The sequence below is a fragment of the Nonomuraea sp. bgisy101 genome (assembly GCF_057708945.1).
In genome coordinates this window covers 1-57184 of the sequence record NZ_JBYITD010000026.1, presented here as the reverse complement: position 1 = coordinate 57184, position 57184 = coordinate 1, and the positions used below count along the sequence as shown (strand labels likewise).

The following is a 57184-nucleotide window of genomic DNA, read 5'->3' as shown; positions in this document are numbered from 1 at the left end:
GAGCCCGTCGCCGTCCTGTTCGCCGCGCGGGAGGGCGACGGGGCCTTCCCTGCGAGGGGGCTGCCCGAGCTGCGGCTGGGCGGGCTGGACACCGAGGCCGCCAAGAAGCTTCTCGCCGAGCAGGCGGCGGACCTACCGCCGGCCGTCCGCGACCGGCTCGTCGCTGAGGCCCAGGGCAATCCGCTGGCGCTGGTCGAGCTGCCCCGCATGCTCACCGCCGAGCAGCACAAGGGCGCCCTGGTCCCGCTGTCCTTCTCCCTCGGTACGGCGCAGCCGGTGACGGACAGGGTGCTGACCGGTTTCCGCGATCGGATCGCGGCGCTGCCCGACGCCACCCGCTCCTGCTTGCTGGTGGCGGCCCTCGATCACCACGACGAGCTGGACGTGCTCGAACGCGCCGTCGGCCTGCTCGGAGCCTCGCTGGCCGACTTCGCCGCGGCCGAGCGAGCCAGCCTGGTGCGGGTGGGCCTGGGGGGCGTCCTCTTCCGCCATCCGCTGGTGCGTACCGCAGTGCTGCTGGCCTGCGACATCGCCGCCCGGATGGCCGCGCACCGGGCGCTGGCCGAGGCAGTCGACGACGACCGGCGAGCCTGGCACCTGGCTGCCGTCACCCTGCAACCCGACGAAGAGATCGCCGGGAAACTGGAGAGCCTGGCGCTGCGCGCCCGGCAGCGGGGCGGGCAGGCAGCGGTGTCGGCGGCCTATGCGCGGGCGGCCGAGCTGTCGGCCGATCCCGCCGAGGCCGCACGCCGGTGGACGGCCGCCGCCTCGGCCGCGGCCGAGGCGGGCCTGTGGGAGCGCGCGCGTGAGCTGGTGGACCGGGCGCGGCGGCTGGCGGAGGAGGCAACGCCGGCCGTGGCCGTGCTGGCCGAGCTGGCCCAGGTGAGAGCGAAGCTGGAGATCGAGGCGGGCCGGCCGCTGGAGGGTGTCCGCCTGCTCCACGAGGGCGCCGAAGCGGTCGGCGACATGACTGCCAAGTTGTCGTTGCTGAGCCTGGCGGGCTTCTACACCTGGGCCAGTGCAACGCACCCCGACCGGGTCGCGCTGGCCCGCCGTACCGAGGAACTGTGCCCGGACGGCGACGGGCTGGCCGCTGTGGTGCACACGTTCAACCACGCCTTCCGGCTGATCCTCGAGGGGGATGCCGTGACCACGCTCACCTACCCGATGCCGGATCTGTCTGATCGCATACCGTTCGAGGTGCGCTTCATTCTCACCTATCAGGCCGTCGTCCGCGCCGACCTCGACGGCATGCTGGATGGCTCGGCCCGGCTCGTCGAGGACTGCCGGGCGGAGGGACGACTAGAGCCTGTCTCAAAGGCGGGTGAGCCAGTCGTTGATGGCGGCGAGGTGGATGGTCGCTTCGTAGCGAACGGCGAGTTTGTCGAAGCGGGTGGCCACGCTGCGGTGACGTTTGAGCCGGTTGATGCCGCATTCCACCGCCGAGCGAGCACGGTAGTCGACGGGGGCGAAGGTGGGAGGCCGGCCACCACGGCTGCCGCGCCGCTGCCGGGCGGCGACACGATCTGCCGGTTCGGGAATCGTGCAGCGGATTCCGCGTGAGCGCAGGTGAGCGCGGATCGCCCGGGAAGAATACGCCTTGTCGGCGCGAACGATCTCGGGCCGAGTCCGGGGCCGGCCCGCTCCCAGCCGGGGCACCCTGATTCCCGCCATGACCGTGGTGAACTGCGGTGCGTCCCCGCGCTGCCCGGCAGTCAGCACCAGCGCCAGCAGCCGCTGTCCCTGCTCGCACGCCAGGTGCAGCTTGGTCGACAGCCCGCCGCGGGAACGTCCGAGTGCGTGATCGGCAGGCTCCGGCCGTACTCCGCCGGGCGGCTCGGCCTGCAGATCACCGTGCCGGGCCGCGCCGGCCGCGTGCTGATGGGCCCGGCAGATCGTGGAGTCCACGCCGACCTGCCAGCCGATAAGGCCCGCGGCATCGGCCAGGACCTGTAGCCGGGTGAGGATCTGCTGCCAGATACCGGCCCGCTGCCAGCGGCGAAACAGGCTGTAGACCGCCTGCCAGGAGCCGTAACACTCCGGCACGTCCCGCCACGGCGCCCCGACTCGCACCCGCCAGCGGATCCCATCGATCAGCTGACGCTTGCTCCACTGCGATGGCCGACCTGGTCCTTTGGGCACTGGCAGCAACGGCTCCAGCCGCGCCCACTGTGCATCGGTGAGGTCGAACCGCCGCGTCACCGCTAAGGTGGCCACGAGGTCTCCGGATTACAGGTTCTTCTTGGTCGATGAACCCTTTACCGGAGGCCTCTTCGCTTGCCCTTCTACGACACGCCGATGATCACAGACTTCGAGACAGGCTCTAGGACGCATGCCCCAGGCAATGACGAGCTTCTCCATCGCCCAGCTCATCAGCGGACACCACCAGTCGGCGCGAGCCACCGTGGCCGCGGGTCTGGCCCTGGCCGCCGACGTCGGCCAGCCGCAGTGGAGCAGCTACCTGGCGGGCGTGCACGCCTGGCTGTCCGCGGTCGCCGGCGCGGAAGAGGAATGCGCGGCGATGACCGAGCAGGCGATCCGCGACGCCGGCCACCGCAGGTGGATGCCGGGAGCTTACTGGGCGGAGTACGCGCGGTTGATGCTCGACCTCGGAGCGGGGCGCTACGAGGCGGTGCTCGAGCGGATCGAGCAGGCAGCGACGGGGCCCACACGCCACGCCTTCCTCTGGCGGTACGCCTGGCCCGACTACGTCGAGGCCGCCGCGCGGGCGGGACATCCCCAGCGCGCGACGGAACCGCTGGGCCGGTACGCGGAGTGGGCCCGGGCCACAGGGCAGGCCAGGCCGCTTGCCGTACTGCATCGACTCCATGCCCTGCTGGCTCCAGGAAGCGCGGCCGCAGGATTGTACGAGCGGGCGCTGGCCCTGCACGCCAAGGGCGAGCAACCCTTCGACGAGGCACGCACCCGCCTGGTCTACGGGGAGTGGCTGCGCCGCCACAAGCGCCGCGCCGAGGCACGCACTCACCTCCAGGCCGCCATGGAGGCCTTCGACCGGCTCGGCGCTGCCCCATGGTCTGCCCGCGCGGCCGCCGAGCTACGCGCCACAGGGCTCTCCCTGCCGGACCGCACCCGCGCCGGAGATCCACTGGCCATGCTGACCCCGCAGGAGCTCCAGGTGATACGGCTGGCCGTCACGGGCGCGTCCAACCGCGAGATCGGCGCGCAGCTGTTCCTGAGCTCCCGCACGGTCGCCTCTCACCTGTACAAGGCATTTCCCAAGCTGGGCGTCTCCTCGCGCGCCGAGCTGACCAGGCTCCCGGGACTGACCTGAGGGTAGGTCACACCCGGCGGTAGATGATCGGCTGCGCGGCGACGCCGTTGGCCTTGAAGTTGGCCAGCACGAAGCTGCGGAAGGTGGGCCGGAAGATCAGGCTGGGCAGGAAGGTTCGCCAGTTCGGCCAGCTCGCGTGGTTGACGAGTCCGTAGCCGGCGGGTTCGCCCTCCAGCGGTTGCATCAGCGCGGAGTTGGGCAGGGCGGTCTTGGCCTGGAACCACCCGGCGGTGTATTCCCACACCTTCAGTAGGGTCTCGCGGTCGTCGGCGTAGAAGTAGTTGAACAGGAAGCAATGGTCCAGGCTGTGGTCCACATCGCCGAGGCGCCCGGCGTTGCCGGCGACGATCTGGTGGGTGCGGCGGGACGCCGTGGCCATGGTGTCGGCAAGCTCCTCGTAGGCGGCGCTCTCGCGCACCGCCAGCGCGGCCTCCACGGACTCGGTGCGGATCAGCACGACGACGTCGTAACGCGCCGGCCGGATACCTCTGGCGGCGAGCAACTCGTCGCCTTCCCCCGGCGTGCGCAAGACGGCGCGGAACACGTTGGCCTCGCGCACCTCGATGCCCGCGGCCAGGGCCTTCAGATGGGCAGGCAGTTGCGTGGGAGGAGAGGCGAAGTAGCCGCCACGCCAGGTGCCGACCTCGCCGGCCAGCATGAGGAAACCATCGCCGGTCTTGGGCAGGACGCGAGCCTTGACGGCCAGTTGGTCGTTGATCAGCTGCATGGCGTCGACGCTAGCCAGGGTCCTCGCGGATCGCCTCCGTCACCTGACTGATGTGCTGGACGTGCCCGCCGCCTCCAGTCTCTCGGGGCTGCCGCGGAACCAGCCGGTCGTGACCGCGAACAGCACGCCCGCCGCGAGCAGGCAGACGGCCATCAGGAACCGCGAGGCAGCGGCTCTTGTGTATCGCCTCTGTCAGGTGACTGATGTGCCACGGGCGCCGATCAGTCGCCTGACAGAGGCGAGCGACAGCGCCATCCTCCTAGGGTTCCGGCCATGACCAAACGACCTGAACCCTATTCGGCGACCGTGATGGCGATCCTTGCCGCCGCCTTTTGTGCATGGGCGCTGCTGACCCTACCCATCCAGGGTGCCGTCATCCTCGTGGTGGCCAGCGTGCTGGGCTGGAGCGGCTGGATGGCCTTCAGCTACGCCCGCCCGGTGAAGTCCAGGAAGGTGATCGCTGTCTACCTGTGCGCAGTGGGCTTCCAGCTCATCCACATGGCCGAGGAGTACACCGGCGGCTTCCCCCACGAGATCGTCGAGCTGTTCGACTCGCCACGGGATTGGCCGGAGAAGGAATTCCTGCTTGTCTTCGTCTTCGGCTTCGGCGCGCTCTACTTCTTCGCCGGCGCGGGCGCGCTCTACCGGATCCGGGTGGCCAACTTCTTCCTGTGGTGGTACGCCCTGGGCGCCGGTCTGCTCAACGGTATCGCCCACTTCGTCTTCCCGATCCTCAAGGGCGGTTACTTCCCCGGCCTGTACACCGCCGGCGGCCACTTCATCATGAGCGGCCTGCTGATCTACTTCCTCATCAAGGAGAACCGCCTGCTCAAGGCCGAGGAGCGAGCGGCCGGCCCGATTCAGTCGCTGGTCAGGTAGTGCCGAAGGGTCGGCGCGAGCCAATCGATCACCTCCTCAGTCCGACTACGCCATCCAGGACACGGCTGGACCGCCAACATCCTGTCCGGCGCCCTCGTGCGCGGTGGATCAACGCCGGGTGGACCTGCTACGTGCCATGCAGAGAAGACACGAGCTGCCCGTCGCCGTGATGCAGCGGCTCCAGCTCCTGATGCAGCGGCGGCTGGTCGAGCCCACGCTGCAAGGAGAGGTCGCGAACGTGCCCAGGATGGCCACGTTGATGCGGGCGTCGGCCCGGCTCGGCGGACGCTGATGCGGCTGCTGGCCGTCGGCGTCCGGGAAGAAAGCACTCGATGACCTTGACTCGACTACGGAGGAAATATGGAACGAATCGTCGTGCAGCCGGTGGGAACGGTCGTTGGTGGACGCGCTGAGGCGCTCGACGACGACTGGAACACCGAGAAGGCGCTGATCCGCCTCGACGGGACCCGTTTCGGGCCGGAGGCGCTCGCCAGGCTGGATGCCTTCTCGCACCTGGAGGTGGTGTTCCAGTTCCATCTTGTGGACCCGTCCTCGATCAACACCTCCGCCCGTCACCCTCGGGGCAACTCGGACTGGCCCAAGGTCGGCATCTTCGCTCAGCGGGGCAGGAACCGCCCGAACCTGCTGGGCGTCTCCCGCTGCCGACTGCTTGCCGTGGACGGCCTGGACATCCATGTCCGCGGCCTGGACGCCGTCGACGGCAGCCCGGTCTTGGACATCAAGCCCTACATGGCCGAGTTCGGCCCGCAGGGCGAGACGGTGCAGCCGGAGTGGGCGACCGAGCTGATGCGCGCCTATTACTGAGCCCGAATGTCAACGATCTTAGGGAGCCCTTCATGTCGAAGACCGTCCTGGTGACCGGCGCCTCCACCGGAATCGGGCGCGCCACCGCGCTGCTGCTGGCCCGCGAGGGCGTCACCGTCTACGCCGGAGTGCGCAAGGAGGCCGATGGCGCCGCGCTCGGCCCCACGGTCACCCCGATCATTATCGACGTGACCGACGCGGGCCAGATCGCCGCGGCCGCCGAGCGCCTGGGCCACCTGGATGCCCTGGTCAACAACGCCGGCATCGGCGTCACCGGGCCCTTGGAGTTCGTCCCGCTGGACGCGTTGCGCCGGCAGTACGAGGTCAACGTGTTCGGCCAGGTGGCCGTCACCCAGGCGATGCTGCCGAAGCTGCGGGCCTCGCGCGGGCGGGTGATCACGGTCGGCTCGGTGGGCAGCTGGATCACGTTGCCCTTCGGCGGGCCGCTGTGCTCCTCCAAGCACGCCATCCGCTCGCTGAACGACGCGCTGCGCATGGAGCTCAAGCCGTACGGCGTGGCGGCGGTCCTCATCGAACCCGGCTCCATCCACACCGACGCGGTCGACAAGCTGGAAGACGAGGTCGAACCCCGCCTGGCCTCCCTCGGCCCCGAGGGCAGGCGCCTGTACGGCACCGCCTACCGCACCATGACCACCGCCGGGCTCAAGGAGGAGCGTTCCGGCTCCAGCCCCGACGTGGTCGCCCAGGCGGTCCTGCACGCCCTGACCGCCCGCAAGCCCCGCTCCCGCTACCCGGTCGGCAAGAAGTCACGCCTGATGAGCACGCTCGGCCGCATCCTCCCTCAATACACCCTCGACCGCCTGCGCCTGCGCGCGCTCGGACTGTCCTGAACGGAGCGCCCCATGACCCAGCTCGCCGGAGCCGACGCCCTGACCGCCCTCGACCCCGTCTTCGCCCAGTGCGCCGTCGGCGCCGGCCATAACCTCTGGGGCCTGGCCCACCTCACCACGCGAGAGAAGGCCTTCATCTGCCTGACCGCCGACCTGTGCCACCCTCACCTCGACCTGCCCCTGGCGATGCACGTGCAGATGGCTCTGGCCAATGGCGTCGAGCCGGAGGCCGTCAGGGAGCTCTACCGGCACCTGGCGCCCTACGTGGGCTACCCGATCGTGGTCACCGCCTTCCAACGCCTGACCGAGCTCGGCCTGCCCGCGGCGCAGGACGACAAGCCCGTCGAACCCACCCCGCTGACCGGACCGCTCGCGAGAGCCGTACGCGCCCTGGAGGACATGGACCCCGGTCTGGCCGCCTTCACCGAGGACCAGTTCGCCCAGCGCTGGGCCCGCCCGCATCTCAGCGTCCGCGAACGCGCGCTCGCCTGCCTGGTCGTGGACGTCTTCTACCAGACGCTCGGCGAATCCCTGCGCCTGCACGCCGAGCTGGCCAGGTCGGCCGGGGCCACCGACGAGACCCTGCGCGATCTGCTCCGTGGTGTGGCCGAGTTCGGCATGCCGAGGGTCTGGGCCGCCGCGCAGGCGTTGCTCCCGCAGCCTAGGGAGGGCGCATGAGTGTGGTGATAGCCGGAGGTGGTCCGGCCGGGATGATGCTCGGCCTCCTGCTGGCCCGTGCCGGGGTCGAGGTGACCGTCCTGCGGACCAGAATCGCCCCCCTCCTCGATCTCCGGCTCTTCCGCCACCGCTGGACGTCGTCCTCGCCGACGGCGGCGACGCCGTACAGCGAGGGCGTCCCGTCCAGCGTTCATCTGGTGGGCCGCGAAGGTCGAGGCAACGGTCCGGGGCGCTCGTGGACTCTATGAAGCGAGGAGGTGTTCCATGGGGAACCGCAAGCAGGCCCGGGACGAGGAGTTCCGCGGGTTTGTGATGAGCTGCTGGTCGCGGCTCATGCGTATGGCGTACCTGCTGACGGGCCAGCAGCAGGCTGCCGAGGATCTCGTGCAGTCGTCGCTGGAACGGGCGTACGCGTCGTGGCGTACGGTGAGCTCCGCCGACGACCCTCATGCCTACGTGCGCCGCATATTGATCAACCTGCACGCCCGGCGCCACCGCAGGGGCCTCAAGGAGTTCCTGTCCGCGCGAGATGACGCCTCGCTCGGGGAGCTTGGCGACGGACCTGCGCGGGGGGACACGGTGGCGCAGGCCGAGGACCGGTCGATGTTACTGCGTGCCCTGGCTCAGCTGCCCACGCGGCAGCGGGAGGCGGTGGTGCTGCGCTATTGGGAGGACCTGACGGAGACGCAGGCGGCCGCGGCGATGGGCTGCTCGGTCGGCACGGTCAAGAGCAACGCGGCCAAGGGCATCGCCAAGCTCCGGGAGGTACCCGGCCTGATGGACACGATGATGAGCGGAGGGCGGAAATGACGGGCGGCGAGCGCGAGATGACCGGCCAGGGCATTGCCCTGCTGCTGAGGGAGGCGGCCGACGAGGTCGAGTTGGGGGCGGTGCCGTACGCGGAAGTGGTGCGTGGAGGCAAGCGCCGTAAGGCGCGCCGTTGGGCGGCCACAGCGGTGTCGGCGCTGGCGCTGGCGGGATGCGCGGGGTTGCTCGCCGCGAACCTGGCGCCCACCCGGCTGCAGGGGCAGGAACAGGTGGCCACGCAGGTCACGGGTGCGCCCGAGGAGCGGCACGTCTACTCGCCGTTGGTGATGCATCTGGCCGATGTCGGCAAGAAGCGGGTCTTCATGGAGGTCTGGGGCGCGCCGCGCACCGACGCGGAGTTGCGCGTGCAGAAGGCGCGCCTGATCGAGAAGGGATTGTGGGATGAGCGAAGGTACGACCCCCACAAGATCGGGGACGTCTGGCACCTCGTCTACATGTCCGACGCCTCGGGCGGCAAGCGAGAGATGCTGAGCCACGGTGTAGGGGCTAGGGATTCCGGCTCCTTCAGCTATACGAAGAAGGTGGGTTCGCGCTACCTCGTCTGGGGAAACGTCTCCGAGGACGTGAAGCGGATCGTCTACAACTGGAGGAGCGGGGACGTCGAGGCGAGGATCGTCCAGGTGCCGATACTCAACCAGCGCTGGTTCGTGTTGCAGAGCGGCAGCGGCGACAAGCTGGAGTCGGTCACCACGTACGACGCGCAGAACCGGCCGAAGGTCGACTGGGAGTAGACGATGGAACGGGACGCCCCATGTCCGAGGCGTCCCGTTCCACGAACGGACGAAGCGAGCGTCCCGGTCGGGATGGTCGTTGAACACCTGGGCCGGGATGGCGACCACGCCGGCCGGCCGCGTTCGGCACGGCGCGATCCAGCCGGAGGAACTACTCCAGGTTCGTGGCCGAGGGTTCCTCGAAGAAGCGGCGATACCGGGCGGCCTGCTCATCAGAGAGAACTCGAATGGGATGGCCCAGGACTCATGCCCAGCAAATTGGCCGAACCGGGGCAGTCATGAGCGCGAAGCGGTATCTGTATGTCGAGTGAAGCGGGGCGAGCGGTGAGCGAGCTGGGCGAGGAGGAGACATGGGATCCCGGGGTGGAGCGCTGGCGGGGCGAGGGCGACCACGTCCTGCCGGCATCCCTCCGCTCCCTGCCTCTTCCCTGGGACGGGCCCTGGTCCGAGATCGAGCGGTCGGACCGGACGCCGGAGCGGCTCGTCGAGGCACAGCACGTACTGACCGTGCTCCTCGACGACCCCGCGCTCGCGCCGTCCGTGCCCGAGCCTCCCTCCCCTGGTCTGCTGCTCCACGCGTGGGAGGAACTGGAGCGGGAGGTCTGGGCGCGCATGCCCCGTACCGGGGCCGTGACCTGGAGTGGTGTCGATCTGCTCGTAAGGGAGAAGCGGGAACGAGGCGGGCTGTACGTCCTTCAGGAGCGGGCGCTGTCGCACATCGAGGCCGTCATGCTGAACCTGATCAGGCGTACCCGGGACGACATCGCGGATTCGGTGTTCCGCTGGCTGGCCATGGATCCGGAGCCGCGACGGTTTGCCGAGTGGGCGGTGGACATGGCTGGGCGCTGTGTGGTGGCGGGCATCGGCTCGGACATGGCGATCGAGCTGCTCGGGTCGATCGGTACGGGCGAGTCGCCGTTGTAGACGCGGTTGGCCCGGATGCGAGGCGGATGAACCACGGGTTTGTGTGTCGAGTGCGGGTGGAGCAACGTGACGGTGGAGGACATCGCTGCGGCGGCGAACGTGTCCGTCCGCACCTTCCGCAACTACTTCTCGAGCAAGGCTGAGGCGATTACCGCCAGCCACCTGGAACGCGTGCTGCGGATCGCCGACGAGTTGCGAGTCCGGCCGGTCACCGAGCATCTGTGGGACTCGATCGTGAGTGCGGTGCAGGCCCAACTCGCACCGGGCGAGGGCAACGATGGCGGGCCTCCCCACGACTAGCGTTGGCGGGATGCGCTCCGGCTCCTGCTGGCCGAGCCGACGCTGCAGGGCGAGGTCCTCAAGGCGAACGCGGCCGCACAGGATGAGTTGGCCAAGGCGATCGCCGAGCGCACCGGCACCAACGTGGCACATGACGTCTACCCGAAACTGGTCGCCGCCGTGATCGGCGCGGGCATGGCCGTGGCCGTGGAGCACTGCCTGAGCGCCGATCCGCCGATTCCGCTCGCGCCGCTGCTGCGCGAGGTGTTCGGCCAGCTCGCCGCGGGCCTTCCCGTTCCGTAAGCGTCAGGAGATCTTGCCGAGTCCGCGTGCGAGCACCGACGCGGTGGAGGCAATGACGCGGTCATCGTGCTTGGCGTCGACCACGTTCCGGTGGGTGTAGATCGCGATGATCAGGGGTGCACCGGACGGCGGCCAGGCGATCGCGATGTCGCTGGCGGCAGCGTAAGGAACGGCGCCGCCTCCGGTCTTGTCGCCGATGGTCCAGTCTCTGGGGAGCCCGGCTCGGATGCGCTCCGCTGATGGTTTTGCCCGTTCCAGTGTCGATCGCGAGCGCGCCGATGCGGCCCTGGTAGGCACTCTCCAGTCGGCGCAGCTCCTTGCTGACCTCGGATCTCCCCAGATCGCGGGAGCACTGGAATGGGCGGCGGGCTGCTCGGTGATGCCGGTGCGCGCCGCGTGCTCGACAACGCAGCGGCCGAGGCGCTCAACAGCACCATCAAGGTCGAGTACGTGCACCGCCACCGGTTCCGCACCAGGGCCGAGGCTCGTCTAAAGATTGCGACCTGGATCGCGGACTTCTACAACACCACCCGGCGGCACAGTGCCAACGACGGCCTGGCGCCCATCACATTCGAGCGTCACATGATCGAGAAGAGGAAAGCCTCATCGGCCCTGGTGCGGACCGCTGTGGCATAACACCGTCTCCACGTACGCTCGCCCCGCGGCTCCAGGCCGACCTCTATCAGGTCCGGCTCAAGCCCGGCACCGACGCCAAGGCCTACGCCCAGGCGGTCAAGGCCGCCGACCCCGGCCTGCGCGCGGAGATCGACGCGGACAAGGGCGAGTCCATCGACACCGCCACCGTGGTCGGCTTCTCCTCGGTATTCGCCGTACTGCTCACGCTTGTGGCGGCACTGGGCGTCTTCAACACCGTCCTGCTGAACACCAGGGAACGACGCCGCGACCTGGGCATGCTCAAATCGATCGGCATGACGCCGTGGCAGGTCACGGCGATGACGACGACCTCCATGGCGTTGCTGGGCGCGGCCTCCGGGCTGCTGGGCATCCCGCTCGGGATGGCTGGACACCGCATCGTCGTGGACAACGTGGGCTCAGTCGTCTTCCCTGACTCCATGAAGGCCGTCTGGCACGTGCCGCAACTGGTCCTGCTGGCGTCGGCGGGCGTCACGATCGCCGTCCTCGGCGCGCTGCTCCCAGCCAGGTCGGCGGCACGCCTGACGATCGCCAAGGTTCTGCACAGCGAGTAGATCCCCGTCATCACCACCTGCTTCTGTCCGGCCCGTGGACCGACGACACCAGCCGCCGGTCCACGAGCCGCCACAGCCCGCGCACCATGGGCAAGGTGCCCGTGAGCTTCCTCCTGCGCCGCCCCATCCCGACCTCCCCAAACCGCGGCTTAGCGTGCGATCCAGTTCCATTGCATGAGCCCGGGTCGCCTACTTCGACGCCGCCGACCACGCCGGTGCCAGGGCTGTCAGTGCCCGTGACCTCACCCACCTCGGCCACCGCCGGCACCCCGCCAGCCATCGCTTCGGAGCCGCGCTACGGCTGCGCAGACCAGGGTTCGACCGGGTACGGACAAAGGACCGAATCGGCCTGGCCGCCGCACTACTCGACGAAGGCGACCTCGAACGGGCCGCTGCCGCCGACCACCAGGCCTTGGAGAGCGCCGGCATGCAATCGACCCTCGTAGGATCCAGGCTCAACACCCTCCTTTCCTCGGCAAACCGCCACCACACCCCGAGATCGCTGAACTCCACTCCCGCGCCGCGGACGCCGCGGCCCGGGCGCCGGTCACCTCAAGGGTCGCTGCCTGATCATGCCTGACACGTGTGTCCCCTACGTTCTGCATGAACGGGGCTGGGCGCGTGAACGAAAGGCCCTTGAGCCCCGCCTCGCGTCAACCGGCGAGGTGCTCCGGCCGTACGCCCATGCCGATGAAACGGCCCATGACGTGGCGCAGCGGCGGTAGGGCCCTGAAAGCGGTGAAGATCGGCGGCACGTGTTCGGACGTGTCGTCGCGAAGGTCCTTGGGGTACAGATCGCGCAGGATGCCGAGCTGGAAGGCTTGCGTTATCTGCGCGGCGCGCTGCCTGCGCGACTGGACGCCGGCCAGGTCGTCCTCGCTGGGGACCCCCGGACGGAGGAGAGCGGGGCTAAGCAGGTTGGCGGTGGCCACCGCGTCCTGGATCGCCAAATTGATCCCCACGCCGCCCGCCGGTGACATGGCATGCGCGGCGTCACCGATGCACAGCACTCCCGGCTGATGCCACCGAGGCAGCCGGGCGACCCTCACCGTCAGCTGATGTACCTGGTCCCAGCTGTCGATCTGCTCGACGCGATCGCGCAGGGCGGGCGCCAGACCGGCGACCCGTTCCCTGAAGGCGGGCAGTCCCGCCTGCTTGATCGTGGCGAACGCGGCCGCTGGGATCGCGTAGGCGAGCTGCCAGAACTCGCCCCGGTCGATGGAGATCAGTGCGCCCCTGCCGCCCTGGAAGAAGGGCATCTCGTCGCCTTCGCGACGGGGGAGGTGGAACCACAGCACGTCCATGGGAGGCGAGCCGGCCACGGGTTCCAGGCCGGCCTTCGTGCGGATGGTGGAGTGGCGGCCGTCCGCGGCGATCACCAGGTCGGCTCGCACCTCGACTGGCCCCTCGGCGGTGGTCGCCCGCACACCGACCGCTCGCCCGTCCGCCGTGATCAGATCTGTCGCCTCGGTGCTGCGCAGCAGGCGGAAGGAGGGATACGCTTGCGCCTTGCCGGCCAGGAAGTCGAGCACGTCCCACTGCGGCATGAAGGCGATGTAGGGGCAGCGCACCTTCAACCGGCTGAAGTCCGCGAAGGTGACGGCCTGGCCGCCCAGGTTCACGGTGACGTCGGGCATCTTGGTGTGTGGCAGGCGCAGGAACTCCTCGATCCACCCCAGCTCGGAGATGAGCTCCAGCGTGGAGGGGTGGACGGTGTCACCCCTGAAGTCCCTGAGGAAATCGGCGTGCCCCGACACCCAAGACATCCTCGCCGACCCCGGGGGCACCGACCCCGGCACGAGGCCGCGAACCTGATCACGAACGTGGCCACCACCGACGCCACCGTGCCCGACACGGCGATGACCGCCACCATCCATCAGCACCTGGCCCGGCGCGGCCTGCTACCCGCCGAGCACTACCTGGATGCCGGCTACTCCTCAGCCGAGCATGGCGGCGCTTGTGATCCACCGCGAATGGATTTCAAGCGTGACGGAGCCACACTCGTGATCAAATGCCGAACGCTGGCACTGGTACAGCTTGACACCTTAGGCAGATCGGATGTCTGCGATCGTCGGATTAGAAGGCCGGCGCAGATCACCGTGCACCCGATAAGGCCCGCTCGGGCGGCGGCTGGTCGGCGTCGACGGTGAGCACGTGGGTGAAGAAGTCCTTCACCTTGCTCACCACGCCGGGGCCGTAGTGGCCGACGCCCGGCACGACGTCGTAGCGGACCGGGATGTCGTGCCGTTCGAGGCTGCGCCGCAGAGCCTGCAGCCGTATGGTGCGCGGGACCCCCTCGTCGTTGACGCCGGGGATCCAGGCGGGATGGCCCGCGGGCACGCTGTTCGACTGGGTCCCCGTGTCGTCGGCGCCGATCACCAGGTGCATGGCCGTACCGCTGAGCGCGGCCGGATCCACCTTTCTGCCCAGCGTTGCCTCGGCTCCCGCAACGCCCGCAGGCCACGGTAGGTCCTCGTCGAGCAGGGTTACCGCGCCTGGCGCGCCGATCGAGGCCGCGCGGACCCGCTCCGGATGCAGGTACACGAACCGGTGCGCGAACTGGCCGCCGCCCGAATAGCCGAACAGCAGGAACCTGCTCCCGTTGACCCGGTAGCAGGCGGAGATCTCCTCGACCATGGCGAGTAGGACCTCGTCGAAGCGGATCCCCCGGTGTTCGAGGTACTTGTAGCCGTCGAACTCGCCGGGGTCGGGGATGCCGACGGGGAACAGTGGCGCGAGCACGATGCAGTCGTTGGCCCTGCCGAAGTCCTCGAAGGAGTCCCGGTATGACTGGACGTCCCGTTCGGTGCCGTGGACGAGCACGACGAGCGAGTAGACAGTGTCCCCTTCTGGCGCGTAGTCGTCGGGGACGTACAGGCAGTAGGAGAAGCGTTGGTCGTATTGGCACGCGTACAGCGGCGTGCGACCTATGTCGTACACGGAGAGTTTGCGCGATCGGTGCATGATCCCTCGTATCAGGGAGAGGGGTGGGACAGGTGGGATGGCAGCACGTAGCGGGGTACCGCCGCGTGCACGGACGACCAGCCGCCGTGCACGCACTGGTTCACGGTGACCTCCGCGACCGCGCCGAGCAGCTCGTACGCCTCACCGGGCCGGTAGCCGCACTCCTCGACCAGCCTGCGCCGGAGCTCGGTCATGGCCGAGCGGAGGTTTTGGTCGACGCTCACGCCGTGGGCACAGCCTACGGTGCCGATCCGGTGCGGCTCGTCGAGGTACGGCCCGGCCATCGCCCGGCCCGTCCCCGGCAGCAGGTCGACCCTCACGGTGACCTCGGCGCCGGCCTCCAGCGCGGTGCCGGTGATCTCGGCGTCGCCCATGAGCGCATGCACGTCCCCGAGAGACACCAGCCCGCCAGGCACCTCCACCGGCAGGACGAGCACACTGCCGGGCCGCAGCGCCTGGCAGTCCATGTTGCCGCCGCAGCGGGCGTGTGACAGCAGCGAGGGGAAGGCAGGACCCGCGGAGGCCACTCCGAGCGTGCCGACCATGGGCCTGGCCGGCAGCGCCAGACGGCCCAGCGAGGTCGGGAACCACACCGTGTCGCCTTCCACGGCGCACACGCGGGTGTCCCCGAACGGCAGGTCGAGCTCGGGATCGGCGTGGAGCACCGTCACGGCCCGCGCGCCGAGGCTGATCTGCCCGACGGTGATCGCCAGCGCGTCGCCAGGGACGGCACCGCTGACTGCGACGGGGCCGGACACCGGGTTGAACGCGCCGACCAGCTCGATCAGCTCGGCCTCGGTGCGGAAGCGCTGCTCGGGCGAGCTCAGCAGGTTGGAGAAGCAGTCGAGTGTCTCGAAGACCAGGCTGGTCCCGCTGCCGACCTCGACCACTGCGGGCTCGCCGCTGTCGTAGGCGAACCGGCGTGGACCCGCCGGCACCCGCACGGCCGTCGCCAGGTCACCCATGGGCCGGCTCCAGCGCGACCTGCCCGCCGTACACGGCAGGGACGGTCTCGTTCGGCGCGTTGAGCGCGCCGCGGGCCTGGTCGAGCGCGCCCCGGTCGAGCTCGACCATGACCAGGCCGGTGCCGTCCTCCGCGCATGCGAGCACGCGGCCCCACGGGTCGACGGCCAGGCTGTGGCCGTGGGTGACGAACCCGTCGGGGCTGACACCCTCCTGCGCGGGGGCCAGGACGTAGCAGAGGTTCTCGATCGCCCTGGCGCGCAGCAGCGGCTCCCAGTGGACGGCGCCGGTGACGGCGGAGAAGTTGGACGGCACGCACAGCACATCCGCGCCCGAGCGGGCCAGCGCCCGGTACAGCTCAGGGAAGCGCAGGTCGTAGCAGATCGACAGGCCGAAGGTGAACCCGCGGTAGGAGACGGTGACCAGGCGCTCGCCCGGGGTGGTGTAGGCACCCTCGTCCTCGTCCACCTCGGCGGTCCGCAGCCGGAACAGGTGCACCTTTCGGTACTCGGCGGCCGGCTCGCCGCCGGGGCCGACGAAGACGGAGGCGTTGTACGGCCTGCCCGGATCGCCGGAGGCGAGCCAGAGCCCGCCGGCCAGGACAGCGATCCCGTGCCTGGCCGCCCGCTCGGACAGCAGCGACAGCGTGGGCCCCGTCCTGTCCTCGACATGCTCGGCCGAGAGCGGGCCCCGGTAGGAGCACGCCTCGGGGAACAGGACGAGCTCCGCGCCCTGACCGGCCGCCCGGTCGAGCGTGGCCGCCATCCGGCGGAGGTTGTCGGCCCTGTCCTGCCCCGAGGACATCTGGGCCATGGCGATGCGCATGGATCTCCGTTCTTGACGTGGCTTCACGTGCGGCCGAGGTCAGGCGTGGCCGCCAGCAGCGCACGGGTGTAATCCTGGGCGGGCTCCGCCGTCACCTGCCTGGCCGGACCCTCCTCCACGATCCTTCCTCGATGCATGACCACGATCCGGTCGGCGACGTGGACGGCCGTGGCCAGGTCGTGGGTGATGAGCAGGATGCCCAGCTCCCTGGTGCGGCGCAGTTCGCCGAACAGGCTGAGCACACCCGCTCTGACCGAGACGTCCAGCATCGAGACGGGCTCGTCGGCGATCAGGTAGGCGGGTTCGAGGACGAGGCTGCCGGCGATGGCGACCCGTTGGCGCTGTCCGCCGGACAGCTCGAACGGCCTGCGGTCGAGGAAGGACTCGACCGGGGTGAGCCCGACCGCCGTCAGCGCCTCGCGGACCCGCTCGTCGCGTTCGGCTCTCGGGACGCCGTGGATGGCCAGCCCCTCGGCGACGATGTCCCTGACCTGCTGGCGCGGGATCAACGACTCGTAGGGATCCTGATAGATCATCTGGACGCGGCGGCGGAAGTCCTTGAGCCGCCTGCCCCGCAGGGCGGTGAGGTCGGTGCCGTCCACGCTGACCCGGCCGGCACCCGGCTCCTGCATGCGGACCAGGCAGCGGGCCAGCGTGCTCTTGCCCGAGCCCGACTCGCCGACCAGCGCGACGATGGACCCCTTGCCGAGGGTGAGACCGACCCCGTCGAGGGCCGGGGCGGCCGGGGTCCGCCGGCGCGAAAGGATGCCGGACCCCAGCCGACGGCCGTAGGTGACGACGACGTCTTCGGCGACGAGGCTCACGCGACCACCTCCGCCAGGTGGCATGCGCAGGACCTGCCGCCGGCCAGTTGGAGCAGCGGTGGCGCGATGGTCGCGCACCGGTCCACCGCCTCGCCGCAGCGGGGTTGGAAGGCGCAGCCAGGCAGCGGCCCGTCGAGCCTGGGCGGCGCGCCGGGGATGGAGGCCAGCGGCCGCTCGCCGGCCAGGTCGGGTGTCGCGTCGACCAGGCGCCTGGTGTACGGGTGGCGAGGGCTGTGCACGATGTCGACGCACGGCGCGCTCTCCACGACCGAACCCGCGTACATCACGGCGGCCCTGTCGCACAGTCGCGGGACCAGCGCCAGGTCGTGGGTGACGAGCACAATGGCCAGGCCGAGCGAGTCGCTCAGCTGCCTCAGCAGGGTGACGATCTGGTCCTGCACGATCACGTCGAGCGCCGTGGTCGGCTCGTCGGCCAGCAGGATCCTGGGCCGGCACGACAGCGCGAGCGCGATGACCGCCCGCTGCCGCTGGCCGCCCGACAGTTCGTGCGGGTAGCGGGACACGGCGTCCTCCGGCAGGCCGACCAGGTCGAGCACCTCGCGGGCGCGTAGCCTGCCCTCCTGCCTGGAGCCGCCGTGGATGCGGACCGCCTCGACGATCTGGGCACCCACCCTGCGGACCGGGTTGAGCGCGTTCATCGCGCCCTGGAAGACCATCGCGATGTCGGTCCAGCGGTGCGGCCGCATCGTGGTCTCGCCGCCGGCCAGGATGTCGGTGCCGTCGAGCAGCACCTGCCCTGAGACGGTGGCGCTCGCGGGAAGCAGGCCCATCATGGCCAGCATGGTCGTGGTCTTGCCACAACCCGATTCGCCGACGAGGGCGATCCGCTCGCCTGGCGCGAGGTCGAGGCTGACCGCGCGCACCGCGCGCACAGGCGCGCCGCGGGTGGAGAAGGCGACCTCCAGGTCGCGGATGCTGAGCAGGCTCATCTGTTCACCACCTGGAAGTACGCGCGGGACACGTGCGCGACCTTGAGCCGGGGGTTGAGGGTGTCCTCGATCGACTGGGACACCCAGTAGCAGCACATGACGACGAGCGAGATGGCGATGCCGGGCGGCGCGAAGGCCCACCAGGCGCCCTGCGTCATCGCCGTCCGCTGGAACGCGAAGCGGATCATGGTCCCCCAGGTGATGGTGTCGGGATCGCCGAGGCCGAGGAAGGTGAGCGCGGTCTCGGTGAAGATCGCCAGCGCGATGGTGAGCGCGGCCATCGCGCTCAGCAGCGGCGCCAGCTGCGGCACCAGGAAGCGGACGATGACGCGCGCGTGGCTCGCGCCGAGCCCGAGGATGCGCCGGATGGCCGGCCGGTTCCTGAGGGAGGCGGTCTCCGCCCTGACGACACGGGCCGTGGACGTCCACAACAGCAGCGCGATCACCACGACGAGATGGCCGATGCTGCTGCCCCACACCGCCGCGATGACGATGCCGAGTGGCAGGGCCGGGATCACGATGGCGTAGTCGGTGATCCTCATGAGCAGCCCGTCGACCCAGCCGCCGAAGTAGCCGGCCACCACCCCGACGACGCCGCCGACCAGGATGGCGACCAGGGCCGCCGCCGCGCCGACGAACAGTGTCGGGCGGGTGCCGTACAGCAGGAGGCTGAGGACGTCGTGACCGCCGTCGTCGAGACCCAGCGGGTGGGCCGGCTCGGGCGGGCCGAAGACGGGGCCGACCTGCTCCGCCGGGTCGTACGGCGCGAGCCATCCGGCCAGCAGGGCGACCGCGGTGAGCAGCAGCAGGACGGCCACGCCCGCGGTGGCCCGCGGGTTGGCGCGCAGGCGTCTCATCGGGCCACCCGCGGGTCGAGCCGGACGTAGAGCAGGTCTGCCAGCAGGTTAAGGGTGACCACGGAGACGGTGAGCACGAGGAAGACTCCCTGCAGCATGGGGTAGTCGCGCTGGACCACCGCTTCGTACATGGCCCGGCCGACGCCAGGCCAGGAGAAGACGCTCTCCACCAGGATCGAGCCGCCGATGAGGCCGCCGAGCGATAGCGCGACAAGTGTGGTGATGGGCAGCATGGCGTTGGGCAGCACGTGCCTGGTCAGCGTGCGGACGGGTCCGGCGCCGAGCGCCCGTGCCGTCAGCACGTGGTCGTCGCCGAGCGTCTCCATCATCGAGGAGCGCACCACCAGCGTGTACTGGCCGAACACGATGAGCGCGATGGTCATGGCCGGCAGAGTCATGTGCTTGACCAGATCGGCCAGGACCTCGGTGCCCGACGGGTCGATCAGGAACTCGTCGCGCATCCCCTGCGCCGGCAGGTAGCCGCCGAGCAGCAGGATCAGCAGCAGCCCCAGGAAGTGCGTGGGGACCGAGTAGAAGGCGATCGCGGTGTTGGTGCTGAGCCTGTCCACCCACCCGCCCCGGTACCAGGCCGCCAGCGCGCCGCTGACCAGGCCGAGCAGCAGGGCCAGCAGCAGCCCGATGGTGACCAGGGGCAGCGTGTTGGCGAACGCCTCGGCCAGACGGTCGACGACCGGTTCCTGCGTGGCGAAGGACACACCGAGGTCGCCGTGTGCCAGACGGCCGAGATAGATCCAGTACTGGTCCCAGAGCGGCAGGTCGAGGCCGAACTGCCGGCGGAGCGCGGCGGTCAGCTCCGGCGAGCCGCCGGGGACGCGTGACAGGTTCGCCACGGCGTCTCCCGGCAGCACGCGGAAGAGCAGGAAGTTCAGCGTCACCACCGCGTAGACGGTCACCAGGGTCGCCAGCAGGCGCCTGATCAGATGGCTGGTACGCGACACAGGTAATCCTCAGGAACCGGAGCCGGCCGACAGCAGGCCGAAGCGGGACTGCGAGTCGAGGATGCCGAGCGCGGAGGTGGCGAACCCGCTCCAGCTCTTGGTGTGGGCCTCGACGACGTCGTCGTAGTGCGTGATGACGTACGGCCGGGCGTCCTTGATCATCTTCTGCATCTGCCAGACGATCTCCTTGCGGGCTCCAGCGTCGACCGTGCTCGCCTGCCGCTCGTACATCTCGTCGTACTTCTTGTCGCAGTAGGCGGTGTCATTCCAGCTGCCCCACTGGTCACATGTCATGGCGTTGAGCAGGAAGTCGGGGTCACGCTGGGCGATCCAGCCCCACTGCGCGACGGTGTACTGGTCGTACTTCTTGTCCGTGCCCGTCATCTGGTCGAAGGCGGTGGCATTGTCGGCCGGTCGCGGCTTGAGCTGGACGCCGATCTTCTTGAAGTCCTCGGTGACGATCTGCAGGGCGCGTTCTCCCTCGCCACCCTCGACGTCGGGGATGATCACCTCGTACGACATCGGCTTGCCGCCGGCGACGCGGACGCCGTCAGGACCCGGTCGATAGCCGGCCTCGTCGAGCAGCGCGGCGGCACGGGTGAGGTCGAAGGCGTCGGGCGTGACCGACGGGTCGTACCAGTCGCCGCTCACCGGCGGGATGATGGAACCGCCCGGCGTGCCGAAGCCGAGATATGCGACCTCGATGATGCGTTTCCTGTCGACCGCGGCCTCGAACGCCTCACGCACCTTCGGGTCGCGCAGCTCGGGGTGGGCCTTCTGGTGGGGGGACTGGTTGATGATGAGGTCGTGCATGCGGAAGCCGGGCTGTCGGGTCACGGTGAACCCGGCCTGCTCGACGGGCTTGGCCGCGGTGATGGGCAGCGGCGCCGCGTAGTCGATCCTGTTGGTCTTGAGCGCGTTCACCATGGCGTCGGGGCTGCTGAAGAACTGCAGGCCGAAGCCGGACAGCTTGGGCTCGTCGCCGTACCAGTGGGGGTTGGGCTCCATGAGCGCGATCTGGTCCTTGGTGTACTTGGCCAGCCGGAACGGTCCACCGGCGACCAGCGGCGCGGCGTTCGGGGTCTGCTTGAGCCGCATCCCGTCGCCGGTGGCGTGCTGCTGCCACACGTGGGCGGGGAGCACGGGGATCTTCACCAGGCGACCGAGCACGTTGGCCGTCGGCTTCTCGTAGGTGACGGCGACCTGGGTGGGGCTGGGGGCGGCGGCGCTCTTGACGTTCTTCACCGACCCGGCTTCCGAGGCGGTCGCGCCCTTCCGGTATTTCACGATCGTGTTGATGGTGAAGGCCACGTCGGCCGCGGTGAGGGGCTTGCCGTCCGACCACTTCGCGCCCGGACGCAGGTCGAACGTCCAGGTGAGGCCGTCGGGTGAGGTGGTCCACTTCGTCGCCAGGTCGCCTTCGAAGGCGCCGGAACCGGTGTACTGGACGAGGAACGGGTAGTTGTACCGGAAGATCATCGCGCAGGTCGTCCCGGTGGACGCGAACGGGTTGATCGAGTTACAGGTGAACGTGGTGCCGATCCGCAGCACGCCGCCGCCCTTCCCCACGGTAGAGGAGGCAGGGCTCTGACCACCGGAGCACCCCGCTACCAGGAGACCGACCAGGGACAACGCGGCGATCCGAGTCTGAGGTTTCACCGTCTTGCCTTCTTTCTCCGCGCCCACACGAGGCTCGGGCCGCACGCGAGGTCAAGGGCGTGGGCCGGGGCCGTACCCCAGCGGAGGCCATGTCGGCCTGGGGGATCACCGGGGCTCGTCGCGGGTTGGACAGCCAGTATATCGGTCTGCCGTTTCCCGACAAGCCCCCTGTTATCGGCCCTACACAAAGGGCTTCCCGCGGTTCATCCACTGCCGGGATCGCGACACGAGGCGTTAGCCGATATATTTGAAGGGTGCCCCTGCCGCTAGTGAAGTCAGCCAGGCGCTACACGAGCGCCCAGCAGTTCGCCTACGAGGAGCTGCGCAGCTGGATACTCAATGCAGTCCTGCAGCCCCACGAGGTCCTGCGTGACGTCGAGATAGCGAACTTCCTCGGCGTGAGCCGCACACCCGTGCGCGAGGCGCTGATCAGGCTCGGCCAGGAAGGGCTCGTCGAGGCCAGCGCCAGCCGGATGACTCGGGTCGCCGGTCTGCCCCTCGACCGGGCGCCCCACCTGTTCCAGGCCGGCGCGCCGCTCGACGCGCTGGCCGCCGAACTGGCCACGCCCCTGATGACCGAATCCGACCTGAACCTCATGGAAGGCCTGCTCGAGTCGATGGCCCGCACCACCGCTCCCGACCGGCTCAGCGCGCTCGATGAGGAGTTCCACCGGGTCTACTACCGCAGAGCCGGCAACCCGGTGCTGATCGAGATGCTCGAATCGCTCGACGAGCAGTTGCGCCGCATCGAGCGACACATCTGGGGCTACGTCCCCGTCCACGAGGAGGCCTACGAGGAGCACCGCGTCCTGCTCGCCGCGCTGCGCTCCGGCGACGCCAAGGCCGCGGCCGACGCGGCCCGCGCCAATTGGCTGCGTTCCTGGCAGCGCGGCGAGGAGCTGCTGAAGCCGGCATCCCAGGAGATGTGACGCGCGGACAGCCGCGTGCAAGGGCCTACGCGATCACTCGTCATCACTCGCTTGAGCAGGCCGACGAGGCATCGACGTTGATGCCGCCCGCAGTTCGCATCGAAGGGTCAGAGGGGCGAACCCCCTCATCTCCACCCAGGTCGAAGGCCGCTTCTGAGCGATCAGAGGCGGCCTTTTCGTATTCGGGTGACTACGTGTCCTCGAATTTCCGGTCCATGGCTTCGGCTCCTTCGAGGTGCACCGGGCGCGGTCGCTTGCGGTACACGGTCTCGGTGACCGCCGTCGGGACCCTCGCCGGTGTTCAGGCGACGACATGCGGCACTTGCCAGAGCCGCGCGTGGTTCACGGTGCGGTGTACTGGTCGTGCTTGGCGTACAGCGCGGTCCATTCCTCGTCGCTGAGCCGGCGACCGGAAGCGACGATGTCGGCGAGCTCCCGGAAGTACGCCTCCCTGGGCGCACAATCTTGTGGATCCGAAGCCTCCAACCCGCCTGAAGATCTATCCGGGGGTCTTCAGGCATGTTTGCCACGTCAGGCGCGCTCGATCGGTACTACTGGGCCGAGCACGCGGTGGTGGTCTCAAACATGATCCACGCCATGGGGCCGCTCTCTTGGAGGCGGTGGCCGGAGGTGTGAAGGGCGCACTATGGTCATTTCGTGCTTCCTCTCGCCTCCGCTGATCCGAGCCAGATCGACTCCTACCAGCTGAGCGGCGTGCTCGGCCGGGGCGGGCAAGGGTCGGTGTACTTCGGAGAGAACGCCGACGGCGCCAAGGTGGCGGTCAAGGTGCTCCATGCGCAGGTGAGCGACGAGCAGGCGTATCGGCGGTTCATGCGGGAGGCGGAGGCCGCCCGGCGGGTGGCGCCGTTCTGCACCGCCCGGGTGCTGGATGTCGGGGTGGCCGATGGCCGCCCGTACATTGTGAGCGAGTTCATCGCAGGGCCCTCGCTGGAGCGGTTGGTGAAGGGCGAGGGTAAGCGCTTCGGCAGCGGGCTGGAACGGCTGGGCGTGGCCACCTTGACCGCGCTGGCCGCCATCCACCGGGCCGGGGTCGTGCACCGGGACTTCAAGCCGGGCAACGTGATCATGGGGGCCGAGGGGCCTGTCGTGATCGACTTCGGGATCGCCCGCGCCCTCGACCAGACCGCCACCAGCAGCGTGATGGGCACGCCCGCGTTCATGGCCCCCGAGCAGTTCGAGAGCGCGATGGTCGGGCCCGCGGCGGACCTGTTCAGCTGGGCCAGCACGATGGTGTACGCGGCCACCGGGCAGCAGGCATTCAAGGGCGACACGATGCCCGCCCTGATGTACGCGATCCTCACCGCAGAGTCGGACCTGTCGGGGGTGCCTGAGTCGCTGCGACCGCTGCTCGCGCGCTGCCTCGCCAAGGATCCCGCGGTACGCCCCGGCATCGAGGAACTGCTTGGCCTGCTGACCGGGCAGGAGGCCGGGGTGAGCGTGGCGAGGGAGATGGGGGCGTTGCCGACCCTCCCCGCGCCAGGCGGTCCGGCGCCCCAGCCCTCGGGCACGCTGCTCCTGCCCGACCCGGCCTCGGGCCCACAAGGCCCGGCGATACCGGTCTCAGGCCCGCACGGCCCAGCGACGCAGGGCCCCGGTATGCCGGGATCGGGCCCACAAGGCCCCGCGGTGCCGGGGTATGGGGTGGCCTGGCCTGGTCATGGGGGTCCTGGCGGCGCGCCGGTGATGGGCTTTCCCGGTGCGCAAGGTCCCGGATTCCAGGCGCGGGGGAGTGGGGTCCGGCCCGCCGCCCCGCAGCTGGCCGCCTCCGTGGTGACCATGGTCCTGATGGGCCTGCTCGCGCTCACCCTGTTCTTCAATGGCGTGGAGGTCTTTGTCGTCGAGGCGATCATGCCCAGGTCGATCATGATCAGCATGGCCTTGCTGATTCTGGTGGTTCCCGCCTTCTGCGTGGCCGTGTGGCGGCACAGCGTGGCCTCGGCGATCAGCATGGGGCTCGTCATCCCGCTGGCGTTGCTGTTCTTGGCCTGGGGGCTGGTTCTGCCCGGCGAAGACGACATGCCAGGTGTGCTGCTCGCGATCATCCCCGCCCTGCTGCTCGGTCTGGTGATCGCGGCGGCCTCGCTCCTGCTGTGGCGGTTGGGTCCCGTGGCAGCGATAACCGGCGGGATCGGGGGCCTGCTGCTGTCGCTGGAGACCCTCACGCACCTCGCCGCCATGCTGATGGACGGCTCGATCTCCGTCCTGAGGTACACGATTGTCATCACCACCAGGTTCACGCTCGGCGCGTGGGCGCTGGTCATCGGGATTCTGCTGGTGGTGCGGGCCGTACAGGGGAGAAACAGGTCACATCGCGAGCCGGTCGCTCGCTGACGGCTGCCTTCTCGCACGTTCAGCCTGAGCCACCACGAGCCCGGCGGCGGCCAGTGCCCACATCACGATGGCCAGCCGTCCGAGCGCCTCTGCGCGAACGCTCCAGAGCGGGACCCCGCAGTCCGCCCAGTCCTACGCCAAGATCACCCCCGCTACGCTGACCAAGGCCTATGACAAATGCTGGCTACTTCGCCCGCAACGTCCGAACCATCGAAGTCCTTCTCGACCGCGACGCCGTCACCTCCGAGGCCGCGGCCGGTGGGGAGGCCTGGCAGAAAGGCAACCTGCAACGCATGTCGATGAGCATCCCGCTCACCGACGAGGAACGCGCTGCAGTAGACGATGGCCAGGCTGCGCTGGATCAGCTGCTCGACCGCCTGGCCGACGTGCCGACCCCTTCCGGTCCCACACCTCGACAACTCGCCATCCCGCCCGGCACAGCACTTCTGCCGATCATCACGATCACATGAGGATGCGGTCGAAGTCACCCAATGCCACAGTTCAATCCCATGACCCTGCTGAACCTTGTCGTCGAGTTCGGCCTCACCGGGCAGGTCGGTCCGCTCCACTGCGGCATGCCCCTGGATCAGGCCGAGGAAATCCTCGGCCCTGGACGGCCCCACCCTGCCATCGTGATGAAGGGGCACGACCTCGACGGATATCCCTACTCGTGGGGCAGTCTGGACCTGGTCGTCACCCAACAATCCGTCAGCGGCATCTGGATTCGGCTCCGGGCAGGCTCCAACGCACACCTGCCCTCGATCGTCCTGCCGGACTCCCACTCCCACTCAGCTACCGTGCGCCGCGAGGCATTCGTCTCCGCGCTGGAAGTCAGCGGCTGCGCACACGAGGTCGAGCAGAGCCTGACATTCGGGACCCAGTTCAGCATCCGAACCCAGCCCGCCGACGTCTGCGCGGTTTTCTTCCCATCACGCAAGGATGAGCACGTGACGGACCGCGAAGGCCTCTATCTCGGAGTGATCCACAAGCACATCGCTTGACATCGCTGGTTCCACATGAAGATCAAAATGATCAAGCGGCAGATGTCCGGGCGAGCTGGGACCGCGCTCCTCCGCAAGCGCATCCTGCTCATGGCCATGGTGACGTTGTCCTGTGACACCGAACCTTGCGTTCGTGCCATCGAAGGTTGGATGGGTCTGAGAGCTTGTTGAGATCGCCGGCGTACGGTCTCATGGACCGCAACGAGGGGCATCACCGAGATGAGCGGGGCAGGCATGGAGGGACGCATCGAGAAGGCCAAGCTGTCCTATGAGCATGCTGTCTTCGTCGGCGATGTCGGTGAGCTGGCAGCGGCGGAGCGGGAGCTGGACAAGCTCGAAGCCGATCTCGCTGTGGCCCGGGGACGGATCTTGCACGCGCGGTTCCTCGATGACCGGCGCGAAGACCCACGTGAGCTGGCGCTGTTCGAGCGTGCGACACACCTGTACCGGACGCTGGGTGATGCCGCGGGCGAGGCGGATTCAGTGTTCTGGGAAGGCTGTTTCCACCAGGTCGTACGGAGCGACCCCGACCGCGCCGTTCCTCTCCTTGAGCAGTCGTACGACTTGGCCACTGCGGCAGGCGACCGATACACCCAGTGGGAAGTGCTCCGGCACCTGGGGATCGCGGACCATGCCGCGGGCCGGCTGGACGCCGCCCGGGAGCATTTGGAGGCATCGGTACGGCTATGCCGGGAGCTCGGGCTGCTGGCTGCTGTCGCCGCCAACCGGGTAGGGCTGATCTACATCGCCGCCGCGCAGGGGCGACGGGACGACGCGGTGGCGCTGGCCGCAGAGGCGTACGCCACCGCCGAGGCGTGCGGGGCCCGCCGCATCATGCGGCAGGTCGCGGAGGCGCGTATCCAGACCATGGCGCCGGACACCGATCATGGCGAGACCCACGATCGGAGCGCACCTTGAGCCGCTGAAGCCTCGATGTCACAAGCTCGAGGTTCGTTGTCACCGGACAGAAGCGACGTGAGAGTCGTTGCGATCACGAAATGTGGGCCAGTACCCAGTTTTCACGCGTCGTCGACACAACCGTGAGTGCCGCGCTGGACTCCCTCTTCGTCACCTCGCTGGCCGGTGCCGCCGCCCGCGCTGGCTGTTCGGCCTGGGCGCGGCTGGCGGCCGGCCCGCTCGGACGCGCCCGCCCGCGACCCCCTCTGGTCGCGCGACCACGTCCATTCGATTGCGCAAGCTGCTGCACATCAACCGTTGGGGGTATGTAGGCGCAACATGCGTGGGTCCAAGCAGATAGCCTGCTGCTCAGGCAACCCGCCCGCAATGGCGGCCTGGATGAGCGCGGTGCTGACCCATTCCTGGTCAATGGCTTTGCTGTTGTCGCGGCGAAGTATCGGCTCCGCAGCTGGCCGGCCGTGGCATAGCGCCCTCACCAGTGAGTGGACCGCCGAAGGCACCGGGTATGCGACGAAGTCGTCATGACTGGTGTGGATCACGATGACTAGGTGCTCGCGGTCGCCGTCGGCGACGAGGCGAAAGTCCTGCGGCGCGACGGTGGCCAGTACGTCGACGCAGGCGCCTGTCGCCTCCAGCAGCGCGACCGCGGCCGCCTCGGTCGATCGGCCGTCGGCTGCCAGCCGTGCGATACCGCGACGCAGCAGCCGGCGTTCGTCCCGAGTGAATCCTCCGCTCGTGCCGCTGTTGCTGTCCTCGGCGGCTTTTGCAGCGCGTTGAGAGGTTCGAAGAGCCCCGCTTCGCCAAGCGAAGGCATACAGCGAGGTGAGAATGGCGCGCTTCCTCGTAACCGTCGCGTTCGCCAATGGCCTGGACACGCCCTGGCCTCCCGCGAGCCCACCGGCGAGCGCCGCGCAGTAATGATCCACTTCGGCCCCGGTGACGGCGAGCAGGCCGAGAGCCGGCTCGGCGGCGTGCAACCAGCGCAGGAACGCGGCTACCACTCGCAAGCGGGTCTTCCTCAGACCGTGAGAGGGGGCGCTCTGCAGCCATGCAGTTACCGTCTGCCGACTGAGTTCATCCAAGGTGTCGACCACGTCGATGTCCGCACCGTTCACCGTGCCGCCACCAGGACTGCGACGCGGCCGCAGCCCGGGAATCCGCCCGATGCGGAAGTCCTGACGATGGCATTGGGCATCTCCGGAGAGCCGGGCACACCACGCTGGCGCATGTCAGGTAGACCAGTCATGATGTTGATCATCTCACGGGCGAATGCCGCATAGAGCGCCTCCAGCCTCATCATCGCGTGGCGGCTTGACCTGCGTGGATGGAATTCTCGGCATGCGCAGGGTTCTCCACGAGTACTCCCATGCCGGCTGAACTGCGTGGATTGGCTTTTCGGCAGGCGCAATGGCGGGCGAAGGGCCGGATGCGTCGAGGTTCGCCTGCGGGCGCCTCGAGCCGGCCAGTCCAGGGACGGCGCTCGGCCAGCCGGACGCGACCGACCCGCTCCAGTGAGCTGGTCGGGAATCGACCGGGGCGTGGTGGTGTCGGCCGCGGCGTCGATCGGCGTAGCTGTGCCGCCACGGCCGCGTCGGTTGATGGCAGCAAACCTTGACCGCGCCCCGCGACCGCGTACCGCTGACCTGGCCGCTCCCCGCCCCGTTACGCCGTCCACGCAGGTGGGGAGCGGCGGGTCGGGTCAGTGGCGGGTGCGGATCATCTGCTCGTTCATGATGAGGAAGGCCCCCAGCCCGTGGAAGTCGTTGGCCGGTCTGGCCCGGTTGTAGTAGTAGCTGAGCACGTCGTCCACGTTGGTGCCTTCGCTGATGTCCACGATGTTCGTGCGCCCGTCCGAGCCCACCGACACCTTGCGCAGCACGCCCTCGTACCCGCGGTCGGCGTTGACCTGGTAGGAGGCGTCGACGTAGCCGCGCTCGACCGAGCGGGAGATCGTGTAGGTGTACATGGCCGAGCATGAGGTCTCGGTCCAGTTGGCGGAGTCGCCGGGTTCGGTGACGACCTGGAACCATCGGCCGGTGGCCGGGTCCTGCCAGTGGGCGTAGGCGGGCACCAGCTGGCGCAGCATGTCGATCAGCGCCTGCCGCCGCGGGTGGTCGGCCGGGATGATCTCCAGGATGTCGATGGCCGCCATGCCGAACCAGCCGATCGCCCGGCACCAGGAGATGCCGTTGGTGTTGCCGAGCGAGGGCTTCACCCACGAGGCGGTGGGCTCGCCCGGCTCGTCGTAGGCGTGGTAGAGCAGGCCATTGCTCCGCCGCAGGTGGCTGAAGTAGACCTCCATCTGCTTGGCCGGTTCGGTGCGGGTGAAGGTGTCGGCCGCGACCCAGGCGCCGTAGCGGGCCAGGAACGGGTTGACCATGAACACGCCGTCGGCCCACAGCTGGTCGATCCGGCTGGAGGAGGTGGAGTGCCACCAGCCGCCGTCGGAGGTCCGCGGGTAGGTGTTCAGCCGGTTCCTGATCTTCGCGGCGGCGGTGCGGTAACGCGACTGGCCGGTCTCCTTGTACAGGGCCAGCAGGACGTTGCCTGACTGCATGCTGTCGAGGTTGTTGAAGCTGTTGGAGATGTTGCCGGAGGAGTCGACGAAGCGGTCGGCCCAGTCCTTGATGTACTGCAGGTAGCGGGGGTCGCCGGTGCGCTGCCAGACGAGGTACTGCCCCCACAGGTACAGACCTCGGGTGTAACCCCAGCCGCCGAGCGTGCCGGGGGAGTAGCGGGCCATGGTCGACTCGACCACGGAGACGGACCAGTCGGGCCCGCTGGGCGTGCCCACGGTCAGCGCGTCGAGGTTGGGGCCGCCGTTGGCAGTGGTGGCCGTCGCGCGGATGGTGTTGGCGCCGGCGTTCAGCGGCGCGTCGGCGCTCACCTCGCGCCACGAGGTCCAGGCACCTGTCCCGGGGAACGAGACGGTGCGTAACGGCGCGCCGTTCACCGTGATGGCCATCGGCCGGTCGGCGGTGGTGCCGTTGGCGAAGCGGAAGGTCAGCGGGGTCGTCTCCGCGGCGGTCGCGTCGACGGTGAACTCGACGTAGGAGCCGATGAGGTTGTCGTAGTTGACGAAGCCGGTGCCGGTGTAGCCGGCGTGGTTGGACTCGACGACGCCCTGGGAGATCGTGGCGTTCTCGGCCTGGTGGACGGTGGCCGCTTCGGAAGCGGCGGGCACCGGCTGGAGCAGCAGGGCGGCGGTGGCGATCACCGCCAGGGTTCTGGTGAACACGGTGAAGTCTCCTCGTACCGGTGAGACATCCCATGTCTCACCGGCTCTGCGCAGGGGAGGGTGAGGTCTCCCGGGCCACTGGAGGCTGCGAAGTCCGGGAGACAGATCCAATCTTTCGCCAGGAGAGATCTACCTATGAGATACAGCAACTGTTTGCAGGAGTCCAGAGTCTGCTAACACATCGGATCTCTGTTCCGGTCGACCGAGATACGAGTTAGGAAAGCTTCCTAAAAAATGGACCGCTCCATATCCTGAAATCTGTTGACGGTTGTGACTTTTTGTGGGAACACGGGGAAAAGCTCCAATCTTTCGCCACCCCGCTTCAAGGAGCGCCATGAACTTACGTCGGTCCCGGGCAGCCTGTGCCATCCTGCTCGCCGCCGGGACGCTCACCGCCTTGACCGATACGGCGGCCCACGCCGCTCCCACCCGCTACGAGGCCGAGAACGCCACGATCTCCCAGGGCGTCGTCGAGTCCAACCACGCGGGCTACTCCGGCACCGGCTTCGTCAACGGCGACAACGTCGCCGGCTCCTACGTCGAGTGGACCGTCACCGCCCCCGCGGCAGGCACCGCTACCCTCGCTCTCAGGTACGCCAACGGCACCACCGCCAACCGGCCCAGCGACATCTCCGTCAACGGCGCGCTGGTCGCCGACGACCGCGCCTTCAACCCCACCGGCGCCTGGTCCACCTGGGCCACCAGCACCCTCACCGCGCCGCTGCAGGCGGGCACCAACAAGATCCGCGCCACCGCGGCAGGGGCGGGCGGCAACCCCAACTGGGACTCCCTGGACGTGGAGGTCGCCGCCCCCAGCACCGACTACCAGGCGGAGAGCGCCACCATCTCGCAGGGCGTGGTCGAGTCCAACCACCCGGGCTTCACCGGTTCCGGCTTCGTCAACTACGACAACGTGGTGGGCTCCTCCGTGGAGTTCACGGTCAGCGCCGCGACGGCGGGGCCGCAGACGCTGAAGTTCCGCTTCGCCAACGGCACCACCACCAACCGGCCGATGAGCATCACGGTGAACGGCGGCGCCGCCGTCAACCAGGACTTCCCCGGCACCGGCGCCTGGTCGACCTGGCAGGAGGCCTCGGTCACGGCCACGCTGAACGCCGGCGCCAACACCGTCAGAGCGACCGCCGCCACCGCCAACGGCGGGCCGAACCTCGACCGGCTCAGCGTCACGGGACCCGGCGACACCGAGAAGCCGACGGCGCCTGGCCAGCCGTCCTGCAGCGAGATCACCCACAACAGCCTCAAGCTCGACTGGGGTCCCTCGACGGACAACATCGGCGTTGTCGCCTACGACATCTTCCACCTCGGCACCCAGATCGGCACCGCGCCCGCTCCGCCGTACACGCTGACGGGGTTGAGCCCGGACTTCGCCTACCAGATCTCGGTGTTCGCCAGGGACGCCTCGGGCAACGTCTCGGCCAGCAGCCCCGAGGTGAGCTGCCGCACCCAGCCGGCGCCGGCGGACGACCCGCCCAGCCAGCCTGGCCAGCCGACCGTGTCGGGCGTGCAGCCGACGCAGGCGAGCGTCACCTGGGGCGCCTCGACCGACGACAACGGCGTCACCGCCTACCGCATCGTCGACCAGACCAACGCCCTGCTCAAGGAGGTCACCGGCACGCCGCCGGCCACCACCACGACAGTGCCGCTGGAGTGCAACAAGACCTACCAGTTGCGGGTGATCGCGCGTGACACCGCGGGACAGCTGTCCACGCCGAGTACGGCCGGCGCCGCCTTCACCACCGGCGGCTGCGGCACCGTGCCGCAGACCCCGACCACCGTCGTGGGCGGCTGGGACGTGCCCTGGGACATCTCCTGGGCCCCCGACGGCAGCTTCGCCCTGGTGACCGAGCGGGACACCTTCCGGGTCTTCAAGGTGACCCCGAGCGGCACCAAGACGCAGGTCGGCACCGTGCCCAACAGCCAGACCACCGACGGCGAGGGCGGCCTGATGGGCGTGGCCATGTCGCCGACCTGGAACGGCGGCAGCGACCAGGAGGTGTTCTTCATGCACACCTCCTCGGAGGGCAACCGGGTGGCGAAGATGAGCTTCAACGGCACCACGCTGTCCGGCTACACCTCGATCCTTCAGGGCATCGCCAAGAACCGGTACCACAACGGCGGCCGGATCAAGTTCGGCCCCGACGGCTACCTGTACGTCACCACCGGCGACGCCCAGCAGACCAGCAACGCGCAGAACCTCAACTCGCTCAACGGCAAGATCCTGCGCATCGCCAAGACCGGCGCCGCCGCTCCCGGCAACCCGTTCAACAGCCGCGTCTACACCTACGGTCACCGCAACCCGCAGGGCATCGCCTGGGACTCGGCGGGCCGCCTGTGGTCCTCCGAGCTGGGCAACTCCTCGCGCGACGAGCTCAACCTCATCCAGGCGGGCAAGAACTACGGCTGGCCGCAATGCGAGGGCAACTGCAGCGTCTCCGGCATGACCAACCCGAAGTACACCTGGAGCGTCTCGGAGGCCTCGCCGTCCGGCATCGCGATCGTCAACAACACGATCTTCATGGCGGCCCTGCGAGGGCAGCGCCTGTGGCGGATCGTGCTCAACGGCGAGAGCGTCTCGACGGTCAACTCCTACTTCAACGGCACGTACGGCCGGCTGCGCGCCGTGGAGAAGGTGCCGGGCGCGAGCGCGATCTGGTTCGGCTCCACCAACTCCGACAACAACGGCAGCGGCGCGGCCGACGTGATCCGCCGCTCCGCCATCCAGTAACCGCCCCAGCCCCCCGCCCGGCGGCGCGCGCGACCCGCGCCGCCGCCGGGCGGGTCACCCCCCGAGCGGAGCATCCGGTGACGACACCCTCACGACGTGACCTCTTCAAGGTCGCGGGCCTGGCGGGCGGCGGCGCGCTGCTGCCGCCCCGCACGGCTTCAGCGGCATCGGCCACGGCAGGCGCCGCCTCCCCCTGGGACCAGGTGCCGGAGATCCTGGCCAGGATCGTGCCGCCGACCTTCCCCGACCGCACGTTCACCATCACCGACTACGGCGCCAAGCCGGACAACACCACCGACTGCACGCCCGCCTTCCGCAACGCGATCGCCGCCTGCAACGCGGCAGGCGGCGGCACGGTGCTGGTGCCAGGCACGGGCCGCTTCCGCACCGGGAAGATCCACCTGCTGTCGAACGTCCGCCTGCACGTCGAGGCGGGAGGCACCGTCCGCTTCCGCTCCGACGCGGGCTCCTACCTGCCGAACGTCTTCACGCGATGGCAGGGCATCGAGTGCTACAACTACTCGCCGTTCATCTACGCGCGCGGCCAGACCAACATCGCGCTCACCGGCCAGGGCACCATCGACGGCAACGCCGCCGCAGGGCCGTGGTTCGGCTTCGACTCCCAGCGCGGACCGGACTGGGAGCGCCTGCAGGAGATGGCCGTCGACGGCGTGCCGGTCGACCAGCGCCAGTTCGGCGACGGCCACTACCTCAAGCCGAACATGGTCCAGCTGTACGGCTGCGCCAACATCCTCATCGAGGACCTGGACATCAGGAACCCCGCGATGTGGACCGTCCACCCCGTCCTGTCGCGGAACGTCACCGTCAGGCGGATCAAGATCTACAGCCGGGGCGCCATGGTGGACGGCGTCGACCCCGAGTGCTGCTCGGACGTGCTCATCGAGAACTGCTCCTTCGACACCGGCGACGACGGCACCGTCATCAAGTCCGGCCGCGACACCGACGGCCGCCGCGTCGGGGTCCCGTCGGAGAACATCGTCATCCGCGGCAACAAGTACTACGGCCGCTGGGGCGCCGTCACCGTCGGCAGCGAGATGTCCGGGGGAGTGCGCAACGTCTTCGCCGAGGACAACCAGATCTTCCCCGGCTCCGGCTATCGGTCGTTCTACGCGCTCTATCTGAAGACCAACAACCGCCGCGGCGGCGTGGTCGACGGCGTGCACGTGCGCGGCCTGACCGGCGGCCCGTGCGACCGCGGCGCCTTCTACGTCGACATGAACTACAGCCTGACCGGGCCGGGCCACGGCCCCATCGTCAACCCGGTGATCCAGAACCTCACGGTCGACCATCTCGACATCGCCGACTCACCGTTCGCGATCAAGCTCTCCGGCTCCCCGGCCAGTCACGTCAGGAACGTCACGATCTCCAACAGCACCTTCACCGCCATCGACACGCCGGCCCCGCAGCTCAGCAACGCCGACAACGTGCAGCTGCACAACGTCAGGGTCAACGGCACGCTGTACGGCACGCCGCCGAACGCCACCCGCTACGAGGCCGAGAACGCCACCATCTCCCAGGGCGTGGTGGAGTCCAACCACGCCGGCTACTCCGGGACCGGCTTCGTCAACTACGACAACCTCGTCGGCTCCTCCGTCGAGTTCACCGTCACCGCCGCCGCGGCGGGCACCGCCACGCTGGCCTTCCGCTTCGCCAACGGCACCACCGCCAACCGTCCGATGGACATCGCCGTCAACGGCGCGGTGGTGGCCGCGAACAAGGCCTTCAACGGCACCGGCGCCTGGACCACCTGGCAGACCACCACCGTCTCGGCCCAGCTCGCGGCCGGAACCAACACGGTCAGAGCGACGGCCACCACGGCGAACGGCGGCCCGAACCTCGACTACCTGGAGGTGACGGCATGACCGGCGACGTTCAGGGGCACCGCCAACGGCGGGCCTGACCTCGACAAGATCACTATCGGATAGGACCCATGGAACTGTCACGTCGCCAGCTCGCACTGCTCGCCGGCACCGTCGCCGCCACGCCCCTCCTGCCCGCCCGCCCGGCGCTCGCGGCTCCCACCCTGCTGCCGCCCGGCATGACCTGGCGGCTGCTGTGGTCGCCGTCGGCGAGCGCCGACGGCATGGGGGCGTGGGAGACCGTCGAGGACGACCGCGCCGACTCCCATCCCGCAGGGCAACCGCACATCTACCCGGAGGGGAACAACTACCGCTTCGTCATGCACACGGTCGACCGCGACACCAGCACCGACAGGCAACGCCAGGAGGTGACGGGCAACCGTACCTCCAGCAGCAGCTACCTGCAGTGGAAGGCAGGCGAGCTGTGGCGCGTGACGTACTCGATGTTCATCCCGAGCACCCTCAAGGCCACCACCAGCTTCACCCACATCTTCCAGACCAAGATGCCGGGCACCGGCAGCCTGCCGATCACGGTCACCTCCCTGCGGCAGGTCAACGGCGCCCAGACCATCGAGCACAAGATCCACCAGGTCGACATCCTGGTCGCGCGGACCGACCTGGTGCCGCTGCACGACAAGTGGATCGACATCGACTACGAGATCAGGATCGGCGACGGCTCGTCGGGGGCGGTGCGCTGGGTGGTCAGGAGCGGCGGCACCACGATCGTGGACGCGACGAAGACGGGAGTGGACACCTTCCTCGGCGACCGGGTCCGCCCCAAGTGGGGCATCTACCGGTCGCTGGGCGACACGTCCGGGTCGCTGCAGAACTGCCACCTGCTGCTGACGAACCTGAAGGCCTACCAGGCCGTGCCGGGAGGCGGCGGCACCACCCGCTACGAGGCCGAGAACGCGAGGATCTCCCAGGGCGTCGTCGAGTCGAACCACGCGGGTTTCTCCGGCACGGGCTTCGTCAACGGCGACAACGTGGCGGGCAGCTACACCGAGTGGACGGTCAACGGCGTCGTCGGGGCGGCCACGTTGCGGGTGCGGTACGCCAACGGCACCACCACCAGCCGTCCGGCCACGATCGCGGTCAACGGCAGCACCGTCACCCGGGACTTCCCCGGTACCGGCGCGTGGTCGACCTGGGCGACCGCGTCCCTGCCGGTGACGCTCAACGCCGGTAGCAACGTGATCCGGATCACCGCCACCACCGCCAACGGCAACCCCAACCTGGACTACATCGAGGTGACCCAATGACCGGGGACACGCCCTCGAGGCGGGAAGTCCTGCGCGCCGCCGTACTCGCGACCGGCGCGGTCGCGCTCGCCGGCCCGGCGCCGGCCAGAGCCGATGCCGCTGCCGCCGCGTCGCCGTGGGACGAGGTGCCGGAGATCCTGGCCCGCATCGTCCCGCCCACCTTCCCCGACCGGACGTTCGACATCACCGCCTACGGCGCCGTCGGCGACAACAGCACGGACTGCACCGCCGCCTTCCGCGACGCGATCGCCGCCTGCAACGCCGCCGGCGGCGGCCGGGTGCTGGTCCCCGCCGGCACCTTCCGCACCGGGAAGATCCACCTGCTGTCGAACGTGAACCTCAGCGTCACCGGCACCATCCGTTTCCGCACCGACCCCGGCTCCTACCTGCCGAACGTGTTCACCCGGTGGGAGGGCATCGAGTGCTACAACTACTCGCCCTTCATCTACGCCGACGGCAGGACCAACATCGCCATCACGGGCACCGGCACCATCGACGGCAACGCCCCGGCGGGGGAGTGGTCGTCATGGGGCGGCGGCGGAGCCGACCGCGACCAGCTCCGCGCGTGGGGCGCGTCGGACTACCCGGTCGAGCGGCGCCAGTTCGGCGCGGGACACAAGCTGCGCCCCAACATGATCGGCCTCTACAACTGCACGAACGTCCTGGTCGAGGGCCTCAACCTGCGAAATCCGGCCATGTGGACGTTACACCCGGTCTACTGCGCCAACGTCACGGTCAGGAACGTCACCTTCTACAGCACCAACTCCCAGGGCGACGGCTGCGACCCCGACTCCTGCACCGACGTGCTCATCACGGGCTGCAGATTCAACACCAACGACGACTGCGTCCCGGTCAAGTCCGGCCGCGACCGCGACGGCCGCCGCGTCAACCGGCCCTCGCAGAACATCGTGGTCCAGAACTGCAAGTTCTCCGGCCGCTGGGGCGGCATCACCATCGGCTCGGAGATGTCGGGCGGCGTGCGCAAGGTCTTCGCCGAGGACTGCGCCTGCAACGCCGCCGACTTCCCCGGCCGCTACCCGGTCAAGTACGCGCTGTACGTCAAGACCAGCTTCAACCGCGGCGGCTACGTCGAGGACGTGCACCTGCGCCGCTTCACCGGCCGCAACCTCGAACGCGACGCCGTCTACATCACGATGAACTACGAGACGTCCGGCAGCATCCCGCCGACGGTGCGCAACTTCTCCGTCGACGGCATGACGGTCAGCGGCGGCCGTTCCGCCTACAACTTCGACGGCCGCTCCGCCCAGCACATCCAGAACGTGACGATCTCCAACAGCACGTTCACCGGCATGACCAACGCGGGCAACATCGCGAACTACGTGGACAACCTCCAGCTGATCGGCGTGTCGTACAACGGCCGCGACATCTCCAACACCACCCCGCCGGGCACCCGCTACGAGGCCGAGAACGCGACGATCTCGCAAGGGGCGGTGGAGTCCAACCACGCGGGCTTCTCGGGCACGGGCTTCGTCAACGGGGACAACGTGGCGGGCAGTTACACCGAGTGGACGGTCTCCGGTGTCGCCGGGGCGGCGACGTTGCGGGTGCGGTACGCCAACGGCACCACCACCAGCCGTCCGGCCACGATCGCGGTCAACGGCAGCACCGTCACCCGGGACTTCCCCGGTACCGGCGCGTGGTCGACCTGGGTGACCGCGTCCCTGCCGGTGACGCTCAACGCGGGCAGCAACGCGATCCGGATCACCGCCACCACCGCCAACGGCAACCCCAACCTGGACTACATCGAGGTGGCCCCATGAGCCCCAAGCGCCTGGCCTGGCTCGCGGTCCTCCTCCTGGCCGCCCAAACACTGACCGCGCCGCCCGCGGCCGCGCTCGCCGAGTTCAACGTGCGCGACTACGGCGCCACCGGCAACGGCGGCACCAACGACGACGACGCGATCGACCGCGCCATCAACGCCGCCAGCGCGGCCGACGGCGGCACCGTCGTCTTCCCCTCCGGGACCTACCGCTCCCGCACCATCCACCTGAAGAGCGACATCACCCTCCGCCTGGACTCCGGCGCGACGGTCAAGGCGGCGGCGAGCGGCATGGACGCCCCCGAGTCCAACCCGTACGACGCCTACCAGGACTTCGGCCACAGCCACTTCAACAACTCGCTGTTCGTCGGCAGGAACGTCAGCAACGTGCACTTCACGGGTGCCGGCACCATCGACGGCGACGGCAACCTGTCCACCAGCAACTCCCCGCCGTCAGGCGCGGGCAACAAGGCCATCGCGCTCACCGAGTGCGCCGACGTCAGCATCACCGGCATCTCGATCCGCCGCGGCGGCCACTTCATGGCGCTGCTGAACGGCTGCCACGACGTGCTGATCGACAACCTCAGGACGTACTACGCCGAGAACGGCGTCCGCGACGGCATCAACCTGATCAACAGCTGGAACGTCACCGTGCAGAACAGCCGGATCGAATCCAGCGACGACGCGATCGCGCTGAAGAGCGACTACGCCCTCGGCCACACCTACACCAGCCAGAACGTCCGGGTGCGCGACACGACCGTGTACTCCCACGAGAACAACGCGCTGCAGTTCGGCTCGGAGACCTGCGGCAACTTCCGCGACATCCGCTTCGACGACATCACCGTGCTGGGCGGGGGCAAGGCGGGCATCGGCATCGTCTCCATGGACGGCGCGATCATCGAGGACGTCCACTACACCGACATCTCGCTGACCAAGACCACCACGCCCATCTTCATGAAGATCGGCGAACGCAAACGCTGCCCGGGCTCGCCTACCGCCGGCCGGATCAGGAACATCCACCTCACCAACGTGACCGGCACGAACCTGACGGCACCCGAGCCGTCGGGTACCACCGGCGGCTCCGAGCTGACCAGCACCATCACCGGCACGCCCGCCGTCGACATCGGCCCCGACATCACGCTGGACGGCGTCAGGCTGACCGTCCCCGGCGGCCACCCCGCCTCCGACGCCACCCGCGTGCCCGGCGAGTTCCCCACCACCTATCCGCCGCGCGACTACGGCACCCGCCCCTCGTTCGGCATCTGGGCCCGCCACGTCCAGGGGCTGTCGATCAAGAGCGAGATGCGCTTCGACAGCAATGACAACCGCCCGGCGTTCATCGTCGACGACGGCTCGAACGTCCGCCTCGACGTGATCGCCCAGCGCGGCGCCGGCAGCGCCTACGACGTCGGCGTCAGCGGCATCAGCGGCTACGCGGTGACCGGCGCCAACACCACCGGCGGCGCGCTGCGGGTGCGTGCCACGAACTCCACGCCCGTCCCTGGCAACCCCGTCAGCCTGTACGGCGAGGCCGAGTCGGGCACCGTCACGGCCCCCATGCAGACCCTGCAGGACCCGGCCGCGTCCGGCGGCTCCTACGTGAGCGTCGCCCCCGGCAACAACAGCCAGACGGCGGCCCCGCCGACCGGCCACGCCACGCTCACCTTCGCCGTGCCCGACCCCGGCACGTTCACGGTGTGGGCCAGGGTGATCACGCCCACGACCAGCGACGACTCCTTCTGGGTGCGCTCCGACGGCGGCTCCTGGACGAGCTGGAACGGCATCCCGCTCGGCTCGGCGTGGCACTGGGCCCGCCTGCCCGTCACCTACGACCTGAACGCGGGCACGCACACCGTCACCTTCGCCTACCGCGAGGACGGCGCCCGCCTCGACCGGGTGGCCATCTCCAGCGACCCGGCCTTCACCCCGTCCGACGGCCCGCCGCCCACCGTCTACGAGGCGGAGAACGCGACGATCTCGCAGGGCGTCGTCGAGTCCAACCACGCCGGCTACACCGGCACCGGCTTCGTCAACGGCGACAACGTCGCCGGCTCCTACGTCGAATGGACGGTCAACGCGGCCGCCGCGGGCACCGCCACCCTCACCCTGCGGTACGCCAACGGCACCACCGCCAACCGCCCGATGGACGTCGCCGGCGCCCTCGTCGACTTCCCCGGCACCGGCGCGTGGACCACCTGGTCGACCCGGAGCATCACCGTTCCCCTCACCGCGGGCGCCAACCTGATCAGGGCCACCGCGACCACCGCCAACGGCGGACCGAACCTGGACCACCTCGCCGTCACCGGCCCGTAACAGGAGGCCGCACATGTCCCGTGCGCCGCGCGCGGCGCTGCTCGCCGTGCTCACCCTCGTCCTCGGCATGCTGGTCGCGCCCCCGGCCCGCGCCGAGCTGCAACACCCGCGCCAGGCCTTCCTGCGCTCCTCGATCGGCGGCCTGTTCCTGCACTGGGGCATGCGTACCTCGCCCCAGCACACCAGCTGCAGCGCGTGGGAGTCGGCGGTCACCGGCGGCGGCTGGAACGCCGGCTACTGGGTGCAGGAGGCCAAGAAGCTGCACACCCAGTACATCGTGCTGGCCACCTTCCACTCCCGGCTCGGCTACGCCCGGCCGTACCCGAGCGCCGTCCCCGGCTCCTGCCGTACCTCCAGGGACTTCCTCGGCGAGCTCATCGACGCCGCGGACGCGCAGGGCCTGAAAGTCATCCACTACATGACCGACGACCCGCAGTGGTGGAACGAAGGGCTGCCCTCCGGCCAGTCGTGGCTGAACTCCTCGGCCTACTCCGCCTACAAGGGCCACAGCGTCGACCTGCACACGCGCGACGGCTTCGGCGAGTTCAGCTACGACCTGTTCGTCGAGCAGATGGCGCGCTATCCGAAGCTCGCCGGGTTCTGGATCGACAACGACAACGCCTACTGGGAGCGCAACGGGCTGTACGAGCGCATCCGCGCCGAGCGGCCCGACATGACGCTGTCGAACAACAACGAAGACACGCCGATCATGGACATGATCAGCAACGAGCAGAAGACGGGGATGACGCCGAGCTACGACTACCCGCAGGCGGTCTACACCGCGGCGCCCCGGCTCATCGAGGCCGACTTCAAGCTGCCCACCAGCGGGCCCTGGTGGTACGGCGGGTCGGACCAGGCCGTCGACTACCGGCTGACGCTCGGCCGGCTCATCACCAACGCGGGCTCGTCGGTCAAGGCGCTGATGGCCGAGACGCCGATGAAAGCCGGGCGCATGCCGCCCGCGCAGGAGACGTTCAACACCTTCGCCAACGGCTACCTGGAGGCGATCTGGGAGTCGCTCAACGGCACCGAGGGCGGCGGCTACATGTACGGCGGCCTCGATCCCGGCTTCTGGAACGGCGGCGCGCACGGCGTCACCACGATCAGCAAGGCCAATCCGAACCTGCACTACGTCCACGTCATCACCCGCCCGTCGGGCAGCACGCTGTCGCTGCGCGACAACGGCTACAAGATCACCTCGGTGACGAACCTGCGCACCGGGGCGCCGGTGAGCTTCACCCAGGCCGGCGGCACGCTGACGCTCAGCGGGATCTCCTCGTGGGACCAGTACGACACCGTCTTCAAGGTCGTCTCCAGCGGCCGGGAAGGCATCTACACCGGCGTCACGATGTCCGCCTCGGCGTCGGCGAGCGGCCACCCCGCCGCGCACGCCGGTGACGGCGACTACCTGACGTACTGGGACGCCACCTCGGCGAGCGCCGTGTCCCTGCGTTTCGACCTCGGATCCCCCCGTCCCGTCCGCTACATCGGGATCAATCAGCGCGAAGACTCCACCACCTATCCGGCTAGCGGCTCGGCGCGCATCAACGGCTACCGCGTCTACGTCAGCGACGACGGCACCACCTGGGGCAGCCCGGTCAAGACCGGCAACCTGCCCAACCACCGCGGCGTGCAGATCATCGACATCCCCGCCACCACCGCCAGGCACGTGCGGCTGGAGAAGACCAGCAGCCACGGTGTCGCCAGGCTGCGCGTGGACGAGGCCTGGATCGGCGGTGCCTACCCGGGCGGCGGCGGGCAACCACCGCAGAACCGGCACGAGGCGGAGAACGCCACGATCTCGCAGGGCGTCGTGGAGTCCAACCACGCCGGCTTCTCCGGCACGGGCTTCGTCAACGGCGACAACGCCGCCGGCCCGTACGTCGAGTGGACCGTCAACGCCGCCACCGCGGGCGACGCCACGCTGAGGTTCGGCTACGCCAACGGCACCACTGCCGACCGGCCGATGGACATCACGGTGAACGGCGTTCGGCTGGGCAGCCTGCCGTTCCCCGGAACCGGGGTGTGGACCGACTGGCGGCAGGCCGGCGTCGAGGCCGCCCTGGCCGCGGGCGCCAACACGATCAGGGCGACCGCCACGACCGCCGGCGGCGGGCCGAACCTCGACTACCTCGACGTCGAGGCGGCAGGACCCGCGCCCACCGACTACCAGGCCGAGGACGCGACGATCTCGCAGGGCGTCGTGGAGTCCAACCACGCCGGGTTCACCGGCACGGGCTTCGTCAACTACGACAACGTCGCCGGCTCCTCCGTGCAGTTCACCGTCAACGCGGCCACGGCCGGCACCCACGAGGTGAAGCTCCGCTTCGCCAACGGCACCACCACCGACCGGCCGATGGACCTCACGGTCAACGGGGGAGCGGCCACGAACGTGAGCTTCCCCGGCACGGGCGCCTGGACGACCTGGGTGGAGAAGACCGTGACCGTCTCGCTGGCCGCGGGGGCCAACACGATCAGGGCCACCGCCACCACCGCGAACGGCGGGCCCAACCTCGACCGGATCAGCATCGGCTGAAGGAGGATGCGTTGAACGTGCGAAGGTGGTGCGCGGCCGCCGTGGCCGCGCTCGTGCTGGCCGTACCCCTGACACCCGCGGCGCCCGCGGCGGCCTCGGACAACGGCCTGTCCATCCGGCCCGCCATGGGCTGGAGCAGTTGGAGCTTCGTGCGCCGCTGGCCCGACGAGGCCAAGATGAGGGCGCAGGCCGACGCCCTGGTGGGCAGCGGGTTATCGGCCAAGGGCTACGTGTACGTGAACCTGGACGACTTCTATCAGAAGTGCGACGCCAACGGCTTCGTCGTCGACGGCTTCGGCCGGTGGGCGGTCGACACGGCCAAGTTCCCTGGCGGGATCAAGGCGCTGGCCGACTACGTGCACGCCAAGGGACTGAAGTTCGGCTTCTACGTCACGCCCGGCATCGCCAAGAACGCCGTCACCAGGAACACGCCCGTCGAGGGCACCGCCTACCACGCGGCCGACATCGCCGACACGGCCGCGACCATGCACAAGAACTACAACTGCAAGAACATGTACCGGCTGAAGTGGTCGCACCCGGGCGCGCAGGCGTTCATCAACTCGTGGGCGAACCAGATGGCCTCGTGGGGCGTCGACTACCTCAAGATCGACGGCGTGGACGCCACGACCATCGCCGACGTCGAGGCCTGGGACAGGGCGTTGCGGCAGACGGGCCGGCCGATCAACTTCGCGCTGTCCAACAACCTGCCGATCGCCCAGGCCACCACCTGGAAGCGCCTGGCGAACAGCTGGCGCACGCAGGGCGACGTGGAGTGTTACTGCGGGCCGGGCCCCAACGGCAGCGGCTACCCGCTGACCACCTGGGCCAAGATCAGCAGCCGGTTCAACTCGGCGGCCTCCTGGCAGCCGTACGCCGCGCCCGGCGGCTGGAACGACCTCGACTCGCTGCAGATCGGCAACGGCGACCAGATGGGCATCAACGCCGACCAGCGCCGCTCGCACCTGACGCTGTGGGCGATGGCCGCCTCGCCGCTGCTGCTCGGCAGCGACCTGACCGCGCTCACCTCCACGGACCTGGCCATGCTCACCAACGAGCGGCTGATCGCGGTCAACCAGGACGGCGTCGCCGCCGATCGCATCGTGAACAGCGGCGTCAACCAGGTATGGCGTAAACGTGAGTCGAACGGCGACTACATCGTGGCCCTGTTCAACACCGGAACCACCGGAAACTCCACGGTGAGCGTCACCTGGTCGCAGGTCGGCTTCACCGGCGCCGCCCAGGTCACCAATCTCTGGTCGGGCGCCTCGGAAGGCACCGTCACCTCCTCTTACAGCGCGACGCTCCGTCCCGGCGAGACGCGCCTCATCAGGGCCAGGCCGGCCTCCGGTACGGTCACCCGCCTGGAGGCCGAGTCCGCGACGATCACTCAGGGCGTCGTCGAGTCGAACCACCCCGGCTACTCCGGCACCGGCTTCGTCAACTTCGACAACGTCGTGGGCAGCGGCATCGAGTTCACCGCCAACGCGGCTCAGGCCGGCACCGCCACCCTGACCCTCCGCTACGCCAACGGCACCACGACCAACCGGCCGATGACCATCTCCGTCAACGGCGGAGCGCCCGTCGGCCGCGACTTCCCCGGCACCGGTGCCTGGGGCACCTGGGCAGACGCCACCTTCACGGTGCCGCTGAACGCCGGAGCCAACTCGATCAAGCTGGCCGCCACCACCGCCAACGGCGGCCCGAACATCGACTACCTCGACATGACCGCCACGACCCCGCCCAGCACCGAGTACCAGGCGGAGAACGCGACGATCTCGCAAGGGATGGTGGAGTCCAACCACGCCGGGTTCACCGGCACCGGCTTCGTCAACTTCGACAACGTGGTGGGCTCCTCGGCGGAGTTCGCCGTCGACGCCGCAGCGGCCGGCGAACGCCAGATGACCCTGCGCTTCGCCAACGGCACTACCACCGACCGACCGATGGACCTCACGGTCAACGGCGCCGCTGTGCGCAGCGTGTCGTTCCCGGGGACGGGCGCGTGGACCGCCTGGGTGGAGACGACCGTGACCGTCTCGCTGACCGCCGGGCCGAACACGATCCGCCTGACGTCCAGCACCGCCAACGGCGGCCCCAACCTGGACCGCATCACCCTCGCCTGACCACCCGCCCGCCGCGCCATCTCCCCAGCGCGCGGCGGGCGGGCACCATCGGCAGCGACCCGCCTGGAGGCCGAGGCGGGCGGCCGCTCCCGCGACCCGCGCGGTCCCGGATCCGAGCAGCGATCCAGCCAGAATCGTCGATCTTAAGGTCCGCCGACGGGATCGGCTCGGCGGAGTCCTCATGGACGGAGTTTCGGCACGCGCACCCACCGGATCGGTGATCCGGTCGGAATCTTCTCGCGCGATACATGCAGATTCGATCGTGATTGCGTCGACTAGGACGAAACTCTTTCAACGTGCCGAAAACCGCCTATGTGCTGTATCCGTCCTCCTGCTCTGTTCGGAAAGTTGATCACGTCCGTGCGGCCGTCGGCGTGCAGCAGGCTGGCAGCAGCACGAGCCCGCTCGCGCGGCAGGCCGCCCGGACGCCTCAGCGGGCATCTCCCTGCACGCCTGCTACCTGCCAGGTCAGAATAGGTTTCACGATGCTTGGATCCGGCTGCTGATCTTCTCGGCGAACACCGAATCGCAACGTGCCCGCTCAGCAGCGAGGTCGCTATGGGCCTCTGGTCGAGGGACCTTGCGTCCGTCCTACCCGAAGCCCACCGCCGGACGAAACACATCAGGTCAGGGCGCGGAGGACGGGCTGGAGCGCGCGGTGGAAGGTCGGGTAGGCGAAGTGCATCTCGGCCAGGCTCCTGATAGGGACCTCCGCGTGGATCGCGGTCACGAGCGCGGCGAGCACCTCGCCCCCTGAGCTTCCGACGACGGTGCCGCCGATGAGCACGCCCCGCTCCGCGTCCGCGACCAGCTTGATCGGGCCAGACTCCTCGGCGATCCAGCCGCGGGTCCCCAGATCGCCGGTCGCCGTCCGGACGTCGATACCGCGTTCGCGGGCCGCGGCCTCGGTCAACCCGACCGAGCCGACCTCGGGGGAGGTGAAGGTGACGCGACCGACCGCCCGGTAGTCGGCCCACGGGCCGTCGGCGCGGGTGAGGTCTCTGATCACCACGTCGGCCTGGTACATCGACATGTGCGTGAACGCGCCCTTGCCGGTGATGTCGCCGATGGCCCAGACGCCCTCGGCCACCCGCATCCGCTCGTCCGGGTCCAGCACCCGCGCCTGCGGATCCAGACCGACGTGCTCCAGGCCGAGATCGCGCAGGTTGTTGTGCCGGCCCGCGGCGACCAGCAGCCGCTCGGCCGTGACGGTGCCGTCGGCGAGCAGGATGCGGAAGCCGTCGCCGTCGTGCTCGACCCACTCGGCCCCGCGCCGAGGTGCGCACTGTGATGCCCTCGGCCGCGAACGCCTTCGCCACCGCCGCGGAGGCCTCCGGTTCCTCGACCGCGAGCAACCGGTCGGCGGCCTCGATCACGGTCACCTCCACGCCGAAGGCGGCGAACACCTGCGCGATCTCGCAGCCGATCGCGCCCCCGCCGAGCACCGCCAGGGAGGCCGGCAGAGTTCCAGTCGTCGGTGGCCTCGTCGCGGATCCGGTCCGCGACCGGCTTCCAGTCCGGAGTTACGGCCGCCGATCCGGCGCGACCTTCGACTTGCCGGGCCGTGCGCAGCTTGTCGGCCGCCGCGATCATCATCTTGGTCGGGACGCATCCGAAGTAGGGGCACTCACCGCCGACCAGGCGTTCGTCCACGCCCACGACCGACAGCCCGGCCCTGGCCAGGCTCCCGGCCACGTGCTCACCGCCGGGGCCCAAGCCGATCACCACGACATCGCATCCCCTGGGCTCGCTCATGTCCGTGCACCTTCGCTCGTGTCGTCTTGTTCTCCGACCCTGTCGCACGTCCCCGGGGCCTCGCACCTGTGACTCCCACGTGTCCCTGGGGGTTGGGCCAGGGGTTATCCCTGGTGCGACGACATCGCCGCAGGACGAGGCTGACAGCACTACCGCAACACCTCCAAGAGCTTCCGAAGGAGCGGGCATGAACGACTCGCCCATCAAACCCAAGACCGTCACCGTGGACGGGCTCACCGTCCGCTACGCCGAGAGCGAGCGACGCGACACGCACGCGCTCCTGCTCAGCCCCTGGCCCGAGAGCGTGTATGCCTTCGAGCCCACTTGGGCGGAATTGGCGGCCGATGTTCACATCGTGGCCGTCGACCTGCCCGGTTTCGGACAGTCGCAAGGCCATCCGGACGTGCTCACCCCGCGCACCGCGGGCGCGTTCGTACACAAGATTCTGGACGCGCTCGGGCTGGACAAGGTGCATATCGTCGGCCCGGACATCGGCACCAGCGCCTCCCTGTTCGCGGCGGCGCAACAGCCGGACCGCTTCCACAGCGTCGTCATAGGCAGTGGCGGGGCGTCCGCCGACCTCGAACTCGGCGAGCCGCTCGCGAGCTGGGTGTCGGACCCCGATATCACCTGGTACGAGCAGAACGCGCATGCCGTCATGCAGACGACCTTGGACAACGTCTTCCCGGCGGCACCGCTCGGGGATCACGTGCGAGAGGACTATCTCGCGTCGTACGGCGGGCGCCGCTTCGCCGAGTCGATGCGGTACGTCCGCACCTACCCGACCGAGCTCAGAGCCCTGGAGCAGGTGCTCCCGGCTATCCGGACGCCGGTCCGGATCATCGCTCCGGAGCGGGACCAGGTCGTCCCGCCCGCGCACGGCGAGTTCCTCGCCGCCCGGCTGCCCAACAGCAGCCTCGACATCGTCGACGCGGGCCACTTCGTCTGGGAAGAGGCCCCGAAGACCTACGCAGCCCTGGTCCTCGACTGGTGGGACCGCCACCGCACCAACACTGAAAGGTGAAAACCATGACCAGCACCACGCACGCCACCGAGCCGACCGCCACGACGCAGGCGGACCTGAAGCTCGAAGCCGTCGTGATCCCCGTCTCCGATGTCGACCGCTCGAAGCGGTTCTATCAAGACCTCGGCTGGCGTCTCGACGCCGACTTCGCCTTCGACAACGGCTTTCGCGTCGTCCAGGTGACGCCTCCAGGTTCCCCCGCGTCCATCCAGTTCGGCACCCTGATCACCAACCAGCGGCCCGGCACCGCTGAAGGCATCTACCTGGTGGTCTCGGACATCGCCGCGGCCCGGGACCAGCTCGTGGCTCTCGGCGCCGACGTCAGTGAGATCTTCCACCCGCAAGCCCCGGGAGCCCAGTTCGGGCAGATCCCGGACGGCCAGGCCGACGGTCCCGCGACCGACCGCGCCAGCTACGGATCCTTCGCGACCTTCCGCGACCCGGACGGCAACGCGTACCTGATCCAGGAGGTGACGATCCGGTTCCCCGGGCGCGTCGACACCGCCGCCACGGCGTACGCGTCGCTGAACGACCTGGTCGAAGCGCTCAAGAGGGCGGCGGTCGCCCATGGCGAGCACGAAGCGCACAACGGCGGCGCCTACGACGAGAACTGGCCGGAGTGGTACGCGGCCTACATGGTCGCCGAGCACCACGGCGACGAACTCCCTCGATAAGGACGGACCTCATCATGAGCACTCTCTTCCGTGGCCAGGAGCTCACCCAGCTCACCGCACCCATCCTCGACGTCACCGCCGCCAACGGCGTGACCTACGCCTACCGCCGCTTCGGCGTCGCCGGCACGGGCGCGCCGCTCCTGCTGTTCCTCCAGCATTTCCGCGGCAACCTCGACAACTGGGACCCCATCCTGGTCGACACGCTCGCCGCGGGCCGCGAGGTGATCCTGCTCGACAACACCGGGGTCGGGCTGTCCTCGGGCCAGGTGCCCGTCACGGTGACGCGGATGGCCAGGGACGTCATCGCCTTCCTCGACGCGCTGGACCTCGCTCGGGTCGACCTGCTCGGGTTTTCACTCGGCGGCATGGTCGCCCAGGAGATCGCCCTGCTCCGGCCGCGCGGGGTCAGACGGATCGTTCTGGCCGGGACCGGTCCCCGAGGCGGCAAGCAGATGCACGGCTGGACTCTCGACATCGAGCGCGTCGCGAACCAGGCGGAGGCCGGCCTCGACGAACTCCTGCACATCTTCTTCGGCGTCACCGAGACCAGCCGCGCGCTCGGCATGCAGTACGCTCAGCGCGTCTTCAGCCGGACCGAGAATCCCGACAAGCCCACCGGTCCCGAGGCCGCCCGCGCCCAGTACGACGCGATCGTCGAGTGGGGCATCCCGGATCCGAGCCGGCTCGCCCGCCTCGCCGGGATCACGCAGCCCACCTTGGTGGCCGCAGGCGACAACGACACGATGATCCCGACGGTCAACTCCCAGGTGCTCGCCGACCACCTGCCGAACGCGCGCCTGCGGATCTTCTCCGATGCCGGACATGGGAACTCGACCTGCCGTTCGCCGCCCTCCACCAACTCTGCGCCCCCATGCTCGCCTCGGCCGGCGCGCTCCCGGTGCCCCAGCGGCAGGCGCTGGACGTGGCGTTCGGCAACACCACCGGAGTGACCCCCGGCAAGCTCGTCCTCGGCCTGGCGGTGCTGAGCCTGCTCGCGGAGACGGCCGCGGAGCGGCCGCTCGTCTGCCTCATCGACGACGCCCAATGGCTCGACGTGGCCACCCTACAGGTGCTCGGGTTCGTCGCCCGGCGTCTGCTCGCCGAATCGGTCCTCCTGGTCTTCGCCGTCAGGGAGCCGAACCAGGACACGCTCCTGGCCGGCCTCCCGGCCTTGACCGTCGGCGGCCTGGGCGAAGCGGACGCCCGGGCGCTCCTGGCCGCGACGACCCCGGGTCGGCTCGACGCCCGGATCGCCGACCGCATCGTGGCCGAGACCCGCGGCAACCCCCTGGCCCTGCTGGAGCTTTCCCGCAGCGGCCGGGCCGAACTCCTCGGCGGGTTCGCCCTCCCAGCGGTCGGAACCGGCGCCCTGCAGGACCGATTCGAGCAACGCATCCGCGCCATGCCCGACTCCACCCGGCTGCTGCTCCTGCTGGCGGCGGCCGACCCCACCGGTGACGCAGCCCTGTTCTGGCGCGCCGCGAACGGCCTCGGCCTCGGACCACAGCAGGCGGCCCCGGCGCAGGAGGCGCAACTCGTTGAGATCGGCCGAAGCGTCCGATTCCGGCACCCGCTGGTGCGCTCGGCCGCCTACGCCGCAGGCGGCGGTGAGGCCCGCCGTACCGTACATCGCGCGCTCGCCGATGCCTTGGACAGCGGCAGCGATCGGCAGCGCCGGGTGTGGCATCTGGCCGTGGCGGCGGCCGGTCCGGACGACCGGCTCGCCGCCGAACTCGCCGACGTCGCCGAGGGGGTGGAGTCCCGCGGCGGGATCGCGGCCGCGGCGGCGCTCCTGCGGCGCTCCTCCGAGCTGACCACGGACCCAGGCCTGAAGATCGAGCGCACGCTGGCCGCGGCCCAGGCCGGCCTCAACGCGGGCGACTTCGAGTCCGCGCTCGGCCTGCTCGCCAGAGCCGAAGCCCTCCCGGTCGACGATCTGCAGGGCGCCCGGATCCACCTGATCCGCGGACTCACCGACCGCGCCGCCCACTCCGGACGAGAAGCACCGGCGGCGCTGCTGCGCGCCGCCCAGAGGCTTGAGCCCCTGGACGGCAGGCTCGCCCGGCACACCTTGCTCGACGCCTGGAGCGCAGCCCTCGTCGCCGGTCGCCTCGCGGCTGCCGGCGGCGATCTGGCCGCCGTTTCCGCCGCCGCTCGCACGACGCCACCCGCACCCGGCACGCCGACCGCTGCCGACCATCTTCTCGACGGCCTGGCCGCCCTCATCACCAGCGGGACCGAGGCCGGGCGCCCGCTGCTGCGCGAAGCGGTCACCGGGTTCCTCGACGACACGGTGCCGCCCGACCTGTGGTTGCGCTACGGTGTGCTGGTCGCGAACGCCGCGTTGTCGCTGTGGGATGACGACCGCTGGGAGGCGTCGAACGCCCGGCACGCCGAACTGGCCCGCGCCAGCGGCGCACTCGTACCGCTCATCAACGCACTCAACGTCCGCCGGGTCATCGCGCTGTGGCGGGGCGACGTGGCGCACGCCAAGGAGCTGGGTCTGGAGGAGTCGACGGTCAAGGAGGCCACCGGCACCCGCAGGGCCTCCTACGGAGACTTCTTCCTCCTTGCCTACCAGGGGCACGCGGCGGAAGCGTTGCCGCTGCTCACGGAGGCGGCCGCCGAGGCCACCGCGCGCGGCGAAGGGCTCGGCCTGTACTTCACCGAGCGCGCCACGGCACTGCTCCACCTGGGCTTGGGGCACTACGCCGAGGCGACGGCCGCCGCCGAGCGGGCCGCGAGCGGCGACCTCGGCCCGTTCACCGCCCAGGCGCTGCCCGATCTGGTCGAGGCCGCGGTGCGCAGCGGCGCGACCGCGATCGCGGAAGCGGCCCTCGCCCGTCTCGGGACGTACACCGCGGGCTCCGAACTGGAGTGGGCGACCGGCCTGCAAGCCCGCGCCCGCGCCCTCGTCAGCGGCGGAGACGAGGCCGACCGGTTTTACGCCGAGGCTGTCGACCACCTCAGCCGGACTCGCCTGAGGTTCGAACTGGCCAGGACCCGGCTGGTGTACGGCGAGTGGCTGCGCCGCGAACGCCGCCGGGTGGACGCGCGCCGGCACCTGAAGCAGGCGTTCGAGGAGTTCGTCGAGATGGGCGCCGACGGCTTCGCAGAACGAGCCAGGCACGAACTGCTGGCGACCGGGGAGAAGGTCCGCAAGCGCACCGCCGACACCGCCGACGACCTCACCCCGCAGGAGGAGCAGATCGCCCGGATGGCGAAGGACGGCCGCACCAACACCGAGATCGGCGCCGAGCTGTACATCAGCGCCCGCACCGTCGAGTGGCATCTCAGTAAGGTCTTCGGCAAGCTCGGCATCAGCTCGCGCAGAGAACTCCGAGACACTCCGATCCACTCATCCAACCGGACGCGCTGACGCAGAGCGGCCAGGATGGCCGTTCGTCCCACCCGGCTTCACAGAAGGAATCGCACGAGCAGCAGAGCCGCGATCATCAACCAGTCCAGCTCCGTCGTCTGAAACCGTCCGGCTGAACCGAACCAGGGCCTGCCTTGCTCACCTGGCGGTTGGCAGTCGTCGATCCGGACGACGGAGGCCCTGTCAGGAGCGGAGCTATGTCATGGCGGCGATCTGGGCGCGTACCCTGACGATCACTTCGGGGGGCAGCGGGGCGTAGCCGAACAGGGACAGGTACGACTGGCCCGCGTTGCCGGCGGTGTAGCGGAGGAAGTTGCGCAGCTGCGGGTCCGAGCCCTCGTGACAGGCGATCTCGTAGGTGACCAGGATGATCGGGTACGCGCCCGTCTTCTTGGTCCTGTAGTCCAGCCTCATGACCAGGTCGCCATTCTCGCCGACCACCTTGGCGCCGCTGAGGCTCCTGCTCGCGCTCTCGGGTGTCAGCGCGACGAACTCGCCCGCGCCGTTCCGCACCTTCGCGATCTGCAACTTGGCATCGCTGGCGAAGCCGTACTCCAGGTAACCGATCGAGCCTTCGGTCTCCTGGACGGCGTTGACGATGCCGCCGGAGCTTTCGACGCCGCGGCCCGGCGCGGGCCACGTGCCTGACGGCTTGTACGGCCAGCCGCCCGCCACCCTCAGGTAGGCGGTGAAGTTGTGGCTGGTGCCCGAGTTGTCAGAGCGGTAGAGGACCTTGATGTCCGTGTGAGGCAGGCGGGCGCCCCGGTTGTCTGCGACGATCTCACGGGCGTCCCACTTGGTGATCCTTCCATTGAACACGCCGGTCATGGTGGCGGGCGAGAGCTTGAGGCCGGGCGCCGACGGCAGGTTGTAGGCCACGGCGATCGGGCCCACCACCATCGGCAGGTGAAGTGCCCTGCTGCCGCAGCGCTTGTCCGCCAGCACCTGCTCTTCGGGCTTCAGCGGCATGTCGGAGCCGGCGAACACGGTCACGCCGTTGATGAAGTCGCGCACCCCCGCGTCCGAGCCGTTGGCCTGGTAGTCGATCCGTACTCCGGGATAAGCCTTGTGAAAGTCAGAGCGCCACGCGTTCATCGCGCCCAGCTGCGCCGACGAGCCAGAACCGCGGATGGTGGCGATGTCGCCGGCCGCCACCACATTCTGGCGCGAGTCGGGGACGCAGGCGGTCAGGGCGAGTGCCGCCAGCGCGACGCATCCGACGGTTGCTGTCAACTTCGGCACACAACCGACGCTATGAAGACGTTGTCCCTCTCTGGGGCAGCGCTCCGCAAACCGCGCGCAACGTACGGTCACTGGCGGGTCAAGTTGACTCACTGTCACACCGGGTCAGCAGACCCGGCCTCGCTCAACCTGCAAGAAGCCTGGTGGCACCTGTTTCGACGTCAGGCCTTAGCCGGGCAGACCTTCGCCGACCCCAGCGAGATCGCCTACGCCACTACCGTAGAGACGACCCAGCTCAACGCCCGCGCCCGTACCTGGATCTGGGGCCGTCCGGCTCCCGAGCCTCGTCAACGTCCACACCGCTTTACCTACCTCCTTTGAGGAACCGGGCATTCGAGGGGGCCGGCCCCACCTCGGCGCGCTACGTCCTGCAGACCGTGGTCAAGCCGCACGTCCCTCCTCAACCGCGGCCTCACGCAGGTCATCCAGGACCTGTGGACCTGGGATATCGCGCCCAGGTGAGGTCAAATGGGGGAAGGAGGGGGCACCATGTCTGGACTGATCGTTGTAGGTGCTGACGGCTCGACGACCGCCACGGCCGCGGTGAAGTGGGCCGCCGATGACGCCTTCAGGATGCGTGCGCCGCTGCGAATCGTTACGGCGGTCCATCGCCGGCCGGATGACGCTTCAAGGTTCGCTGCCCCCGACTTGCACGATGCCCCGGCCAAGGCCGGGGGCGAAATACTGGCGGAGGCCGAGGCCACCGTGCGTTCTCGGCAACCGGACCTCGATGTCACCACCCAGCTCATCGAAGACAACCCCGTGGTGGTGTTGCGCGAGCAGGCCAAAGACGCCACCGAGATCGTCCTCGGCAGCAGAGGGCTCGGCGGGCACGTTGGCACGGTGCTCGGTTCGGTGCCCCTCCACGTGGCCGGGCACACGCATTGCCCGGTCGTGGTGGTGCGCCCCGAACAGAGTGTCCCGCACCGGGAGATCGTGGTGGGCATCGAGGGCTCCGAAGCTGACGACGCCGCACTCGGCTACGGGTTCGAGGAGGCCAGGCTGCGCGATAGCCGACTGCGTGCGGTCCACGCCTGGCAACTGGGGGTTCGTGCCTCCGGAATCGCCTACGACATGAACGAGGTCCGCGCCGCCCGGACCCGGGTCGCGGCGGACCGGCTCGCCCCATGGCGCGAGCGGTACCCGGAGGTGCCCAACGTGGAGGATGTGCGCTGCGCCGACCCAGTCGAGGCACTCGCCGACGCCTCCATCCATTGCAACCTGATCGTGGTCGGCTCGCACGGGCGTGGTGCCATCCGTTCGATGCTGCTCGGCTCGGTCAGCCGCGGCGTTCTGCGCAACGCTCGCTGCGCTGTGGCGGTAGTCCGTACGTAAGGCGGAGAGAGGCGTGAACCAGCCTCCGGCGAGGCACTCGGCCTGTTCGGCGCCGCCGTTGGAACAGTGGCGGCGCGCTCGTCGCCGGGGGGTACCGGGGCCTGCCGGGGAGTCCGGCCGCTGCGATCCGCATCCCACAGTGTCGCCTTCGCCCAGGACGACTCCCGTGGCGCCCACGGTCACGCCTCTCGAGCGGTGAGTCGGCCGATCGCGCGGATGACCTGCCGCCGCGTGGCCAGGCGACGGGCGAGCGCGGCCATCACCTGGTTACGGCGACCCGCGATGACGCTCGGTGGCGGGTTCCGGCGGTCGAGCTGGCGTCAGGAGGAGGCGGCCCAGAAGGCCGGCAGGTAGGCCGGGGGTGTGCGGATCAGGTAAGCGAGGCGGCGATCCAGCACATCGGCGGCCGGGGTTCTTGCAGCAGTGATGATGGCCAGCTGGAACCGGGGGTCGATTCTCGCGCAGAATGTCGGCGAACCAGTCACCGGCCTCGGGATAGGTCTGAGCGGCGCGGGCCAGGGTCTGCAGGGCCCAGCCAGCCTGGTGACGGGGCAGATCATGCAGGAGACGGGGGCCGAGATCGGGAACGGCGCCGAGCTGGGTGATGATCAGGTGATCACCCTGCGCCATCCGCAGGCAGACAAACCTCACCCCTGGGGCGCGATCAGGAGGCGGAGGCCGCCAGAGTGAAGAGCACCTCGTCCGAGGGGATGACGACATCCGCGTCGTCGACGAAGGCGACGCGGACCGGCCTTCCGCGGTCCGCCGAACGCCTCAGCGCGCTCGGACCCGTGGGGAGCGGCCTGTTCTCCTCGCCCCATTGCTGCAGCGCGGCGAGGATCAGACGCAGTTGCTCGCCGGCGGGCGTCAGGTGATAGCTGTACCTGGTCCGGGTGCCCGGCTCGCGGTACGGCCGCTTCTCCATGACGCCCGCGTCCACGAGAGCGCCCAGGCGGCTGCTGAGCATGTCGGGAGCGATGCCGAGCCGTTCCCTGAAGTCGGCGAAGCGGGTCACATCCATGAGGGCGGAGTCGCGCAGGATCAGCAGGGTCCACCTGTCGCCCACGACGTCGAGCGCGCGGGCGATCGAGCAGACCGGCTCTGCCTTCTGGCCGAGATGGGGGGTGGCCATACCGACGACCTCCTTCTGCGTCGTGTTTTCCTACGTCGCGTTTTCCTACTCAGTGTGCCACGGGGAGTGCGGGGTAGAGCCGGTCCAGCCCGCCGGAGAGAGCGGCCTTGACGGCGCGGCTCCTGTCGTCGGCGATCACTTCGAGGGCTCGCGTCTGGACGCCGTCCAGGGCCAGGCCCGCCACCCAGGCGGGGTCGACCTTTTCCGACCTGTCGGCATGTTCGGCCATGTCCGTGTCCATGTAGCCGACGTGCAGCGCTGTCACGTCGATGCCGGCGGGCGCCAGTTCCTGCCGGATCACGTTGGTCATCCCCCACTCGGCGGCCTTGGCCGCGCTGTACCCGCCGTGCCGCGGGTAGTGCGCCCAGGACAGGACGGAAAGGATGTTGAGCACCGCACCACCTCCGTTGGCGGTGATGACAGGGGCGAAGGCGCGGGTGACGCCGAGAGAGCCGAAGAAGTTCGTCTCCATCTCCAGCCTGATGTCCGCGATGTCGCCGTGGATCAGACCGGCGTTCGTGCTGACGCCGGCGTTGTTGATCAGCAGCGTGGTGTCCGACGCGACCGCCGCCGCGTTTGCCACCGAGGCGGGGTCGGTGATGTCCAGCTGCAGCGGCACGACTCCCGGGAGGTCGACGGTCGAGGGACGCCGGGCCGCGGCGTAGACCTTGCGGGCCCCGCGGCCGAGCAGTTCGGCGGCCAGGTGCCGCCCCAGGCCGCGATTGGCGCCCGTCACCAGGGCGACGGCGTTCTGGATGTCCATGGGTCACTCCTCCTGAGAGCTGGGTATGTCATCACAACCTAGGTGGCTGAGTATGAAACTGCAACTCAGGTTGCCCTGAGGGCGAATGGTCTGAGGCTGCCCGTGATCCCATCCGCCAGTCGTGGCGGCGTCCGGGCGGCCGCGAGCGCGGCCCTGGGCATGATCGGCGGCGAGACCATCGGCCTGTTCGACGTGGCCTAGTCCACGGTCGGGAACGTGGCCGCAGGAGCGGCCGTGGTCAGCCTGCCCATGTCCATCGTGGCCGGCACCGGCGGCGACCCGACGACCGCAGGGTTCACGACCAGCACGAGATAGCGCCCACCCTTCGGGCCAGAACAGGGACTGTAAGAAGAGAAGAACGGGTGACCGGCAACCAATACGCGCTACTGGATGAGGCCGAGCACGCCCTCACCGAACTGCTGGCCGACCTATGGGTGAACGCCGACGTCGCGCAGGGGCGCTCATATTCGCGGCGGCGCTTGTGGTCGCCGGTATTCCCGCCGCGTCCGCGGAGGGCGGCGACGATGCAGCCGAAGCCGCGGGGACTCCACGATCCGCCGAGCAGGTGGCGGGGGATGGTTGGCACGTTCAGCGGATAGGGAGGTAGCGATCACGGACGTATATGAGGCGGTCACGAGTCGACGGGCGGTGCGCGGATTCACCGACCGGCCTGTCCCGAGGGAGGTGCTGGAGCGTGTGCTGTCCGCCGCGGCTTGGGCGCCGTCCGGATCGAACCTCCAGCCGTGGCGCGCTTACGTGCTGACCGGCGGGCCGCTGGCTGAGCTCAAGAAGCGTGCCGGCAAGCGCGTGGTCGCAGGCGGTCCTTGGGACGAGCGGGAGTACGAGATGTATCCATCGGCATTGAAGTCCCCGTACCGTGAGCGCCGATCCCGCTTCGGCAAGGAGCGCTACAGCGCACTCGGTGTTTCGCGCGAGGACTGGGAGGCGCGCCAGAGGGCCGCTTCCGACAATTGGCAGGCTTTCGGCGCGCCCGCCGCCCTGTTCTGCTATATCGACCGGGACCTGGGCCGGCCCCAATGGGCCGACGTCGGTATGTATCTGCAGACCGTCATGCTGCTGCTGCGCGCCGAAGGGCTGCACAGTTGCCCTCAGATGGCGTGGTCGGTGTATCGCAAGACCGTCGCGGAGATCCTGTCACCCCCGGACCAGCTGATCCTCTTCTGCGGCATGTCGATCGGGTTCGAGGACGTCACGGTGGATTACATCCGCACGGGCCGGGTGCCGCTCGACGAGACTGTCACGTTCGTCGAGGATTCAG

51 protein-coding genes and 4 pseudogenes (1 of these 55 cut by a window edge) are annotated in these 57184 nt (G+C 69.4%); 35 read left to right on the top strand and 20 right to left on the bottom strand.

Features of this window, described 5'->3' with window-relative positions; genetic code table 11:
- Window positions 1-3, top strand: a pseudogene (locus AC3EO4_RS38455) (AAA family ATPase) (its annotated part extends 444 nt beyond the left edge of the window); the annotation flags it as partial.
- Window positions 4-1314: 1311 nt separating this feature from the next.
- On the opposite strand, the gene AC3EO4_RS38450 reads toward AC3EO4_RS38455, so the two are convergent.
- Entirely contained in the window at window positions 1315-2202 is an 888-nt protein-coding gene (locus AC3EO4_RS38450; RefSeq protein ID WP_431900446.1) for an IS5 family transposase, read from the bottom strand.
- Window positions 2203-2344: 142 nt separating this feature from the next.
- Here AC3EO4_RS38450 and AC3EO4_RS38445 point away from each other — a divergent pair, with 142 nt between their 5' ends.
- A complete protein-coding gene (locus tag AC3EO4_RS38445; RefSeq protein WP_431900360.1) occupies window positions 2345-3292 on the top strand; it encodes a helix-turn-helix transcriptional regulator in 948 nt (315 codons plus the stop codon).
- Window positions 3293-3299: 7 nt separating this feature from the next.
- Here the strand turns inward: AC3EO4_RS38445 and AC3EO4_RS38440 are convergent, their stop codons facing one another.
- Window positions 3300-4019, bottom strand: a complete 720-nt coding sequence (locus AC3EO4_RS38440; RefSeq protein WP_431900358.1) for a hypothetical protein — start codon at window positions 4017-4019, stop codon at window positions 3300-3302.
- A 273-nt stretch (window positions 4020-4292) separates the two neighbouring features.
- Here AC3EO4_RS38440 and AC3EO4_RS38435 point away from each other — a divergent pair, with 273 nt between their 5' ends.
- The 11 genes and pseudogenes from AC3EO4_RS38435 to AC3EO4_RS38385 form a co-directional block, all read left to right on the top strand.
- Window positions 4293-4898: an HXXEE domain-containing protein gene (locus AC3EO4_RS38435; RefSeq protein ID WP_379575632.1), complete on the top strand. Its 606-nt coding sequence runs from the start codon at window positions 4293-4295 to the stop codon at window positions 4896-4898.
- A gap of 136 nt (window positions 4899-5034) precedes the next feature.
- Complete coding sequence (locus AC3EO4_RS38430; RefSeq protein WP_379575631.1) at window positions 5035-5190, top strand: hypothetical protein; 156 nt, start codon at window positions 5035-5037, stop codon at window positions 5188-5190.
- A 68-nt stretch (window positions 5191-5258) separates the two neighbouring features.
- Entirely contained in the window at window positions 5259-5723 is a 465-nt protein-coding gene (locus tag AC3EO4_RS38425; RefSeq protein ID WP_431900356.1) for an SAM-dependent methyltransferase, read from the top strand.
- Window positions 5724-5755: 32 nt separating this feature from the next.
- Entirely contained in the window at window positions 5756-6574 is an 819-nt protein-coding gene (locus tag AC3EO4_RS38420) for an SDR family oxidoreductase (RefSeq protein ID WP_431900355.1), read from the top strand.
- Between the two features lie 12 nt (window positions 6575-6586).
- A complete protein-coding gene (locus AC3EO4_RS38415; RefSeq protein WP_431900353.1) occupies window positions 6587-7252 on the top strand; it encodes a carboxymuconolactone decarboxylase family protein in 666 nt (221 codons plus the stop codon).
- A complete protein-coding gene (locus tag AC3EO4_RS38410) occupies window positions 7249-7500 on the top strand; it encodes an FAD-dependent monooxygenase (protein WP_431900351.1) in 252 nt (83 codons plus the stop codon). Before AC3EO4_RS38415 ends, AC3EO4_RS38410 begins: the two co-directional genes overlap by 4 nt.
- 16 nt (window positions 7501-7516) lie before the next feature.
- On the top strand, window positions 7517-8062 hold the full coding sequence (locus AC3EO4_RS38405; RefSeq protein ID WP_431900349.1) for a SigE family RNA polymerase sigma factor: 546 nt from the start codon (window positions 7517-7519) through the stop codon (window positions 8060-8062).
- Complete coding sequence (locus AC3EO4_RS38400) at window positions 8059-8811, top strand: hypothetical protein (RefSeq protein WP_431900348.1); 753 nt, start codon at window positions 8059-8061, stop codon at window positions 8809-8811. Before AC3EO4_RS38405 ends, AC3EO4_RS38400 begins: the two co-directional genes overlap by 4 nt.
- Window positions 8812-9111: 300 nt before the next feature.
- Window positions 9112-9735 (top strand): hypothetical protein, encoded by a 624-nt coding sequence (locus AC3EO4_RS38395; RefSeq protein ID WP_379575624.1) that lies wholly within the window; start codon window positions 9112-9114, stop codon window positions 9733-9735.
- A gap of 39 nt (window positions 9736-9774) precedes the next feature.
- Window positions 9775-10035 carry a TetR/AcrR family transcriptional regulator gene (locus AC3EO4_RS38390; protein WP_431900346.1) on the top strand — a complete coding sequence of 87 codons (261 nt, stop codon included), beginning with the start codon at window positions 9775-9777 and terminating at the stop codon, window positions 10033-10035.
- A 15-nt stretch (window positions 10036-10050) separates the two neighbouring features.
- Window positions 10051-10317, top strand: a pseudogene (locus AC3EO4_RS38385) (acyl-CoA-like ligand-binding transcription factor); the annotation flags it as partial.
- A 3-nt stretch (window positions 10318-10320) separates the two neighbouring features.
- On the opposite strand, the gene AC3EO4_RS38380 reads toward AC3EO4_RS38385, so the two are convergent.
- Window positions 10321-10614 carry a serine hydrolase gene (locus tag AC3EO4_RS38380; protein WP_431900344.1) on the bottom strand — a complete coding sequence of 98 codons (294 nt, stop codon included), beginning with the start codon at window positions 10612-10614 and terminating at the stop codon, window positions 10321-10323.
- 60 nt (window positions 10615-10674) lie between these two features.
- Between AC3EO4_RS38380 and AC3EO4_RS38375 the strand changes: the two genes are divergently transcribed.
- Complete coding sequence (locus AC3EO4_RS38375) at window positions 10675-10953, top strand: integrase core domain-containing protein (RefSeq protein WP_431900342.1); 279 nt, start codon at window positions 10675-10677, stop codon at window positions 10951-10953.
- 167 nt (window positions 10954-11120) lie between these two features.
- The gene (locus AC3EO4_RS38370) at window positions 11121-11525 is read left to right on the top strand and encodes an ABC transporter permease (RefSeq protein ID WP_431900340.1); all 405 of its coding nucleotides are present in this window, start codon (window positions 11121-11123) and stop codon (window positions 11523-11525) included.
- A gap of 653 nt (window positions 11526-12178) precedes the next feature.
- Here AC3EO4_RS38370 and AC3EO4_RS38365 read toward each other — a convergent pair.
- From AC3EO4_RS38365 to AC3EO4_RS38325, 9 genes are all read right to left on the bottom strand, one after another.
- Complete coding sequence (locus AC3EO4_RS38365; RefSeq protein ID WP_379575619.1) at window positions 12179-13282, bottom strand: FAD-dependent oxidoreductase; 1104 nt, start codon at window positions 13280-13282, stop codon at window positions 12179-12181.
- A gap of 337 nt (window positions 13283-13619) precedes the next feature.
- Entirely contained in the window at window positions 13620-14465 is an 846-nt protein-coding gene (locus AC3EO4_RS38360; protein ID WP_379575618.1) for a hypothetical protein, read from the bottom strand.
- A gap of 35 nt (window positions 14466-14500) precedes the next feature.
- On the bottom strand, window positions 14501-15454 hold the full coding sequence (locus AC3EO4_RS38355; RefSeq protein ID WP_379575617.1) for an acetamidase/formamidase family protein: 954 nt from the start codon (window positions 15452-15454) through the stop codon (window positions 14501-14503).
- A complete protein-coding gene (locus AC3EO4_RS38350; protein WP_379575616.1) occupies window positions 15447-16277 on the bottom strand; it encodes a carbon-nitrogen hydrolase family protein in 831 nt (276 codons plus the stop codon). The genes AC3EO4_RS38355 and AC3EO4_RS38350 overlap by 8 nt, the downstream gene beginning before the upstream one ends.
- A gap of 23 nt (window positions 16278-16300) precedes the next feature.
- Window positions 16301-17101 (bottom strand): ABC transporter ATP-binding protein, encoded by an 801-nt coding sequence (locus AC3EO4_RS38345; protein WP_431900338.1) that lies wholly within the window; start codon window positions 17099-17101, stop codon window positions 16301-16303.
- A complete protein-coding gene (locus tag AC3EO4_RS38340) occupies window positions 17098-18051 on the bottom strand; it encodes an ABC transporter ATP-binding protein (protein WP_431900336.1) in 954 nt (317 codons plus the stop codon). The genes AC3EO4_RS38345 and AC3EO4_RS38340 overlap by 4 nt, the downstream gene beginning before the upstream one ends.
- Window positions 18048-18908 carry an ABC transporter permease gene (locus AC3EO4_RS38335; protein ID WP_379575613.1) on the bottom strand — a complete coding sequence of 287 codons (861 nt, stop codon included), beginning with the start codon at window positions 18906-18908 and terminating at the stop codon, window positions 18048-18050. The genes AC3EO4_RS38340 and AC3EO4_RS38335 overlap by 4 nt, the downstream gene beginning before the upstream one ends.
- Window positions 18905-19867 (bottom strand): ABC transporter permease, encoded by a 963-nt coding sequence (locus tag AC3EO4_RS38330; RefSeq protein ID WP_379575612.1) that lies wholly within the window; start codon window positions 19865-19867, stop codon window positions 18905-18907. Before AC3EO4_RS38330 ends, AC3EO4_RS38335 begins: the two co-directional genes overlap by 4 nt.
- 9 nt (window positions 19868-19876) lie before the next feature.
- Window positions 19877-21526 (bottom strand): ABC transporter substrate-binding protein, encoded by a 1650-nt coding sequence (locus AC3EO4_RS38325; protein WP_431900333.1) that lies wholly within the window; start codon window positions 21524-21526, stop codon window positions 19877-19879.
- Between the two features lie 254 nt (window positions 21527-21780).
- On the opposite strand from AC3EO4_RS38325, the gene AC3EO4_RS38320 reads away from it, so the two are divergent.
- The 5 genes from AC3EO4_RS38320 to AC3EO4_RS38300 all read left to right on the top strand — a co-directional run bounded on the left by AC3EO4_RS38320 (window position 21781) and on the right by AC3EO4_RS38300 (window position 26726).
- Window positions 21781-22455: a GntR family transcriptional regulator gene (locus AC3EO4_RS38320; protein ID WP_379575610.1), complete on the top strand. Its 675-nt coding sequence runs from the start codon at window positions 21781-21783 to the stop codon at window positions 22453-22455.
- Window positions 22456-23112: 657 nt separating this feature from the next.
- The gene (locus AC3EO4_RS38315; RefSeq protein WP_431900331.1) at window positions 23113-24807 is read left to right on the top strand and encodes a serine/threonine-protein kinase; all 1695 of its coding nucleotides are present in this window, start codon (window positions 23113-23115) and stop codon (window positions 24805-24807) included.
- Window positions 24808-24977: 170 nt separating this feature from the next.
- On the top strand, window positions 24978-25277 hold the full coding sequence (locus AC3EO4_RS38310; protein ID WP_379575608.1) for a hypothetical protein: 300 nt from the start codon (window positions 24978-24980) through the stop codon (window positions 25275-25277).
- A gap of 39 nt (window positions 25278-25316) precedes the next feature.
- A complete protein-coding gene (locus AC3EO4_RS38305; protein WP_379575607.1) occupies window positions 25317-25808 on the top strand; it encodes a hypothetical protein in 492 nt (163 codons plus the stop codon).
- Window positions 25809-26042: 234 nt separating this feature from the next.
- Complete coding sequence (locus AC3EO4_RS38300; RefSeq protein ID WP_431900328.1) at window positions 26043-26726, top strand: hypothetical protein; 684 nt, start codon at window positions 26043-26045, stop codon at window positions 26724-26726.
- A 290-nt stretch (window positions 26727-27016) separates the two neighbouring features.
- Here AC3EO4_RS38300 and AC3EO4_RS38295 read toward each other — a convergent pair whose 3' ends face one another.
- Complete coding sequence (locus tag AC3EO4_RS38295; protein ID WP_431900326.1) at window positions 27017-27841, bottom strand: hypothetical protein; 825 nt, start codon at window positions 27839-27841, stop codon at window positions 27017-27019.
- Window positions 27842-28425: 584 nt separating this feature from the next.
- Window positions 28426-29964, bottom strand: a complete 1539-nt coding sequence (locus AC3EO4_RS38290) for a glycoside hydrolase family 88 protein (protein WP_431900324.1) — start codon at window positions 29962-29964, stop codon at window positions 28426-28428.
- A 334-nt stretch (window positions 29965-30298) separates the two neighbouring features.
- Between AC3EO4_RS38290 and AC3EO4_RS38285 the strand changes: the two genes are divergently transcribed.
- The 7 genes from AC3EO4_RS38285 to AC3EO4_RS38255 all read left to right on the top strand — a co-directional run bounded on the left by AC3EO4_RS38285 (window position 30299) and on the right by AC3EO4_RS38255 (window position 44601).
- Window positions 30299-32710, top strand: a complete 2412-nt coding sequence (locus tag AC3EO4_RS38285; protein WP_379575603.1) for a PQQ-dependent sugar dehydrogenase — start codon at window positions 30299-30301, stop codon at window positions 32708-32710.
- 77 nt (window positions 32711-32787) lie between these two features.
- Window positions 32788-34593: a glycosyl hydrolase family 28 protein gene (locus AC3EO4_RS38280; RefSeq protein WP_431900322.1), complete on the top strand. Its 1806-nt coding sequence runs from the start codon at window positions 32788-32790 to the stop codon at window positions 34591-34593.
- A gap of 68 nt (window positions 34594-34661) precedes the next feature.
- Window positions 34662-35852 (top strand): carbohydrate-binding protein, encoded by a 1191-nt coding sequence (locus tag AC3EO4_RS38275; protein ID WP_431900320.1) that lies wholly within the window; start codon window positions 34662-34664, stop codon window positions 35850-35852.
- Window positions 35849-37633 (top strand): glycosyl hydrolase family 28 protein, encoded by a 1785-nt coding sequence (locus AC3EO4_RS38270; RefSeq protein ID WP_431900319.1) that lies wholly within the window; start codon window positions 35849-35851, stop codon window positions 37631-37633. The genes AC3EO4_RS38275 and AC3EO4_RS38270 overlap by 4 nt, the downstream gene beginning before the upstream one ends.
- A complete protein-coding gene (locus AC3EO4_RS38265; RefSeq protein WP_431900317.1) occupies window positions 37630-39945 on the top strand; it encodes a glycosyl hydrolase family 28 protein in 2316 nt (771 codons plus the stop codon). Before AC3EO4_RS38270 ends, AC3EO4_RS38265 begins: the two co-directional genes overlap by 4 nt.
- Window positions 39946-39958: 13 nt before the next feature.
- Window positions 39959-42481, top strand: a complete 2523-nt coding sequence (locus AC3EO4_RS38260; protein ID WP_431900315.1) for a CBM35 domain-containing protein — start codon at window positions 39959-39961, stop codon at window positions 42479-42481.
- 17 nt (window positions 42482-42498) lie between these two features.
- Window positions 42499-44601 (top strand): CBM35 domain-containing protein, encoded by a 2103-nt coding sequence (locus AC3EO4_RS38255; RefSeq protein ID WP_431900445.1) that lies wholly within the window; start codon window positions 42499-42501, stop codon window positions 44599-44601.
- Between the two features lie 622 nt (window positions 44602-45223).
- Here AC3EO4_RS38255 and AC3EO4_RS38250 read toward each other — a convergent pair.
- Window positions 45224-45718 (bottom strand): hypothetical protein, encoded by a 495-nt coding sequence (locus AC3EO4_RS38250; protein WP_431900314.1) that lies wholly within the window; start codon window positions 45716-45718, stop codon window positions 45224-45226.
- Window positions 45719-45742: 24 nt separating this feature from the next.
- On the opposite strand from AC3EO4_RS38250, the gene AC3EO4_RS38245 reads away from it, so the two are divergent.
- Complete coding sequence (locus AC3EO4_RS38245; RefSeq protein ID WP_431900449.1) at window positions 45743-45892, top strand: hypothetical protein; 150 nt, start codon at window positions 45743-45745, stop codon at window positions 45890-45892.
- Window positions 45893-45929: 37 nt separating this feature from the next.
- Here the strand turns inward: AC3EO4_RS38245 and AC3EO4_RS38240 are convergent.
- Both AC3EO4_RS38240 and AC3EO4_RS38235 read right to left on the bottom strand, forming a co-directional pair.
- Window positions 45930-46046 (bottom strand): annotated as a pseudogene (locus AC3EO4_RS38240) (NAD-binding protein); the annotation flags it as partial.
- 157 nt (window positions 46047-46203) lie between these two features.
- Window positions 46204-46356: pseudogene (locus AC3EO4_RS38235) on the bottom strand (FAD-dependent oxidoreductase); the annotation flags it as partial.
- Window positions 46357-46543: 187 nt separating this feature from the next.
- Between AC3EO4_RS38235 and AC3EO4_RS38230 the strand changes: the two are divergent.
- From AC3EO4_RS38230 to AC3EO4_RS38215, 4 genes are read left to right on the top strand one after another with little or no spacing between them, the layout of a single operon-like run.
- On the top strand, window positions 46544-47380 hold the full coding sequence (locus tag AC3EO4_RS38230; RefSeq protein WP_431900312.1) for an alpha/beta fold hydrolase: 837 nt from the start codon (window positions 46544-46546) through the stop codon (window positions 47378-47380).
- A 5-nt stretch (window positions 47381-47385) separates the two neighbouring features.
- Window positions 47386-48054, top strand: a complete 669-nt coding sequence (locus AC3EO4_RS38225; protein WP_431900310.1) for a VOC family protein — start codon at window positions 47386-47388, stop codon at window positions 48052-48054.
- Between the two features lie 14 nt (window positions 48055-48068).
- The gene (locus AC3EO4_RS38220; protein ID WP_431900308.1) at window positions 48069-49004 is read left to right on the top strand and encodes an alpha/beta fold hydrolase; all 936 of its coding nucleotides are present in this window, start codon (window positions 48069-48071) and stop codon (window positions 49002-49004) included.
- Window positions 48926-51433: a LuxR C-terminal-related transcriptional regulator gene (locus tag AC3EO4_RS38215; RefSeq protein ID WP_431900306.1), complete on the top strand. Its 2508-nt coding sequence runs from the start codon at window positions 48926-48928 to the stop codon at window positions 51431-51433. The genes AC3EO4_RS38220 and AC3EO4_RS38215 overlap by 79 nt, the downstream gene beginning before the upstream one ends.
- Window positions 51434-51628: 195 nt before the next feature.
- Here the strand turns inward: AC3EO4_RS38215 and pstS are convergent, their stop codons facing one another.
- A complete protein-coding gene (gene pstS / locus AC3EO4_RS38210; protein WP_431900304.1) occupies window positions 51629-52675 on the bottom strand; it encodes a phosphate ABC transporter substrate-binding protein PstS in 1047 nt (348 codons plus the stop codon).
- 489 nt (window positions 52676-53164) lie between these two features.
- Here pstS and AC3EO4_RS38205 point away from each other — a divergent pair, with 489 nt between their 5' ends.
- Both AC3EO4_RS38205 and AC3EO4_RS38200 read left to right on the top strand, forming a co-directional pair.
- Window positions 53165-54010, top strand: a complete 846-nt coding sequence (locus AC3EO4_RS38205) for a universal stress protein (RefSeq protein WP_431900302.1) — start codon at window positions 53165-53167, stop codon at window positions 54008-54010.
- Window positions 54011-54436: 426 nt separating this feature from the next.
- The gene (locus AC3EO4_RS38200) at window positions 54437-54700 is read left to right on the top strand and encodes a hypothetical protein (RefSeq protein WP_431900300.1); all 264 of its coding nucleotides are present in this window, start codon (window positions 54437-54439) and stop codon (window positions 54698-54700) included.
- Here AC3EO4_RS38200 and AC3EO4_RS38195 read toward each other — a convergent pair.
- Complete coding sequence (locus AC3EO4_RS38195) at window positions 54675-55142, bottom strand: winged helix-turn-helix transcriptional regulator (RefSeq protein ID WP_431900299.1); 468 nt, start codon at window positions 55140-55142, stop codon at window positions 54675-54677. The two genes, AC3EO4_RS38200 and AC3EO4_RS38195, sit on opposite strands and share 26 nt — an antisense overlap.
- Window positions 55143-55191: 49 nt before the next feature.
- Window positions 55192-55905 (bottom strand): SDR family oxidoreductase, encoded by a 714-nt coding sequence (locus tag AC3EO4_RS38190; protein WP_379575589.1) that lies wholly within the window; start codon window positions 55903-55905, stop codon window positions 55192-55194.
- Between the two features lie 684 nt (window positions 55906-56589).
- On the opposite strand from AC3EO4_RS38190, the gene AC3EO4_RS38185 reads away from it, so the two are divergent.
- The coding region (locus tag AC3EO4_RS38185; RefSeq protein WP_431900297.1) for a nitroreductase at window positions 56590-57184 on the top strand (595 nt) is incomplete at its 3' end.

What these genes read in the sequence shown, in the direction of transcription:
- AC3EO4_RS38440 (WP_431900358.1), bottom strand. Translation starts at nt 4,019, where the DNA reads ATGCAGCTGATCAACGACCAACTGGCCGTCAAGGCTCGCGTCCTGCCC.
- AC3EO4_RS38335 (WP_379575613.1), bottom strand. Translation starts at nt 18,908, where the DNA reads ATGAGACGCCTGCGCGCCAACCCGCGGGCCACCGCGGGCGTGGCCGTC.
- AC3EO4_RS38435 (WP_379575632.1), top strand. Translation starts at nt 4,293, where the DNA reads ATGACCAAACGACCTGAACCCTATTCGGCGACCGTGATGGCGATCCTT.
- AC3EO4_RS38220 (WP_431900308.1), top strand. Translation starts at nt 48,069, where the DNA reads ATGAGCACTCTCTTCCGTGGCCAGGAGCTCACCCAGCTCACCGCACCC.
- AC3EO4_RS38310 (WP_379575608.1), top strand. Translation starts at nt 24,978, where the DNA reads ATGACAAATGCTGGCTACTTCGCCCGCAACGTCCGAACCATCGAAGTC.
- AC3EO4_RS38200 (WP_431900300.1), top strand. Translation starts at nt 54,437, where the DNA reads ATGATGGCCAGCTGGAACCGGGGGTCGATTCTCGCGCAGAATGTCGGC.
- AC3EO4_RS38260 (WP_431900315.1), top strand. Translation starts at nt 39,959, where the DNA reads ATGTCCCGTGCGCCGCGCGCGGCGCTGCTCGCCGTGCTCACCCTCGTC.
- AC3EO4_RS38425 (WP_431900356.1), top strand. Translation starts at nt 5,259, where the DNA reads ATGGAACGAATCGTCGTGCAGCCGGTGGGAACGGTCGTTGGTGGACGC.
- AC3EO4_RS38445 (WP_431900360.1), top strand. Translation starts at nt 2,345, where the DNA reads ATGACGAGCTTCTCCATCGCCCAGCTCATCAGCGGACACCACCAGTCG.
- AC3EO4_RS38225 (WP_431900310.1), top strand. Translation starts at nt 47,386, where the DNA reads ATGACCAGCACCACGCACGCCACCGAGCCGACCGCCACGACGCAGGCG.
- AC3EO4_RS38190 (WP_379575589.1), bottom strand. Translation starts at nt 55,905, where the DNA reads ATGGACATCCAGAACGCCGTCGCCCTGGTGACGGGCGCCAATCGCGGC.
- AC3EO4_RS38340 (WP_431900336.1), bottom strand. Translation starts at nt 18,051, where the DNA reads ATGAGCCTGCTCAGCATCCGCGACCTGGAGGTCGCCTTCTCCACCCGC.
- AC3EO4_RS38410 (WP_431900351.1), top strand. Translation starts at nt 7,249, where the DNA reads ATGAGTGTGGTGATAGCCGGAGGTGGTCCGGCCGGGATGATGCTCGGC.
- AC3EO4_RS38395 (WP_379575624.1), top strand. Translation starts at nt 9,112, where the DNA reads ATGTCGAGTGAAGCGGGGCGAGCGGTGAGCGAGCTGGGCGAGGAGGAG.
- AC3EO4_RS38405 (WP_431900349.1), top strand. Translation starts at nt 7,517, where the DNA reads ATGGGGAACCGCAAGCAGGCCCGGGACGAGGAGTTCCGCGGGTTTGTG.
- AC3EO4_RS38305 (WP_379575607.1), top strand. Translation starts at nt 25,317, where the DNA reads ATGACCCTGCTGAACCTTGTCGTCGAGTTCGGCCTCACCGGGCAGGTC.
- AC3EO4_RS38430 (WP_379575631.1), top strand. Translation starts at nt 5,035, where the DNA reads ATGCAGAGAAGACACGAGCTGCCCGTCGCCGTGATGCAGCGGCTCCAG.
- AC3EO4_RS38355 (WP_379575617.1), bottom strand. Translation starts at nt 15,454, where the DNA reads ATGGGTGACCTGGCGACGGCCGTGCGGGTGCCGGCGGGTCCACGCCGG.
- AC3EO4_RS38205 (WP_431900302.1), top strand. Translation starts at nt 53,165, where the DNA reads ATGTCTGGACTGATCGTTGTAGGTGCTGACGGCTCGACGACCGCCACG.
- AC3EO4_RS38275 (WP_431900320.1), top strand. Translation starts at nt 34,662, where the DNA reads ATGGAACTGTCACGTCGCCAGCTCGCACTGCTCGCCGGCACCGTCGCC.
- AC3EO4_RS38270 (WP_431900319.1), top strand. Translation starts at nt 35,849, where the DNA reads ATGACCGGGGACACGCCCTCGAGGCGGGAAGTCCTGCGCGCCGCCGTA.
- AC3EO4_RS38265 (WP_431900317.1), top strand. Translation starts at nt 37,630, where the DNA reads ATGAGCCCCAAGCGCCTGGCCTGGCTCGCGGTCCTCCTCCTGGCCGCC.
- AC3EO4_RS38420 (WP_431900355.1), top strand. Translation starts at nt 5,756, where the DNA reads ATGTCGAAGACCGTCCTGGTGACCGGCGCCTCCACCGGAATCGGGCGC.
- AC3EO4_RS38415 (WP_431900353.1), top strand. Translation starts at nt 6,587, where the DNA reads ATGACCCAGCTCGCCGGAGCCGACGCCCTGACCGCCCTCGACCCCGTC.
- AC3EO4_RS38375 (WP_431900342.1), top strand. Translation starts at nt 10,675, where the DNA reads ATGGGCGGCGGGCTGCTCGGTGATGCCGGTGCGCGCCGCGTGCTCGAC.
- AC3EO4_RS38195 (WP_431900299.1), bottom strand. Translation starts at nt 55,142, where the DNA reads ATGGCCACCCCCCATCTCGGCCAGAAGGCAGAGCCGGTCTGCTCGATC.
- AC3EO4_RS38350 (WP_379575616.1), bottom strand. Translation starts at nt 16,277, where the DNA reads ATGCGCATCGCCATGGCCCAGATGTCCTCGGGGCAGGACAGGGCCGAC.
- AC3EO4_RS38400 (WP_431900348.1), top strand. Translation starts at nt 8,059, where the DNA reads ATGACGGGCGGCGAGCGCGAGATGACCGGCCAGGGCATTGCCCTGCTG.
- AC3EO4_RS38215 (WP_431900306.1), top strand. Translation starts at nt 48,926, where the DNA reads ATGCTCGCCTCGGCCGGCGCGCTCCCGGTGCCCCAGCGGCAGGCGCTG.
- AC3EO4_RS38230 (WP_431900312.1), top strand. Translation starts at nt 46,544, where the DNA reads ATGAACGACTCGCCCATCAAACCCAAGACCGTCACCGTGGACGGGCTC.
- AC3EO4_RS38285 (WP_379575603.1), top strand. Translation starts at nt 30,299, where the DNA reads ATGAACTTACGTCGGTCCCGGGCAGCCTGTGCCATCCTGCTCGCCGCC.
- AC3EO4_RS38300 (WP_431900328.1), top strand. Translation starts at nt 26,043, where the DNA reads ATGGAGGGACGCATCGAGAAGGCCAAGCTGTCCTATGAGCATGCTGTC.